Source organism: Paenibacillus sp. FSL H7-0357, assembly GCF_000758525.1.
GTDB lineage: Bacteria > Bacillota > Bacilli > Paenibacillales > Paenibacillaceae > Paenibacillus_AQ.
Map to the genome: position 1 here is coordinate 864,756 of NZ_CP009241.1, position 57,671 is coordinate 922,426.

Here is a 57,671-nt window from a genome sequence, read left to right on the forward strand (position 1 = left end):
CTTACCTACATCGAACATGTCCCCAAGCTCTACAAGATGTCTTTTGAAATCCGCTGTGGGCACTCCGTAGATCTCTTTGAAAATGTGCATCGTATCATACACGGTGTTATTCCACTGCATTTGGCTGCGATTGCCCATGAGCATGCTGATCTTCTTGAGATATTGGGGTTTGCGCTGCCAGGGGGTAAATCCTGCCGCCGTTGCACTGCCCGAAGTCGGGTAGAGCAGCCCGGAGAGCATTTTGAGTGTCGTGGTCTTGCCTGCGCCATTCGGCCCGATGAACCCAACCATTTCACCGCGTTCTATGGCAAAGCTCACCTCGTCTACAGCCTTAACTTCATTAAACTGCGGACGGAACAAGCTGCCGAACGCCGAACGAAGGCCGGCTTCCCTGACTGGAATACGATATGTTTTTGATAATCCATTTGCTTCGATATGATACGCCATAGATTCATCCTCCTTTGATGACAGGAGTTTATCATGCCGGGGGAGGGGTGGTGCAAAACTGGAAGGTTCTATTTGATAGCTGTTGTTTTCTGTGGTATAACAGATGTATCTTTTTTCCAGAGGGGGTTGTTGCATGCCGGAACAGTGGGGACACTTCGATATTATCCTTGGGTCAGTCATGAGCAGGAAAGGCATTGACAGCGGGAAGCTGGCTCAGCTTGCGCACGTTCAGCGAAGTCAGCTGAATCTGTATATAACCAATGAAATCAAGCGTCCCGATCTTGGCGTTCTGGCCCGGATTTGCACAGCGCTTGCTTGTGACATTGGAGAGATTATGAAGTTTATCCCCGGTGAATCAGCCGCGAAGCCCAAGCCGATCCTTAGTACATCCGGTGAAGCATTTTATAGGACAGGACAAGTCGCTCAGGAGCTGGGCGTACATCCCAATACGATAAGGTTTTATGAAAAAATAGGGCTGATCTCACCGGTAGAACGTACGGAAAACCGCTATCGGCAGTTTACATACAGACATCTTACACAGCTTCGGGTTTGCCGATTGATCTTCGGTACCCCCTATACCAACCGCACTCTAAGAAACACCGCCTTTTCGGTTGCAGCTGCCCTTAAATCATGGGATGTGGAGCTGGCGTTAACCAATGCTGAAGCCTATCAGCATCTATTGGAGAAGGAATATGCCTCTGCACTGGAAACAGCGTCGCTGCTTAAGAATTGGACCGAGAAAGGCCAGCTGCCCGGCACAGGGAATGTGTATAGCCATAAGGAAGCCGCCTCTTTGTTAGGAGTCACACCGGAAGTGCTGCGCAATTGGGAGCGCAACGGGCTGATCTGTGTTCCGCGGCAGCCTGATCAATCCCGCGTCTATGGAGATGAAGAAATTGCAAGGCTACGCATCATCTATATGCTCAGGCAAAATCATTACAGCATATCCGCCATCCAGCGCAGTATGCTCATTTTCGACAGTGGCAACAGCGCCGGAGCCGTTCTTGCGCTTAACCAGCCTGCGGCGGATTTGGAAATTGAATTTGTCAGCGCAGGCGATCATTGGCTGGACACCCTTGCCAGCCTGACTATAAGTGCAACTGCAATCAAACAAATTGTAGTGGAGATTAGATAGGAAGGCTCCAATTGTTCACCACCCGATAGCCATCTCAAGATAGCAACCTTCACTTGCTGCTAATGCGCAATATATTGCCGTCCCCTTCAGGCAGACAGCGTTCTATAGGATCTCTTCTATTGGAGCTTAAAGCTCTTCCTCTTCGGTCATTTTATAAATGACGTTCCCCGGTTTAAAGGTATTTTCTGCGTAATCCAAGGTAATCACATGAAACTGTGTATTCTCCACACAACAGAGGATAAGGTTGCAGATGAAGAGGCGATCCGCGCCAGCTATGAGCCGATCAAGGAGAATACCGGCCTTTTCTCACATTCAGGGGGTCTTCTGCAATCAGGGTTTCCGCCCTGTTCTCCCTTTCTGCCGACAGCGAACAATTCAAGCCTTGCATTATACTGCTCCTTCATTATTTAACGACCCCACACATTATGATATACATTGACTAAATGACATAAATGATATAACATAATTAATAATTGAAGAAGGTTAGGTGAGCAATTTTATGTATAACGAAAGGCAGCCGCTGTATGTACAAATCCAGGAGTATTTTAAAAGTCTTATTTTGAATAGTGAATTGAAAGAGAATGATAAAATTCCTTCGGAAAAAGAAGTGATGGAACAGTTTTCCGTCAGTAGGATAACGGTTGCTAATGCTCTTATGCAACTGGCGAAGGAAGGCTGGATTTATCGTGTTCCCGGAAAAGGCAGCTTTGTTAGCGAGGAGATTCACGAAATTGTATCTCATCACAAGAACATGCTTGAATCCGAATTCCGGTTGCAGGGTTTGCCATTAGATAAATCCTATACATCATTGGGACCGACAGTCGTATCTGCCAACAAGACAGCAAATACTGTCATTTCAGTTGCAGGTGGAGGAAGAAAAATAATTGGATTAGTAATGCCTGTTCTGGTCGATTATTTCTCCATCCGGTTGATCCAGGGGATTAATAATATATTGGAGGAGAGCCAGTATAGCCTACACATTGTTCAAACCTTCAACTCTATCGAACGGGAAGAAGAAGCAATCCTCGACCTAATTAAAAATGGTGCAGCAGGCTTGATTATATTTCCTTGCGATACAGAAACCTATAATGAGGAAATTCTGTCTCTTAAGCAGAACAAGTTTCCTTTTGTCCTGATTGACCGCTATTTTCCGGGAGTGGAAACCAATATTGTTCGCAGCGATGGCATGATCGGCGGAAAGCTTGCTGTAGATTATCTGTGGGACCTCGGTCACCGCGATATTGCCATTTGTTCAGACTCCCCGCTTCCAACGATCACTGTGGAGGATCGGATTAACGGCTACATGGATGGTTTGAAGAAGAAAGAGGCACTGATTAATCCGGCGCTTATTCTGACAGACTTTCACGTGGATTATAAGGGGATGGATACGGAGCATCCGCTCTATCGATTTATCAAAAACCGGATGGCCACCGCCTTTATTACTCTCAACGGCAGATTAGGGCTACATATCCTGTCCATCTGCAAAGAAATTGGACTTAAGGTACCGCAGGATATCTCTATTCTCACCTTCGATGATCCCTCCCCTGGTATGGACGAGCCGGGAGCATTAACGTATATATCTCAATCAGAGGGGATTATGGGCGAAGAGGCGGCCAAGATATTGTTGAGTATGCTGGAGGAGGCCCCGAACCCTGACCACAAGTATCACAAGGTGATTTTAAAGCCGGAGCTAAAGGAAGGCGACTCGACTGCAGAATGCCTAGTTTAATAAGAAGTATGTTTCAAGGAAAAGTACTTACATGAAGAAATTCAGTGAGTGCTTTTTTTATTGGAGATAAATGATATAGCAAATATCTTGACATAATTGATATGTTATTATATATTTGTTTTGCAAATACATAGATGAGGAAGGTTGTGGTTAAGGGCAGGGGAAAATGAGGTTTTAACTATAGCAATGGGGGTACTGCATATGGATAAAACGGCCCAGATCCGCGGGCAATCTTCTTTCAAACGGATGATGAGAAGGCATAGAGACGCTGTCATCGCTGCGGTCATCCTTACACCGATGTTGTTGTTTTGGTTGGTTCTTTCAGGGGCTCCAACGATTTTTGGTTTTTTTCTCGGTTTTTTTAATTGGGTGGGGTTAAATGATACACCGGACTTTATTTGGTTTGATAATTTTATTAGTTTCTTCAAGGACCCGGTATATACCGGAGCACTATGGAGATCCATTTGGTTAGGCGGTTTAGTGACAGCGGTTACGTTAACGGCCGGCTTCGGAGCAGCTATTCTGATGAATATGCCCTTAATGGGCAAGGGCATTTATCGGTCGCTGTGGTATATTCCGGCAGTTACTTCGACTGTGGCAACCACTCAGGTATTTAATATTTTGCTCGATACCAATAATGGGGTCATTAATAATTTTTTGAAGTCCATCGGCAAAGAACCGATTATTTGGCAGTATTCTGCCGGGTGGGGTATTTTCTGGATCGTAATCTACTCGGCCTGGAAGGGGGTCGGGGCCGCAGCGCTTATCTGGCTGGCAGGATTGCAATCGGTAGATCAGACTTTATATGAAGCTGCGGACATCGATGGTGCGGGCCGGTGGGCTAAATTGAAGTTTGTCACACTGCCTGGGCTGAAGCCAATTGCAACCTACATTGTTATTACGAGCTTGATTGGGGCGATTCAGATCTACGAGCAGGTATTGTTTATTACCAATGGCGGACCTTATGGACAGACAGAGGTGCTCGTATTCCGGATTTATCGTGACGGCTTCTGGGATTTCAACCTAGGCATGGCTGGAGCGTCGTCGCTGATCATGGCAGCAATCGTCATCGTGGCTACAGTATTTTACTATAACTGGTCTACGGCATCGGACAAACGAATGACTATTCCCAATAAACCAATCAAAAGGGGGCAATAAGTCATGTCCGAACAGTTGCGCATAAAAATTAAAAGCCAGTTCAGTCCGGTTCATCTATTCAGTCACATCGTCCTCCTTGGTGTTGGATTGGTGCTGCTCTATCCTCTCATCTTCATGGTAATGGCAGGTTTTTTTAATAAAACTGAATTTAGCGGAACGGTACTAGGGGTATTTCCGATTCCCAAATCGCCAACGCTGGCCAACTATAAAGCATTGATTATGGGGTCGATGGATGCGGCGGTGACGGTTTACTTCCGGAACTCCATCATTCGCACCGTTTACAATACGTTCTGGGCGCTGACTACTTCTTTTTTGGCCGGATACGTATTTGCCCGCTTAAAATTTAAAGGGAAAGAAACTTTATTCTTAATCATGCTCGCTACTCAAATGATTCCGACGACATTGGCCATTATCCCGACCTACCTGGAATTTGCCAGATTTCCCTTCTCGGGAGGCAATGATGTGTTTACCGGTGGAACAGGGATTTTAAACACATGGTGGATTTATTTAATCGGGGGGCCGTCCATTAATATCATGGGAACTTTTCTGGTCAAGCAATCGCTTGAGAAAGTTCCGATCGAGCTGGATGAGGCCGCGAGGATGGATGGGGCTGGAACCATCCGATTAATATTTCAAATCCTATTCCCCTTGCAGCTCCCTATTATGGCTTTTATAGCCATAACAACAGCCTTGGGTACTTGGAATGACTTTATTACACCTTTCTTTTATACCTCAAGCGATAGTTTGCAAACGCTTCCGGCTGCAATAACAAAGCTGTCCTCTGTTGGGGCCAGTCCCGGTGCTGTAATTAACTATCCTTTGATTATCACCTTAAGTCTAGGCGTCACCCTGCCTGCCCTGTTGATCTTTTTCTTTTTTCAAAAGTATATCGTTCAAGGGTTAGCCAGTACGGGCATTAAAGGATGAATATATATGACATATTTAATATAAATAAATATGTTAGATGTATTAATTGGTTGTGATATTGTCTATCTGCAAATCATTATTCATATTGGAGGGGTTAAAGGATGCAAGCGAGAAAAATAACGAACGCTGCTCTAGTCATTATGATGTCAATAGGATTGGCTGCCTGCTCTTCAGGAAATAACGGGGCTGCTGACACAAGTAATGAAACAGCGAAGGCAACTGAGAAGGCAGCGGCAACAGATGCTGCCAATACGGGGAATGTTACGATTACGGTTTTAAATGAAGGAGCTGTCGGCGTGGGTGCCGGCATCGTGTCCGATTTGCTCGGAGTAAAGAAGAAAGCATTGATTGCAGACGAAACTCTAAGTCCTCGTCCTGTAGAAGCTGACTTTACGTATACTCCAGGCGGTAAAGTGAATACGAACGTATTTGGCTACTTCTACCAGACCATCATCAACGATAAGTTGAAGAGCAAGAATATTACATTGCAAACGGAAGACTGGGGCTGGGGTGACCCGCTGATTCAGAAGCAGACAGCAGGCTTCCTTGCGAAAAACATACCCGATATTATCGTTGGAGAAACCCAGATGCCTGGTTTCGCCCAGCAAGGACTGCTGGAGCCTTTCCCGGCGGATATGGATCAATATATCCGCGAGAATATTGCACCGGCAGCCTGGAAGCCGATGGAGTATGACGGGAAAATTTACGGTTTCGCCTCCCAACCGGGTGTAAACAGCTTGTTCTGGAACAAGAAGCTGGTGAAGGAAGCAGGCCTTGATCCCAATAAGGCTCCTGCCACGTGGGATGAGCTGGCTGCGAACCTGAAAAAGGTAACTGAAGCTGGTAAGGGTAAATTCTACGGGGGAGGCGTGTACGGTGGACCTAACGCCGGCGGATATTTACGGTATGGCACATTGCTGGTCATCAATGGCGGCGGCTTCGCAGATGCTCAAGGTAAACCAGCCTTCAACAGTGAAGCCAACCTGGAGACAATTGCCTTCATGAAAGAACTGAACAGCTATCATCCTGCTGGATTAATGATGAATACGAATGAAGGTACTTACTTCGATGCCTTTAAGAAAGGGCAAATTGCTTATCTGATCGACGGTCCATGGCGTGCAGTCGAGAGTTCAACGCTTGGCATCGAATATGGAATGGCGCCAATTCCACTGTCTTCCGATGGCAAAGCGGGCAATATTACAATAGGTGCGGCTTTCCACTCCGTGCCTAAGGAAGCCAAGAACAAAGAAGCGGCTTTTGAATATATTCGGGCTATGTACAGTGAGGAAGTGCAGACTCTTATCGCGGATACCGGTGTGAGATCTCCGGTTCTAAAAACGATTGCAGAGTCGGATGATTACAAAGCCAACCATCCGGAGATGTATCTGCATTACTTGGCAATGGCAGGAAACGTGCAAGGTTTGCCAACATTCACAAAAGAGAATTCCAAGGTTTGGCAACTATTCGGTGATGCTGTAACGAAATCGGTTATGACCAATGGGGATATTAAATCCATCATGGGCGATGCTCAGAAAAAGGCAGAAGCTATAACGAACTAAAACGATTCTATGAGGTGGATGAGGAGGACTGCCTTTCGTCAGTCCTCTTTACTTCATTATTAAACGCACGGTCAAAAGGAGAGATAGAGAATGCCGTATGAAACCAATTCTATTTTTTTGAAAAAGGCGAAGGCTGCCATGTCGCAGTTGGAGCAATCTATTTATGAGCCAATATCCTTATTAGCTGTAACGGCTTGGGTAACCCCCGAACCCGTCGTATATGCGGAGAGAACATCCGGACAACAAATCCATTTAGAGCCGGGGGATAAGTGGGGAGACTTGTGGGATTGTGCATGGTTTCACTTTGGAGGAATGGTGCCGGACTCACAGGCTGGCAGCAAAATTGTGCTATTGATCGACGTCAATGGAGAGCTCTGCCTGGTGGATCATGAAGGTACACCTTGCCAGGGACTAACCAACATCAACTCGCAATTCGATTACAGCCTGGGACTTCCCGGAAAAAGAGTAGTGGACTTCAGTCCGGCTGCCAAAGGCGGGGAAGTTATTAACCTATGGGCGGATGGCGGCTGCAATGATCTGTTCGGTAATTATCGAAGCGGCAGGTTAAAGGAAGCTGTTATTGCCGTTTGTCATGAAGAAACCCGGAGGCTGTACTACGACTTTGAAGTGTTGATCGATTTGGCTGAGCAATTGCCGGAGACCAGTATCAGAAAAACCCGTATCTATCAATGCTTATATGATGCAGCGAATCAATTGTCCGAGATTAATACTGATAACGTGCGCCGGGCAAGCGAACGGATTGCCGGGGAATTGAACAAACGCGGGGGAGATCCTTCCTTGACGGTAAGTGCAATCGGGCATGCTCATATGGATCTTGCTTGGTTGTGGCCGATTCGGGAAACGGTTCGCAAGGGTGCGCGTACATTCTCGACGGCGCTGTACAATATGGAAAAGTATCCGGATTACATGTTTGGCGCCAGTCAACCACAGCTTTATCAATGGATGAAGGAGTACTATCCGAAGCTGTACGACAAGGTAAAGGAGCGCATACAGGAAGGCCGTTGGGAGCCGCAGGGTGCAATGTGGGTTGAACCGGATACGAATATCTCTGGCGGCGAAGCGCTAGTGCGGCAAATTTTATATGGTAAACGCTTCTTTAAGCAAGAATTTGGTCAGGAAATGAAGGTGCTATGGCTGCCGGATGTTTTTGGATACACAGGAAGTCTTCCCCAGTTACTGAAAAAGTCGGGGGTTGATTATATGATGACCCAAAAGTTGTCATGGAGTGTATATAATACGCACCCGCATCACAGTTTTATCTGGGAGGGAATTGACGGAACTCAGGTTTTGACACATCTTCCACCGGAGGATACCTACAACAGTCCTGCTGCGCCAAGGTCACTCGTCAAGATCGAGAACAGCTATTTAGACCGGAATGTGTCTGAGAATGCACTCATGCTGTTTGGCATTGGCGATGGGGGAGGCGGACCAGGAGAAGAGCATCTGGAGCGACTGGCCCGGGAGAAGAATCTGTTGGGTGTCCCACCGGTTATTCAAGAGCCGTCAATCAACTTTTTCCAACGGCTGGACAAGGAGGCCTCCCGCTTCCAAACGTTCAAAGGGGAGCTATACCTGGAGAAGCATCAGGGGACGTTAACCACGCAGGGACGCAATAAACGGTATAACCGCAAGATGGAGAAAGCCTTGCGGGAGCTGGAGTTTGCAGCATCGCTGTTATGGGCCGCCCATGGTGAAGCCTATCCGGCAGCAAGGCTAGAAGAGATCTGGAAGGAAGTCTTGCTGTACCAGTTCCATGATATTCTGCCCGGTTCCTCGATTGCGAGAGTCTATGATGAATCGCTTGAGCGTTATGCCCTACTGCTCGATGAGGTCCATACGATGACGAAAGATACTTATGAACGAATTGCCAGCATGGCCGGATGGTCCAACCAGCCCGTCTTGTTCAACTCGTTGCCATGGGATCGGCAGGAGTGGGTGGAATGGAACGGTAATTGGCATTTGCTCAGCGTACCTGCAATGGGATACAGAACCCTTGAGAAGGCTGAACATGAGGTGTCCGTTGTTGAAGGGTTGATGGCGGGCAGCCGCGAGCTTGAGAACGAAAAGCTTAAGGTCATGTTCGATGAGGATGGCAGTATCGTTTCTGTGTACGATAAGCTTTGCGGACGGGAGGCACTTCACTCTGGGACGAAAGCAAATGTCTTTATGATTTACCATGATGACGGGGATGCCTGGGACTTTCCGCATGATTACCGCGAGACGGTTGCCGGAGCCATGACGCTGGTAAGAAGTACAGCCCATATAGAGGGGCCGCAAGCGGTTGTCCGGCAAGAATATCGCTATGGTGAATCAATACTCTTACAGAAGATTATATTGACCATGGGCGGTTCGATGGTGGAGTTTGAAACCGAGGTGGACTGGCGCGAATCGGGCAAGATGCTGCGAGTGTCCTTCCCGACCAGTGTGTCCAGCGATCAAGTCAATTGTGAGATCCAATTTGGCTATTTAAAGCGGCCGACGACCCGCAATACCCTGATCGAATTTGCCAAGGATGAAATTTGCGCTCATCAGTACATCGACCTTTCTCAACCGGATTATGGCGTGGCGCTGCTGAATGACTGCAAATATGGATTTAGCGCTCTGCACAATGTTCTCGATTTGAATTTGCTCAGAAGTCCTGCTTATCCAGACCCAACTGCGGACCGGGCAGAGCACAAATTTACTTATGCTTTGTATCCGCATGTAGGAGATTTCATTCAAGCAAGTGTTTATCGAAAAGGTTATGAACTGAACACCCCTATGGTGGTGGTGGAGGCGATTCAGGCAGATACAGCACAGCATGCTCCTATTCAGTTGATCCAAGTCGACAATCCTTATGTAATGGTTGAAGCCGTGAAAAAGGCTGAAGACAGCGATCATCTGATTGTTCGTTTGTACGAAACGGCGGGGACTGAGGCGCAAGGGATGATTTCCATCGGACTGGATTGCCTTTCAATTGAAGAGGCAGATTTGATGGAAAACCCGATCCAAGTTCTGCAAAATAACGATTCACGGGCAGAGCTGCATTTTGCACCCTTTGAAATTAAGACCATTCGTGTTCAGCTTGCATAATCAGAGCACAAGGGAGATGAAGTAATGAAGGAGAGAGGCCGCGAGGAAGAGCGTACCGGTTTTCAGGAGGGGGGTGCCTACGGAGAAGCTTACGATCTGCAGACGGATTTTGTGATGGTTTACGGAATTAATCCCTCAATGCCGTTACGGATTCAGCAATGGAAGGCGCAGGGATATCAGGTGCATTTGATGACAGGTGTATCCTGGGGAGGCTATCAGGATTACCTGAACGGTAATTTTGATGGTCGCACTCACTGGGACGAAGCGCAAAAATATAAGGATGGAGAGCGTATTATCCATGGAACATCGGTCGATATACCGTATATGGTACCGACAGTCGCTTACTCCGATTATCTGATTCAACAGATTCGTCCTGCTGTGGATGCGGGAGTTGATGCTATCCATCTGGAGGAGCCGGAATTCTGGGTGGAGGGCGGGTACTCTGAGGCATTTAAACGGGAATGGCGAAATTATTATAACGAGCCATGGATTCCACCTCATGAATCAGAGAATGCACAATATCACGCCTCCAAGCTGAAAGCCTATTTGTACACAAGGTGTTTGGATCGGCTTTGTTCAGCTCTCAAGGAATATTCGCTGGTTCGCTATGACCGGCCGCTGCGGTTTTTCGTACCGACACACAGTCTGATTAATTATACGCAGTGGCGGATTGTCAGTCCGGAATCAAGACTGCTTGATCTGCCCTCCATCAATGGGTATATCGCCCAAGTATGGACAGGAACCTCACGCACAGCCAATGTTTACGAAGGCAACCGCGCGGAGAGAACATTTGAAACAGCGTTTCTGGAATATGGAATTATGCAGGAGTTGGTACGCGGAACGGATCGCCGCGTGTGGTTCCTGCACGACCCCATAGAAGATGATCCCAAACGTACATGGGAGGACTACAGGATAAATTATTTCAAGACGCTGACGGCATCCCTGCTGCATCCCGGGGTGTCCCATTATGAGGTTGCCCCATGGCCCAAGCGGATCTTCGAGGGGCAGTATCCCAGCGCGGACGGAACAGGCAAGGAAGGAATTCCTGCGGATTATGGGACCGTTTTGCTCACACTTATGCATGCCCTCGGCAACATGGATCAACCGGATATTCGGGTCTTTGGAAACGATGTCAAGGTGGGGGTTTTGTTGGCTGATTCAGCCATGTACCAACGCATGCGCCCGGGTGTTGAAACTGCTGGCTTTATGATGAAGTATGACGGGACGAACGAAGTTGAACTGACGGACGAATATGCGCTCGAATTGCTGAACTTCTCTTCTTTTTACGGATTAACGCTTCCGCTTGTCAAGCATGGCCTGCCTGTAAGACCGGTTCAGCTCGATAATGCAAGACGATTTCCGGGTTATTTGGATGATTACCGGGTGTTGATCCTGAGCTATGAATTCATGAAGCCCGAGTACCCCGATCTTCACAGCACGTTGGCGCAATGGGTGAGAGACGGCGGAGCCTTGATCTATATCGGCGATGACAGTGATCCATATCATCAGGTTAAGGAATGGTGGAACCAAGGCAAACGTCACTACCATTCCCCGCGCGAGCATCTTTTTGAAGGTCTGGGACTATCTCTTGATTCTTCAGAGAGAATGACGTCGATTGGCAAGGGGGTGCTGGTGTACTTGCCTGTTCGCCCCGAAAGCTTTGCAGAGAGTACGGCTGCGGGAAACAGGCTCCGTGATGCGGTTCGGGAAGCGATGGCAGGCTTGAATGATCCTCAAATATGCTGGGAACCTGCAAATCACTTCATGCTTCAACGGGGCCCTTATGTTGTTGCCTCAGTGATGAGTGAGTCCGTCCATGAGCATCCGCTTGAATTAGCGGGCTGTTATGTGGATCTGTTTGATCCAGGGTTGCCTATTGTTAGACATGTTAAGGTAGAGCCGGGCCAACAGGCTCTCTTGTATGACCTCGAATATGACCATGCTGGCAACAGCGGGGTTATCGCAGCCTCTTCGAGAACGGAGTACTTCACGGAGGATTCGAGTTCAATCGTTTTTTACGTCAAAGGGCCAAAAGCTGTACACGCAGCAGCGAGAATTCATTGTTCAGCTAAACCGGTGAGTGCAACGATCCATATCAACGAACAGGAAGCAGTGCTTCCTTTTGTGTGGGATGAGGAGACCCGAACGCTGCTCATTCGTTACGAGCATGATGCAGGGAGTGTTCGTATTCAGATTAATAAACAATGATTGGAGATTGATTAGGATGAAGACAAACATTCGCCCTCCAGCAATACCTTTGGTGACGGTTGATCCGTACTTTAGTGTATGGTCTATGGCTGACCGTTTGAGCGACGACTTTACAAGACATTGGACCGGCAAAAGAAATGCAATGACGGGATTAATTATTATTGACGGTACTCCATATCGATTTGCTGGCCGGGTCGAGCCGAATGCGGAAAACTATTATGCCGAACCGAAGGCGATGAAGCAACAGGAAGTTCAGCTAACACCTCTCTCCAGCACCTATTGTTATGAAGAATCGGGAGTCCGCTTACAGATGCGCTTTACCACACCGCTATTGATGGATAACCTGGAGCTCCTGTCACGACCGGCCTCTTATGTGCAGCTTTCCGTCTGCTCGGTGGATGATAAGCCCCATAACGTGCGCATCTACTTCGATGTCACTGCAGAATGGTGTGTCGACTCCAGTGATCAGCTGGTAGTATGGCAGCAGCATGAGGAGGGCCAACTGGTTGTTCTTGAGATGAGTCATGAGGAACAAGCTTACTTAAACCGTTCCGGTGATGATTTGAGAATTGACTGGGGCCAGTTCTATTTGGCAGTTGAAAAATCCCCTGAAATGCGGACCTATCTGGCTTCAGCTGAAATCAGAAAGCAATTTGTGCGCAAAGATGAGATTGTCCCAGGACTTAAGGGGGATATGCCGCAAGCTGTTCGTGATCACCAGCCTGTTATGGCCTGCACTTGGGATTGCGGGGAAGTAGGTGCTGCTGAAGTTTCAAATCTGTTCGTGCTGGCCTATGATGATGTTTATGCCATTGAATATTTCGGAGATAAGCTTCAGGCCTACTGGAAAAAGAGCGGAACAACGGCCCTTGGAATGATTGGGGATGCGTTCGCAGAGTATCCTGATCTCATCAAGAAGTGTACGGCATTCGACCAAAAGTTATGGGCGGACGGAGTACGTTCAGGAGGAGAGAAATACGCAGAGCTTCTGGTGCTGGCTTACCGGCAGGCGATCGCTGCGCACAAGCTGGTGACTGATTCTGATGGAAAGCTCTTATTTATGTCCAAGGAATGCTACAGCAATGGCTGTATTGCTACAGTGGATGTAAGTTACCCCTCCATTCCGTTGTTCTTGCTTTATAATCCGGAACTCGTTAAAGCGATGATGAGGCCGATTTTTAAATATGCAGCCAGCGATGCCTGGCCGTTCGAATTTGCTCCACATGACGTCGGACAATATCCAATTGCCAACGGGCAGGTTTATTCGGAGAATGCCTTAGAAGGTCAAATGCCGGTTGAGGAATGCGGCAATATGCTGATTATGGCAGCCGCAGTTTGTCTGACGGATGGACACGCCGATTTCGCAACTGAGCAGGGGGAGCTTTTGTCCATTTGGGCCGATTATTTGCTTGAGTACGGGCTCGATCCTGAGAATCAGTTATGCACGGATGACTTTGCCGGCCATCTGGCACGAAACGCCAATTTATCGGTTAAGGCCATTATGGGCGTAGCGAGTTATTCCCTTCTTAAAGGTATGATGGGACATTCTGCTGAAGCTGAACGCTATAAGAAAGCGGCTGAAGAGATGGCGATTAAATGGGAGGAGCTGGCTAGAGATCAGGATCATTATAAGCTTGCTTTCGGCCAGGATGGAACGTGGAGCCTAAAGTATAACCTGATCTGGGATATCCTCTTTGATACGCATATTTTTGATGAAGCCATTATTCAAAAAGAAGTCTCCTGGTACTTAAAGAAGCAGGATAAATACGGGATTCCGATGGATAGCAGAGCAGCCTATACCAAAGCTGATTGGCTTGTTTGGGCGGCCTCCCTGGCTTCCGGGCGGGAGGATTTTGTCAGCTTGATTGAACCCCTATGGGACGCTTTAAATGAAACGCCAGATCGCGTTCCCTTTTCTGATTGGTATGACACGAATACCGCTAGGCAGATGAATTTTCAGCACCGAAGCGTTGTAGGCGGAATCTATATCAAGCTCCTGAAGGATACGTGGGCGCTAGTTGGCAAAAAGGCTCTTTGAGCGGAAGGAAAACCGTTGACAAGAGAATGATAAATTAATTCAACGGGTTTCTGATCAAACCATGGAGGTACGAAATGATAGATACACAGGAGCTGGGAAATCTATTTCAAAATCCGGGCATAACTTACAGACCGCAACCGTTCTGGTTTCTAAACCATGACTACAACCCGGAAATGCTGCGCTGGCAATTACAGGAAATGCATGAGAAAGGCATTGGCGGTGTTGTACTTCACTCGAGGCACGGCAAGACCGAAGAGTATTTCTCCGAGGCTTACTTTGATATGCTCGAAACTTGCATCGAGGAATGCAGCAGACTCGGTATGCAAACCTGGTTATATGATGAGGACAATTGGCCTAGCGGAACTTTCGGAGGCAAGTTGACCCAGCAATTCCCCGAGTACAGGATGCGTTATTTGCGGGTGGAAGAGAAGAGATATTCTCCAACGGATGGGCAGAGGGAATGCTTGATAGATTTTGCCTTAGAAGATCATCATTCATTGATTTCTATTCTGGCCTACCGCATAAAACAGAATGATGGGGAAAAGGTTGTTTTGCAGGATAAACCGTATGATTTGACCCATTTATACGGTCGATCCTGGCAACCGGAGGAAGACGGGGATTATGTAATCCTCGCGTTTTGGGAATGCGAGGTCGCTGAGAAGGTAACCTTTGCGCGAGGCTATTACTTGGATACGATGAATCCGGAAGCTGTGAATAAATTTATCGAACTGGGCTATGCACCATTCGATCGGTTGTCTGCACATTTTGGGACGAACATACAAGGAGTATTTACCGACGAGCCGGGGCTCATGATTCACGACGGATTTTCTGGAGTAGAAGCGATGAAAACAAGCGTGGATCATTTGGAGGAAAGCTTGCCGGGGGTGATTTTGGCATGGACGCGAAACCTTCCGGAGCGTTTCGAGCAGCACTGCGGATACTCGCTTCTCTCCCATCTCGGCTCCCTGCTTTTTCAGGTGGAAGATACAAGCCACAAAGTACGTGAAGATTATTATGCGGCTCTTACGCACTGGTATATCGATGCGTATCACCGTGGATTAAGCTCATGGTGCGAAGCTCGCGGGCTGGCCTATATCGGTCATACGCTGGAAGAACCGATCTGGGGTCAGGCACGTTCGCAGGGGAATCAGACGCAGGTGCTGCGGGAATTTGATTATCCCGGTGTCGATTATTTGCAAGCAGGTATCGGCACCAAAGAGAATCCCTATCGTATTCTGTCCGTCAAGTGCGCGTCGTCGGTGGCCCATATTGAAGGCAAAAATCGCGTCATTTGCGAGGCGTTTGGAGCCAGTGATCACGGGTATTCCATGCGTCAACGGAGACTTGATGCCAATTTTATGGCGTTTCTGGGCGTTAACTTGTTTATTCCCCATGCATTTTATTATTCATTCGAAGGGTACCGCAAGACGGATTTTCCGCAGACGGAATTTTATCATGCGCCCCACTGGGACCATTATAAAGCTTTTGCCGATTATATCGCCAGACTCAGCTTCATGGGGAGCATAGGTCATCATAATGCCCGTATTTTGCTGCTTAGCCCCGTGCATACGGTCTATCAGGAAATGTTCGACAATGGAAGGGCAGAGCTTAAGCCCGCTTCGGATGTGCTGCATGCTCTACTGTCCGATCGATTAATTCGCAACCAGCTCGACTACGATTACGCCGACGACAGCCAAATCCAGAGTAGTTTTGCAGAACAGGGTCATTTAACGTTTACGAAGTCGCAGGAGAAGTATCGGGCTGTTATTTTGCCTCGTATGAAGGTTATGTCTGTCGCGTCGGCGGCCAAGCTGAACAAGTTCGTGGACCAAGGGGGGCTGCTGATCGCGATCGGAGAAGTGCCATCGGATAGCTTTAACCAGACAGATGACCCGGAGCTGAATAAGTATTTGAACCCTCTTTTCCCGCAATCAGGGGAAGAAGAATGGCATGTGTATGGACAAGGGAAAACGCTGCTGCTGTCCGAACCGAAGGTGACTGCCGATGATGCGCGATATTTGTGTGAACAGCTGCGGCAGTTTCCAGGAGTCGATCAAGTAACCGGACGCTGGTTCATACCGGAAACGGAGAAAGAACGGGTCATCGTGACTTGCCGGTGGGTAGAGGGCGAACAATACTTCTGGATGATGAATTGGTCGGAGGAAACGGCGGAGATCCAATGCTTGACCCAACCAATGGAAAGGGTAGAGGAGTGGAAGCTGGAAAACGGCGAGCGAATTCTTCTTACACAAAGGGAGTCGAATGAATTCCGTCTAGTGCCTGGCGAACTGCGGATCGTTCGTATCGTCAATTCCGCTCCTGGGAAAATGCTGGAAGGGTTGTATTCCTTAGAGAAGAATATCCTGCTGCCCTCATCTTGGGATTTTAAGCTGGAAGATCCCAACGTGAAGGTTCTGGATCGTTGGGAAGTGACATTTAATGACCGCGAATCACGGATGAATGCGGTGATGCCCGGCCAAACCAACACCTATCGAACCCGGCTCATGATTGATGCTTCGGCAATCGGCAAGGAGATACGACTGGTCACCGATGATATTGATCAGTATGTGCCTTCACATATCGGTTTTTTATCCAGGCGCCGCAGTGTGGAGATTTATATCAACGGGCATAGACTGCCGGCGCTTGAGACTGCGGGCTGGCAGGATCCTTTTTTTAAAAGTGTGAATTTGACACCTTATGTGCATGCGGGTGAAAATTTGATCGAACTGCTAACCATCTCACTCCTGGAGCCTATGATTCGGGTAGCCTCCCCTTTATTTCTGATAGGAGATTTCGCACTAAATGAAGAAGGCGTATTAATTGCCAGTCCTCAGCCTATAACCGGATACTGGAGTGAACAGGGATATCCTCATTTATCGGGCAAGGCCGTTTATATGCAAAACTTTATGATGAGTGACATCAGGGTTGACGAAGCGCAGCAGCAAATCGAACTGGAGCTTGAGGACGTAAGGGAATCGGCATCCGTGCTAATCAATGGACAATTCGTAGGAACATGTCTATGGCCGCCATATCGCTGGGACATCACAAAGGCCATGCGTCCGGGATTAAATGAAATCCGCATACAAGTTGCGAACACGCTTGCGAATTTATATGGGAAAGAAGTATTGCCGTCAGGATTATCAGGAGGAGGCTGGATAAACATTAAGACGTTGACTAATGGAGATTCCCGTGAGGAATAAAATCCATTGGGAATACCGTTTTCCTCATTCAGCAGCTTCTCGTAGAAACCCAATCCAACCGGGAACAATAAACAAGCAGGAGCCCCAGGCCTCCTGCTTGTTTTTATCTAAAGATAAGAATTTATATGTTTCACGCTATAAATTATCCTTCTATTTCTCGCTGAAACGGATACCGTCCTTTTGAGGACGGCGAAGCCGTTTCCACTTGACACTATTTATTGGGTATTAATCACAAATTCCACGCCTTCTTTGCGATTTTTTGCATATTCAGCGGTTGCTGTGAATAGTAAGTCGGAAGATGAGTTAAGCGCAGTCTCGAAAGAGTCCTGCAGAACACCGATAATGAAACCTACACCAACGACTTGAATTGCAATATCATTCGGAATGCCGAAGACGCTGCATGCTAGAGGAATCAGTAAGAGCGATCCTCCGGCAACACCTGAGGCACCTGCAGCAAATATTCCAGCGGGTAGAGATCCTCTCTCGAAGTGATTAATGCTTTGAATGAGGCAATGGAGAATCCCGCAGCCTGATTCACAAGCTTAAGAATAACAAAGGTATCTTTATACATTACCCGGGTTCCCCGCCGCACTGTATTTCTTCCACTTTCTGATTTTGGCGCGGAAGTTGGTGAACGGGGCGGCTGAATTGATGTGAATCCAGCGGGCCATCGGCCAGTTGTCCTTGCTGCCAGTCCATTTGCGGGTGCCTTGGGTGAACAGCTCTTCTTCGGTTAAAGTACCGATCCATTCCAGCCACTCCTGCTCCCTCTGACGGAATAGGTCTCGCAGCTCGGCGAGGGATAATGCGGCATATTGCTCGTAGAAGGACTGGTAAAGTCCGCCAAGCTGGTTCCATTTATAGCCGGGTGACGGCATGTGGACCTCACGGCCTTCCCGTTCATCCTTGTCCCAGCCCATGATGAGAGGAAGCCAGCCAAGCTGGTAGGCGATAATTTCGGCGGGTGTTTTATCCACCTCAGGTATTCTTGCATCCCTCCGGCTGTTGTCGATCCCGTCAAATTCTGCATCCAGCAGCACATACTTGGAGTGAATGGTCTCGATTAATTCTTCTTTGGACGAATATTCATAGCTTGCCACAGCAGCGCACCTCGTTTTTATTCTAGTTATACCATAGAGCAGTGACGGCAGTGTGTCATATTTAACCAAAACAGGATCATAGCAAAAATCTATAATCGTATATAATGATATTCATATGGAAGGAAGTGACACCATGATTATTGTCCTGGTTATAGCTATTATTTTGTTAATGGCCCAAACTATTTACCTGCTGTATTATAAAAGCCAGATTAGGGATATCGGGAATCAGCTGTCTTTTATTATGGAACATAATTCTTTTAAGTTTATAGGAACACAATTAAAGCCTAAGGAAATCGATAGCTTAATCCACCGCTGCAATGCTTTGTTAAGCCGTCAAAGAGCCCTGGATCAGCAATTCAGCCGGAAAAATGAAGAGATGAATTCTACGATCATCAGCCTGTCGCATGATATCAGAACCCCGCTTACTTCATTAGATGGTTATCTCCAATTAGCTCTGCGCTCAGAACAACTTCAAGACAAGACACAATATGTAACACTAGCCCAATCCAGAATTCAGCAGATCATCAAGTTGGTTGACGAGTTGTTTTTATACACCAAGCTGCAGAATCCGGAATATAGCTTTGAACTTGAATCCGTTGACGTTATGGATGTGCTGAAGCGGAACTTATTTCATTTCATTGATGATTTTTCCCGGGCCGGTGATGAACCCATGCTTAATCTTCCGGAGTTGCCCGTTTCTATCGTGGGGAATGTGAATGCCGTGGAGCGGGTATTTGCGAATATCGTCGGCAACTATTTTATACATGGGGAAGGTTCGTTATCTATTGGTTATGAGGATAAGCAGGATACCGTGTGTATCCATTTCACCAATCTGCTGAAGGCAGGGACCCAGGTCAATATGGAGCGGATTTTCACCCGTTTCTATAAAGAAGATCCTTCACGTACCGTTCATTCCTCCGGTTTGGGTCTATCAATTGTGAAATCACTTATGGAAAAGATGAACGGAGATACGGAGGCCGAATGTATCGGCGATACCTTTTGCCTAAAAACAGAATTTATGAAAACAGCGAAGGAGAATGCAGATGTGCGGGAACGGGAACAATCAGCGGGTCCTGATTATTGAGGATGATGAACATATTAACGGAATTATTTATGACGGTCTTACAGCAGACAAGTTTCTTTGCACACAAGCATATTCCGGCAGTGAAGGGAAGATGAATCTGGCTCACCGCGAGTACCAACTCATTGTGCTGGATCTGATGCTGCCCGGTTTATCGGGGGAAGAATTCATGCATTATTTACGGAAGGATTTAAAGTCTGGGGTCCCGGTGATCATCCTGTCGGCTAAAGACCAGTTGGATCATAAGTTGAACCTGTTCGCTTTGGGAGCAGACGATTATGTCACCAAGCCTTTTGAAATAGAAGAGCTGATTGCCCGCATCCATGTCCATATCAAAAGAAACGCGGCAGATGAATCCTCCAAGGAGTACAAGCATAAAAACCTGCTGCTGGACAGCACGGCATACAGTGTCAAAGTAAAGGATAAGACACTTAGTCTGACGAGACAGGAGTATAAAATTGTTGAACTGCTGGTGAGGAACCCAACGCGGGTATTCACGAAGCAGGATTTGTACGAGCTGGCATGGGATGAAATCTATATGGGAGAAGACAAAACGATAACGGTGCATATCAGCAATATCCGCAATAAAATTAAGCGCTATGATAGTGAACCTTATATTGATACGATCTGGGGAATCGGCTTCAGGCTGAGTAAGTGAAACGCTTTGACATTTCTTAACCTTTTATTGGCGATGTCTTAGCCTTCATCCTGTTAACTTATGGTGAAGGAGGGTGCTACCATGTCAGATTGTATTATTGAAATGAGTGGACTTACGAAAAGGTACAAATCAAAAACCGCTGTGCTGAATGCCGATCTCAAAATATTCAAAGGTGAGATTGTAGGATTAATCGGGAAAAACGGGGCGGGGAAATCGACGCTGCTGAAAATGATCGGCGGATTAATTTATCCGACGTCGGGAGAACTTCATTTTTTTAACCGGTCTTCGGGTGAGAATCAGTCTTTCTTCGAGCGGATGGGCGTGCTGATTGAAAATGCCGGACTCTATCCCCATTATTCGGCCTATGAGAACTTGAATCTATTGGCCATGGCTTATGGCCTCAAGGATAGGAACAAGCAGATAGAGAAATTGCTGCAGCTGGTTGGACTAGATCATAAGAATACAGCTAAAGTCAAAAGCTATTCCATGGGGATGAAACAACGGCTCGGCATAGCGATTGCTTTACTCGGAAGTCCGGATGTCCTGATACTCGATGAGCCGATCAACGGGCTTGACCCGGAAGGTATTGTTGAGATTAGACAGTTGATCCTGGAGCTGAACAAAGACGGCTTAACCATTATCATTTCGAGTCATTTTCTTGAGGAGTTATCCAAAATCGCGACTAAGTATGCAATTATTCATCAGGGTGAGATTGTTGAGGTGATCTCCAGAGAAGAACTGCTGCAGAAATGTGAGGAACGGATTGAGATCGGGGTGGATGAAGCCAAAACGGCCATTCCGGTTTTGGAGCGGGAACTGCAAATCTCAAAGTACAAGGTTGCCTACGGTCAAACGCTGTATGTCTATGACCGGAACATTGAAATCCGGCAAATTACGAAGGTGCTGGTGGATCATGGGGTATCGGTAGATTCAATTTATAAGCATAAGCAGAGCCTGGAGCAATACTTCCTGGAACGGACGGAAAGTGCGGGTGATCACTATGATTAATATCCTTAAGATGGATTTTCACCGCTTCAGAAATAATAAAATCATGTATTTGCTGCTGCTGCTGTTCTGTGCTTTTCAAATCTTCGGCATCTTTATGATGCAGCAATACTCACAGTCGATTGAAGAGGGAGGCGTTGTGGTCAGCAGCATGAATGAGAGCGAGTTTATCCAATATAATATTTCACAGCCCTCCTCCTGGATGCTGATTTACATTGCGGTCTTCAGTATTTATTTCTATATGAGTGAATATAACTCCGGATTCCACAAAAATTATATCTCGATGAGAAAAGCAAGAATCTATTCCGTCTTGTCGAAAATGTTGATCCTGGCCGTGTTTATAATCCTTCTGTTCATCACACTGCTGATGTCTGACTGGATTGGAAGAAGCCTATTCTTTGGTAATGCCAGCCTTGGTGATCTTGGTTTTTTCGTTAAACTGCTGGTCGGCCAGTTTTTGCTGCATTGGGCATTTTCGATCCTGATTCTCTGTATTGCAATGATCGCCAAAAACCTGCTGGTAAGTTTGACCGCTGGATTTATCCTGGCCCTAAATGTTGTGGGAATGTCGCTGGCTGCTCTGGAATCGCTTGTTGAGGGAATTCACCTGTCGAAATACCTGCTCATCAATACGCTGGTCCGCATAAAGGACTTCAATAATACCGGCGAAGTTATGCATACGACTTTTGTTGCGGTTGCAGCTATTGCAGTATTCACGTTCATTGCAGTCCGTTATAAAATTAAGGAAGACCTGAATGTATGAGCAGGCTGAATCGAGTCCATTTAAATGCTGAAAGATCCCGATCCGCTCAAAGCGCAGAGAGTTACAGAGGCGACACTTCCAGACTAAATAAGGTAAAATAAAACTGGGTGCAAGCGCGTTTGCGTCTTCAACATAAATAGAGTGCAGCCCGTTTGGGGATTGCACGACACAAAGGTGAAGAGTAACGATGACTGAAAGAATCCCGGAAATTGAATTGAACGATGGACTAAAGGTGCCTGCGATTGGATTTGGGACTTACCGCTTGAAGGGTGAGGCTGGTGTAAAAAGTCTTACAACAGCGATTGATGCCGGCTATCGCTTGCTGGATAGCGCCTTTAATTATGAGAATGAAGGAACGATTGGCGAAGCGGTTCGCCAAAGCTCTGTGCCGAGGGATCAGCTGTTCATTACGTCCAAGCTGCCGGGGCGCCATCACGCTTATGACAAAGCGGTGGAAACGATCCAGGAATCCTTATATCGGGCCGGATTGGACTATTATGATTTCTATCTCATCCATTGGCCGAACCCCAATGTGAATTTATACGTTGAGGCCTGGCAGGCGATGATCGAGGCCAAGAAGCAAGGGCTGATCCGCTCCATAGGGGTCTGCAACTTTTTGCCCGAGCATATAGAGCGTTTGATCAAGGAAACCGGAGTAGCGCCAAGCATGAACCAAATCGAGCTGCATCCCCTGTTTAACCAGGAAGAGCAGCGCCGATGGCATAAAGAGCACGGAATCGTGACCGAATCCTGGAGTCCGCTCGGACGCGGCAGCAGTATTCTGGAGAATGACAAGCTTGCTGAAATTGCCGGAAGATATAACAAGTCAATCTCCCAGGTCATCCTGCGCTGGCATGTCCAGCTTGGAGCGGTTCCGATTCCCAAAGCAGGATCTGTAGAGCATCAGCGGGATAACCTGAACGTGTTTGATTTCGCTCTGACTGAAGCGGAAATGGAGATAATTTCGGGACTAACCTCAGCATCCGGGCGTATCGCGGATCAAGATCCGGCGACCTATGAGGAATTCTAAACGTACTTAACGCATGTGCATTCACAAATGCTATAGATCGGACAAACCTATCCGCGGTAATGGATAGGTTTTTTTATGTGCAGGCGGGTAAAAAGGTGCGATTCATAATTAAGCGGGCGCGGGCATGTAACCGATAAATAAGTATAGTTGAATGGACACGGAGGATTTATTGAACGTTGAAAAATATACTCAAAGTCGCATCCACGATCATACTGCCGTTTGCTCTGCTTGTGCTGGCGTACTTCTTTGCCAATAACACACATACCTTTTCCCAGCCGCAGCTGGAGCTTGTGAGGCTTGCCCCCTACCCCATCTTTCTGATCGGAGGCGTCCTCTCCTGGAAATTCAACCGCAGCCGGGAGTTTTTTCTGCTCCTTATTTTTACGCTCAGTCTGGCCTCACTGCAATATTTGCGGGAGCTGCCCGGCGCGGGTGGCGAGGTGCCGGTGTCCGATCTTCACTCCATTCTTTGCCTGGTGATTCCGGTTAATGTCCTGATCTTCTCTTTCTTTAAGGAGCGCGGGATATTCAGTCTATGGGGACTTCTCCGCATTGCATTTATATTGGCTCAGGCAGCAGCAGCCGTATGGTTGTTGAACCCGGACCAAAGCGCCATTCTGCACCGGATCGGCAAGGATCTGCTGCCTGTAACGCTGCGTGATCTCACCCCATTGTCGCAAGCCTCGCTGATTGCTTTTGTGCTGGCGGGGATAAGACTTATTATCAGGCAAGTTTCCCAGAAGTCATCGCAGGATATTTCTTTCATTGCGGTGCTGGCGGGAATGTTATATGTGCTGCATAGCGAGTATGATCCTATCCGGTATGCCATATTATGGGCCGTGTCGGGGATCATTCTGATTACCTCGATCATTCAGGATTCGTATTCGATGGCGTTCTCCGATGAGCTGACCGGACTTCCTTCCAGGCGGGCCTTGAAGCAGGATATGATGAAGCTGGGGATGAATTATGCGATTGCCATGCTGGACATCGATCACTTTAAGAAATTCAATGATACTTATGGCCATGATACGGGGGATGAAGTGCTAAGGCTGGTGGCTTCTACTTTAAGAGAGGTTGCCGGAGGCGGAAGGCCCTTCCGTTATGGCGGTGAGGAATTTACGATCCTGTTCCCGGGTAAAAGCATTCAGGATGCTTTGCCGCATCTGGAAGAGCTGCGCGAGAAAGTGGCTAAGCGTGCTTTTACACTGCGGGGGAAGAGCAGAGGAAAAGGCAAAGCAAAGCGCAAATCGAAATCTGCAAGCACGAGATCAGCCAGGCCCATATACATAACGATAAGCATCGGCGTTGCCCAAAAAAATGAAAAAAACAAAACGCCGGATACGGTCATGAAGTCTGCGGACACCGCCTTATACCGGGCCAAGAAAAAAGGGAGAAACTGCGTAAGTAAGTAAATATTCTATTTCATAAGGCACCAAAGCAACAAAAACATACATAGTATAGCGGTTCTTAGACCAAGCGGAAACGGGGGCATTCGGTAAGGTTCAATGTTGGAGCAGGCAGGAGTATTCTTAGCAAAATTATAGTCGATGGAGGAAACAACGAATGAAAAAGCTATTTAGTCTGCTGCTTATATTGTTAATGGTTACACCAGCCTTTGGCAGCACAACCTTTGCGGACAATGCGGTGAAGGCTAAGGTGGCAGAGAGCAGCACATTTTTTAATGGAGAAGAGAAGCAGTCTAACGGATTCGCAATACTCGGCAATAATTATTACAGCTTGCGTGATATCGCCGAACATTTCTCGGGAACCTCCAGCCAGTTCGATATTACCTGGAATAAGAAAAACAATGCGATTGAGATCATAACCGGACAAGCTTATACGCCTGAGGAGAGCGGAGGCAGCAAATATTACAGCCAGAGCAGCAGCTATAGCGCTACACTGTCTAATTCCAAGGTGGTGCTTGACGGGCAGTTGCAGTCTATTAAGGCCTACACGATTGACGGCAGAAATTATTTTCAGTTGAGAGATTTGGCCGCCAAGATCCCCTTTGAGCTCGAATACGACAATAAGCTGAACCAGCTGGCGATGTTCTCTAAGGTTCCGGACCATGCGTACCGCGTGAAGGCGGGGGCTCCGGTGGAGAGCAATGCCGAATCGTCTAATTTCCCCAGATGGAAAAGTACAGTAGAGTCCTACCTTGTCAACAATAGCGACGGGACTGTAAGCGTCATTGAGGCGGGCAAGGAGGTTGCGATTGAAACGTACAATGCCAAATATGAATTGACAGCAACTCAAAAAGTAGCATATGAGCTTCCGCTGTTCGGCGGCTTCTACAGTGGTGTGAAGTACAACTATATTGCGTTTGGACAAGAGAACCGTGAAGAGGATAACAGCAAAGAGGTCATTCGCATCGTCCGTTATGATAAAAGCTTCAACCGTATCGACAGTGTGTCCGTTAAAGGCGGGGAGAGCTACACGGTAGTACCTTTTGATGCAGCCTCCGGAAGGATGGCCGAGCAGGGAGATACGCTTGTCTTCCACACCAGCCGTGAAAGATACACGACAGAAGACGGATTAAACCATCAGTCGCAGCTCACAATTATCGTGAACACCGGCACTATGACCGTGACCAATGATATGGGAAGATTTCAGAAAAATCATGTCAGCCACTCCTTCGATCAATATGTGCTGTTCGATGGAAGCAGCCATGTGCTTGTGGATCATGGTGATGCCTATCCCCGTTCAATTGTCCTGAATAAAGGGGACGGCAAGAGTTACAGCGAGGTGGACCTGTTCCAGATTCCGGGGAGAACCGGGGCGAATGCCACCGGGGTTTCGGTTGGCGGATTCGAAATGTCCGCAGGCAATTATATTGTTGCTATGAACAGCATCGACCATTCCTTGGTTAAAGACTACACCTCTTATGAGATGGTTGGGCTGGAGAAGGATCAGCGGGATGTTATGCTGAATGTATTGCCCAAGAACAGCCTTGCCAGCGCTTCCGTTAACCATATCACCCTGGCTAAGTATGTAGGCACCGATCGTATTGCCTCCATACCGAAACTGGTGAAGATAACGGATGACAAATTTATGGTGCTGTGGCAGGAATTTGATAAGGACAATCATCCGGGTGATTTGAAATATGTATTCATCGATGGTTCGGGGCAAGCTGCAGGTGCGATCCAGACGATTAAGCATTTTGTATTATCCGAATGCAATCCGGTCGTCAGCGGGGGCAACATTGTCTGGTACACCAATAGCAATGGTTCGCGGCTGTTCTATACGATTCCGGTGAACTAGGCAGCAAATTATAGCGGCACTCTCTCCCGACCCTAACAGCATCAGGCCGCATCCTTATTCGTAAGGGCGGCCTTTTTGCTGTGCCTTTTGCATTGGAAAGGAAATAATCTTCCGTTTAGAGAGCCCAGTTCTGGTTACATAAAGAGATAAGAGTTGAATCATTTTGGACTGAGGAGGATTTACGATGAGTGATCAATATACGATTCAGGACCCTGTGAAACAATATCAGAAAGCCACGGCGGAGTTCCAGCAGCAGCAGCCCGCTCCGGGACTGGAGAAGGCGATGCATCCGAAGCCGGATGACGGTGCGGAAACCTACCGCGGCAGCGGACGGCTTACCGGACGCAAAGCGATTGTTACCGGAGCAGACAGCGGGATTGGCCGCGCGGTGGCGATTGCTTTTGCCCGCGAAGGTGCTGATATAGTCCTGTCCTACATGCCGGAGGAAGAGGCTGACGCGAAGGAAGTGGTCAAGCTTGTAGAGGAAGCGGGCCGCAAGGCCGTCGCCCTGCCGGGCGATCTCAAGGATGAGGGCTACTGCGAGCAGGTAATTGCCGCAGCGGTCGAACAACTGGGCGGAGTCGATATCCTGGCCAATATTGCGGGCAAGCAGCAATTCGTCCCGGATATCGCCGATCTCACCACGGAGCAGTTCGACGCCACCTTCAAGACGAATGTGTACTCGCTGTTCTGGCTCTGCAAGGCGGCGATCAAGCACATGAAGCCGGGCAGCACGATCATCAATACTTCTTCGATTCAGGCGTATCAGCCTGCACCGATTTTGCTGGACTACGCAACCACCAAGGCTGCGATTAATACGTTCAGCAAATCACTTGCCCAGCAGGTGGCGGGCAAGGGAATCCGGGTGAACGTTGTGGCTCCCGGCCCGGTGTGGACCCCGCTTCAGGTCAGCGGCGGCCAGCCGGAAGAGGTGCTGAAGGACTTCGGGGCGAAGACGCCGCTGAACCGTCCGGGCCAGCCCGCCGAGATGGCTCCGGCCTATGTATTCCTGGCCAGCCAGGAATCCAGCTACATCAGTGGTGAAACGCTGAATGCCAATGGCGGGATGCCGACGCCGTAATCAGGATAGTCCAAAAAGCAGACGCCGTTATGCAAACGGCGTCTGCTTTTTTCGTTATTATAGCTAGGAACAATGGGGGGATTCACTCCCGTCCGTACTCTACACCCCGAACCTTGGCAAATATCATAGTATGTCTTAAAGTACCCGTTACATCACATTTGTCGTTGCGCAGCGTCCCTTCCAAGGTAAAGCCTGAACGCTCAGCAATTCTTGCACTCTGCACATTGCGGGAATCACAGCGGATTTCAATCCGGTTCGCCTGCAGCTCCTGAATAGCGTATTTCGTAATGGCATCTACGGCTTCTGTGATGTACCCCTGCCTGGCGAAAGAGGAATGAACCCAATATCCGATCTCGAACTTGCGTGATTGCCAATCGATCCGGTGCAGGCCGCTGCTGCCGATCAATTCCCCCGTTTCCTTCCGGAATAAGAGCAGCCTCAGATCTGTACGCTCCAGGAATTCCAGCCGCGAGCGGCGGATGCTTGCTTCGGATTCCTCAACCGTAGGCACTTTGTTTGCCCAAGGCATCCACGGACGCAATTCCTCAATGCTTTCTTTGACGGCCTCGTTTACAGCAAGACCATCTCCCCAATGTGGGGCGCGGATCAGCAGCCGTTCACTTTCAAAGCTTTCAGGTATGGATAACATAATAAGGCTGCTATCTGCGGTGCCCATAGGTCCAACTCCTTGATTAGATTTCACTAGACTATATTCTATCGTAATTGTTCTATACTATGAATTAATGCACTCAGAAAACAAATAGTAACGATAAAATAACTATATAGATTGAACTTAAGGTTTTAGAGTACAGGATCAGTCGCAACTACGGAGAATATTTGGACTTCCGGCCGCTGTTGTCGTAAGAATTTCTTGATTTTAACCGCTCTTAGCGGTAGAAATCCGAAGACAAAGGCGGACACTACCGCTCCTCCAGTTCCAAAATCCCCCTCCGTTGCTCCTTTTCCTTATCTCAAGTTTTTAAGTTCATTCTATATAAAATTTTAGATTAGGAGGTATAAACCATGAAGTTATCCAGAGGTATCCCCGATCATCACGGGATATCTTCCAGAGACCTCTTAGATTTCTTCACTGCGATCGAACAACGGAAGCTTGAGGTGAACCAGTTTATGCTGCTGCAGAACGGTGTGGTAACGGCTGAGTTCTCGCGGACACCATATCGTCCGGATTGCCCGCAATTGCTGTATTCGCTGAGCAAAAGCGTCACCTCCATAGCTGTAGGCATCGCCTGTGACGAGGGACTCATGGAACTGGAGGACCCGGTGATCTCCTTCTTTCCGGACAAGCTGCCACAGCGGATCTCTGCCAACTTGGTGAAAATGACGGTGCACCATCTTTTATCCATGAACGCAGGCCACCATGATAATATCTATGCTGCTGTGGCTAGAGAGCAGGACTTTGTGCGGGCATTTCTGGCACAGGACGTTCCGCATGAGCCGGGAAGTTATTATGTGTACAGCACGCATTCTACCTATATGCTGTCTGCCATTATGGAGCAGGTTGCGGGACAGGGTCTGGTCGATTATTTGATGCCAAGATTGTTTGAGCCTTTGGGCATACCCCGCCCATCATGGGAAACTTGTCCGCTGGGCACTACAGCAGGCGGGATGGGATTAAGCTTATCGATTGAAAGTATCGCGAAATTTGGCCAGTTGCTGCTGAATAAAGGACTTTATGCGGGAAAAAGAATTGTGTCTGAGCAGTATATCGAATTAGCTACTACGGAACAAAGTGACAACCGCCGCCTCCCCAGAGCAGACCGGGTCGACTCGGCACAAGGCTACGGGTACCAATTTCATCTGTGCCGGCGTGGGGCGTATCGGGGGGACGGCTCGTTTGGCCAGCTCTGTTTTGTGGCTCCTGAACAGCAAATAGTCATTGCCGCCACCTCGGCCTTTGAGAATATGACGAAGCTGCAGCATCTTTTAGACTTGATTTATAAGTTCATTATCGATCGATTAGACCAAGGTGGGGTCAAACGGATTTCCAGTCACTCTGAGGATATGCTCAAGCTCCAGCACCGGTTGGGGGCTATGGCTTATCCTGTTCCTGCCTTCAAGCCTATACCGGAAAATATACCGAATCTGGTCAACAGAGGTTATTTAATCAATGAAAATCCCCACGGTCTCCAAAAAATCATTTTCGAGTGGAAAGACGAACAACTTGAGCTTCATATGTTCTATGGGGATGAGCGGGATAACGTCATTCTGTTTCATTTTTCCAAGCCGCTTCATGGGGTAGATGTATTCCCTAAAGACTTATCCCAAGAGCAGCAGGAGGTGGTCACGTATGCGCTCTGGGAAAATGCCAGCAAGCTTCAACTCATCCTGTTCTACATCGAAACGCCATATGTGGTCACCTATACAATAGCCTTCCATGACAACAAAATCGACTTTGCGTTCAACATTAATGTATCGCTTGATATACCGAACTATAGGGTTACGGGACGATTCCAGCAATAATACAGCGGATTTATAGCTTAATGTGCTTGTGAAGCTTGCTGTTGTCCCGTAACACAAGCAGTTTATCCTGATACGGCTTCAAGGTTGTAAAAATTTCAGGCCGCTCTTTCCGTTGATGTCCGTAATTCCATATGTACATTTTTTTCAGCATTTCGAAGGATTGCATTACCCATTTATGATGCACGCCTTCAATGATCCACTTGTCAGAGGCAAGGATATTATTCAGTATCTGGTCTCTGTCTTCCACGCTGTTCCTGACATCACCGCCTTCTGTCCGCCTCCATACGATGTTGTCGAGCTCGTAATAAGGGATATCTAATGAGGAGGACAGATTTCTTGCTAAGGTGGATTTGCCGCTGCCGACGGGACCAATGATATGAATCCTGTGTGGTTTTACTCGGTCCATTGTCTGGGTCCGATAACATGGAAAAGTTGCTGGCTGGCGGGATTCAGCGCGTGCAGGATTCTTTGCACTGTGAAATCGCTAATGGGCCGGGGCAGATCGTCTACAGCACAATATTTGCACTCCACAATCTCCGGCGAGCAGGGCTTAGGTGCTTGATATGAGTCTTCTTTACAAGTGAAAACAAAATGGTGCATGTCATTACCCGGGTCATAGTAGACCCCGGTTAAAGACTCTGGAGTGACCTTAAGACCTGTTTCCTCCAGCACTTCGCGCCGCGCGCTTTCCTCTGCCGACTCTTGTGCCTCGGATAACCCTCCGGGCAGTTCCCAATTGTATTTCCCGTAGCTGTGTTTAACCAGAAGGACATGCCCTTCCAGATTCAGGATGACTGCTGCCGCGCCGATCAGTTTATTTGACACAATAGACACTCCTTAATCGTTATATTTAGGATGATTGCTTGTCTGTGGCTGACTGATCAGGTTGCCGATACTATTAATTATAGTAAGCAATGGCCGAACAACAATCAACCGACGGCACTAACTATTCCCGGAAGCAGTAATATCGAACTGACTACCGATAGAGACATTTACTCTCACCGTCCCTGGCTCTCTCCTTGACGGTTTTTTTCTGTGTGAAAATAATATCCTGTCTTCCCTCTGACAAGCAATCGAGAACCCGTTACGGTCAAAAGTGTTATTTTGTCCTACCACAAAAGTCTACTGAGGTCAATACGCTAAAGGATACCTAAAAGTAGTCTTAGGTGCTATTCACAATGAATGGCAATACCGTTATCTTATATATTAAGAAGTGTTCTTTATTAAGAACTATTAAAATATAAACGCTGGAAAACTCCTGCCGGGTTTTAAGAGCCGAGTGGAGATTTTTTATACAGGTGGAGGCCACAAAATGAGCGCAATCGCCGGTATCTGCCAATTGCAGCACCATAATCTGAATCCTGATCAGGGACCGAGTCTTATGCAGCAGCTGAGCCGTTATCCTGCGGATGATGCCAGGGGCTGGCAGGGTCAGGGGATTTTCCTTGGTTGCCGTGCGCAGTGGATTACTCCACAATCCTTGAACGAAAAGCTGCCGTTTTATGATCCCGAGCGGAGGCTGGCAATTACAGCGGATGCCATTATCGACAACCGCAGCGAGCTGTTTGGGCAGCTTCAGGTGCCCTATGAAGACCGGGACACCATACCCGACAGCTTGCTCATCCTGCTCGCCTACGAGAAGTGGGGAGATCAGACACCCGTTCATCTGGTAGGAGACTTTGCCTTCATGATCTGGGACGAGCGCAAGCGATCTCTTTTCGGAGCCAGAGACTTCTCCGGCAACCGGACGCTCTATTTTCATAGATCCACTGAAAGTTTCGCTTTTTGCACAGTTATTCATCCGCTGCTTTCTATGCCGGGTGTAAGCCATAAGCTGAATGAAGAATGGGTCTCAGAGTTTCTGGCTATTCAGAATAGAGTCGATGCCACGGACTGCTTTTCAACGGTTTATCAAGCTATTGAACAGCTGCCTCCTTCACATTCCATGACCATCACCGGGGAGAAAATTACATTCTCCCGTTACTTTATATTGCAGGCACCGCCTAAACTGCGTCTTGGCTCCAACGGGGAATACGAGGAAGCCTTCCGCGAAGTATTCGGACAGGCGGTCAAAGACAGGCTTCGGACCCATCTTGCCGCCGGTGCCAACCTGAGCGGGGGACTTGACTCCGGCTCGGTAGTCAGCTTCGCTGCTGAAGAACTCCGTCGCCGCGGGAAACCATTGCATACCTTCAGTTATTATCCTGTAGACAGCTTTACCGGTTTTAATCTGGGCAAAAGGGTAGCAGATGAGCGTCCCTTTATTCAGGAGACGATTGATCATGTAGGGAATATTGAGCCGAGCTTTCTGAACTTTCCCGAGCAGAGTCCTTATACCGAGATTGACGAATGGCTGGATATTCTGGAGATGCCCTACAAGTTCATTGAAAATTCTTACTGGCTTAAAGGCATATTTGAACAGGCACAACAGCAGGGACTTGGTGTTCTGCTGAGTGGACAAAGAGGCAATTGGAGTGTTTCCTGGGGACCTGCGCTGGATTATCAGGCCAAGCTGATTCGTGAATTCCGGTGGCTCTCTTTCTACCGTGAGAATAAGCAATACAATCAGTCGATGGCAGCGAACCGCAGAAAGGTGCTGCAGATCGTCAGCAAAAAGGCCTTTCCGTCGCTTGAACGGCTGCTGCCCCGCAAACGGGAGATGCAGCTTGAGCTGATCCATCCCGATTTTGCCAAACGAACGGAGGTCCATGAACGTCTTCGGGAATTCAATATGGACCGTAGGCCCTCCTCGCAGACGGTTTATGATATCCGCCAGAAGCATTTTGAGCAGCCGCATATCTGGAATGTCAACGGAACAGTGGCTACCAAGATGTCGCTGAAGTACCGGGTATGGGACCGCGATCCCACGAATGATCTGCGCGTGATCCGCTTCTGCCTGTCCGTGCCGGAGGGACAGTTTGTCCAGAATGGTGTGGACCGTTCCCTGATTCGCAGAGCCATGGAGGGACGTCTGCCGGATGAGGTCAGAATGAACCGGAAGCAGCGCGGGGTGCAGGGAGCAGACGGGATTCTCCGGATGCTGCCGCAGTGGGACAGCTTCCTCGGAGAGCTTCGGGAAATGATTAAGGACCCCCGGACTTCAGCCTACTTGAACAACAATGTGCTTGCGGGATGTTTGGACCGGATTAGTGAGCCTAAACCGGAGATGATTTACAATTCGGAGTTCCGCCTCCTTACACGGGGACTTGTATTTTACCGCTTTCTGAAATCATTATCCTGATAGCAAGACGCCTGAAAGGGGGTGAAAGAATATGAAAAAGGAATACAGCAAGCCTGCTTTGGAAGTGCTCGACGTTAAAATGACTATGGCTGGACCAGGATTTAAACTCGCCGACTCCTTCCAAGATGATCCGGATGAGATCGTGCACTACTCCTAAGACTGCTTTTAGTCGTGCGGCCCTCATCCCCCTATGCTTGCTGAAGGGGGGGAAGGGCTATCTTTTCATCATCACCTTTTAGAACATGTGAATTTACAGGATGGAGTGAATCGTATGGCGAGTATCGTTCAAGGCTTGGCTTATAAAGCATTTGGTCTGCAAATTCATAGTGAATTTCCCTTGCCGGAGCTTCCTCTTACTGACCAGCCGGGGTTGATCGGCAGTGTGTCGGTCATTCAAGAAGACTTGTCGGAGCGTTGGCAGGCCATTCCGAAGATCACACCCAGCCTGGGTGTATCAGGGAACGAAGTTATGTTTGAAGCCAAGGACACCGCTATTTTCTCCATTCGGGACGGCAGTACGATTACAGTGTCACCTGCACCAGGTGCGGACGGCGACTGTGTACGGCTCTTTATTCTGGGAAGCTGCATGGGCGTTCTGCTGATGCAAAAAAAAATTCTCCCTCTTCACGGCAGTGCGCTTGTACTGGACAACAAGGCTTACGCGCTGGTTGGGCGTTCAGGGGCAGGTAAATCGACACTCGCCTCCTATTTGATGGATCAGGGCCACCTGCTGATCAGCGACGACGTTATTCCCGTTATGGTGCAAAATGGACATCCATTAGCAGTTCCAGGCTATCCGCAGCAAAAGTTGTGGCAGCAGAGCTTGGACTATTTGGGAATGAATTCGTCCTCTTACCGCCCGTTATTCGAACGTGAAACTAAATTTGCCGTTCCCGTGCATGACCGCTTCCAGGCTGAACCGCTGCCGCTCGCAGGTGTGTTTGAACTGTCGGCGGCCGGAGAAAGCCCGGTAACCCTGCACGCCATCAGCGGCCTGGAACGGTTCCATACTTTATTTAATCACACTTATCAAAAGGCAATGATTGACCGGATTGGGATCCGAGAATGGCATTTTGGCATGTTGGCCTCTTTCGTTAACCGGCTGCCGATGTACCGGCTTACCCGTCCTGAAGCAGGCTTCAGTGCCCCGGCACAAGCTTCGCTTATATATGAAACGATCCAACGTCAAGTGGAGGAGAGATGAACCTATGAATACTACAAATATTTTGTCCCTCGAAACGGTCCTTGTGCAGCGTGAGGGCAATATCGCCAGCGACATGGACGGCGAGAAAGTCATGCTGAATGTGAAGAATGGAAAGTACTACAATCTGGGTGAGGTTGGCGGAGAGATTTGGTCGGCGCTGGCATCACCGGTTACCGTAAGACGGATTGTGGAGACCATCCAGGAGATTTTTGAAGTTTCGGCGGAGCTTGCCGAGCAGGATGTGGTTGCTTTTGTGCAAAGTCTGCTGGATGAGGATCTCGTCGTAAATGTTAGCGGATCATGACAACCCTCCGTCGCATCCGCCTGTTGCTGACCGTTGACAAGGCTGCTGTGGCGCTGATTCCAGAGGCATTATGGAGGCTTTTTCTGGTGCGAATCCAGCTGCTTTTTCCGTTTGCAAGAACGGCTCCACGGCTGGGGATACAGTCTCAGGAGACTTCCGAGGTGTCCAATGCGGCCGATATTCCCCGGATTAAGCATATTACGAAAGCGATTCGTGTCATCAGCCGTTATACACCCTGGAAAAGCACCTGTATGGTCCGTGCAGTGGCTGGACTACAGATGTTAGAGAGACGCGGGATTGAAAGCACACTCTATATGGGGGTTGCCAGAGATAAGCAAGGTCAAATGATCGCCCATGCCTGGCTGCGCAGCGGAGCTTATTATGTATCCGGCGATGATGCCATGCAGGGTTTTGTAGTTGTGGAGAAGTTTGCCAAAGTGTTACAAGCCGAGTAATCGAGGTGGGACCATGCAAGCCATAATCTATTACATCCGGCAGCTTCAGCGCTTGTCCGGAGTCAAACTGTACCTTAACCTCCTTGGCATGGTCATCAGCGGACTGCTGGAGAGCTCAGCCATTCTGCTGCTTGTACCGATGCTGGGAATGGCCGGGATTCAGCTAGGCGGAACAGGAGCGGGGTACAGTATACCTATGCTCGGTTTCCTGTCAGAGCTGCCGCAGACGACGGCGCTTGGGATTGTGCTCGGCGGGTATGTCTTTATCGTACTCTGTCAAAATTTGATTTCGCGTTTCGTCGCGGTCCGTAATGTGGAGATTCAGCAGAGCTACAGCCGGCAGCTGCGGTATGATGTTTACAGCGCACTTTTGCGGTCAGAGTGGGCCTTTTTCCTCAAAAAGCGCACCTCGGACCTTATCAACGTAATGACCACGGAAATGGCGAGGGTGCTCGCTGGAATCAGCTGTTTTCTGCAGTTTCTCACTTCGCTCCTGTTCACACTGGTGCAGATCGGCTTCGCCTTCTGGCTGTCCCCTAAGATGACTCTCTCTGTACTGGTATGTGCGGTCCTGCTGTCCTTGTTCTCCCGCAGATTCATCCGCAAAGCCAAGAGGCTGGGCAGTCGCAGCTCCCAGCTCGGCCAGATGTATCTAGCCGGAATCACGGACCAACTGAACGGAATCAAGGATATCAAAAGCAATAATCTGGAGCATTCCCGGTTGGACTGGCTTCATGGGTTTACCGCTGAGGTCAAAAAAGAGCAGCTGGACTATACAAGACTGCGCTCGAATTCCCAGCTGCTGTACAAAATGTCGTCGACGCTCCTGATCGCTGCGTTTATCTTCGTGTCTTTCCGGTTTCTGCACGCGGAGGGCCCATCTTTCCTGCTGGTTATCCTCGTGTTTGCCCGGCTGTGGCCGACTTTTGCTGCCCTTCAGTCGCTGATGGAGCAGCTCGCCTCTGTCCTGCCTTCCTTCAAGCAGCTTCAGGCGCTGCAGGAAGAATGCCGGCAGGCTGCTGAACACGGTGCGGAAGGGGAAATTGCGAAGCAAGTTACACCTATGGCTTTGAAGCAAAGCCTGGAAGCCCGGAACGTGAACTTCCGTTATGATCAGCAGGAGCCGCAATATTCGCTCCAGGGGGTAAATGTGGTGATTCCGGCTAATAAGATGACGGCGATTGTCGGACGTTCGGGCGCAGGAAAAAGCACGCTAGTCGATCTGCTCATGGGCCTGATGCAGCCGGAATCGGGCGAGATCTGGGCCGACGGTCAGTCCATTTCAGGAGACAACCTCCTGTCTTACCGGCGCTCCATCGGTTATGTAGCGCAGGATCCTTTTCTGTACAACGCGACGATCCGCGATAATCTGACGATGATCAAACCGGATGCCAGCGAGGAAGAACTGTGGGAAGCGCTGGAGTTTGCTTCTTCGGCCGATTTTGTCCGCAAGCTGCCGGAAGGACTGGATACGCTGATCGGTGACCGGGGCATCCGCCTGTCCGGCGGCGAACGGCAGCGTCTGGTGCTGGCACGCGCGATTATCCGCAAGCCTTCCATCCTGGTCCTGGATGAGGCAACAAGCGCGCTCGATACCGAAAACGAGAAGCGGATTCAGGAAGCGCTCGAGCGGCTAAAGCATTCCGTGACGGTAATCGTGATCGCCCACCGGTTGTCCACCATCCGGGGAGCCGATCAGATTCTGGTCATCGACCAGGGGCGGGTCATCCAGCAGGGCGTGTTCGGCGGGCTGGCCTCAGAAAAAGGGGGCATGTTCAGCCGGTTGCTCAGCAGTCAGGAAGAGGCGATGTAGGCGACGCACAGTTTCGGGTTGAAGCTGGCGAGGCCTGTTGACGACTGGGATATCTTAGAGGGATAAATAGATGACAGGGCGAATGGACGAATAGATGAGTAGACGAATGGACGAATGAACGAATGGATGAAAGAACGAATTGGACGAATGAACGAATGAACGAATAGACAAATAGACAAATAGCATGGCCCCTCTCTACCGAAATCGGCAGGGAGGGGCTTTTGGTGTCACATTTATCAGCCAATTTGGCATGAAGCTTGAAAATGATTGCACTTTGTGCAGCAGAATTCCACCGAAAGCAGGTATATTTCGGTTCTACTGCACTTTGTGCAGTCAAATTTCGAAGAACCGCCGATATGCAGCTATATTTGAGAAATCTAGTGTACGAAATACAACAGAATGCTAGTTGAGCTCCAAAAGAAAGGAATCTAGTTGAACGCCATCATCTTCCCAAAAACATATTTCGCAAATATCATAAGTTCCTGGTGGTTTAAGTTCTAAAGTTTTATATCCACAGCATGGACAAGCTCCTTGAATTACGATCATGTTTTCTTTAACTTGCACTTCTATTTATTATCCCGTCACTTCGAAATGTTCTTCATGTAGTTGTAATATTTCTATATCCTTAAATTTCTCTTGAAGTTTTTGAGCAAAAGACTTTACTCCGAATATCTCAGTAAAGGTATGGCTTCCAACAATAATATTCATATCTATGAACTTAGCATATTGAATTGTGTAGAGTGTCTTTTCACCAGTTATGTAAACATCACAATTACTATTCATAGCATCTCTCAACTGATTTGTTCCATTACCTGCACCTGTGACCATACCTATTCTCTTAATTTCTTTGTTATTATTCTTTTGAAAATATATTTTTTCACCCAATAAACAAGTCATTTTTTCTACCAATTTCTCTAATGGTATTGGAGAGTCAAACTCCCCAATACCTATTGCACTATGACCTTCGAAATGACGAGATTGTTGGACGACTTTACTGACTCCTAGCAGTTTAAGTAATGAATTGCATGTTCCAAAATCAATATAATCCAATGGCAAATGAATATAGAAGTGTGCAATATTATGTTCTTTTAATAACTCTATGCACTGCTCCTTCATCCCATAAACAAAATCCCATGCATCATGATGGGTAACTATTAAATGGACATTCTTCTCAGCAGCCTGCAAGACTATCTCAGGAGTAATATTTGTTGCATAACCAATTCTTTCATAATTATTCAATGAAAAATTACAAAAACCATACTCTTCATCTTCTTTAAAGTCTATAAGCAATTGACCAAATAATTCATATATATGTGATCTGAATTGTTGAACAATCATCAGTGTGTCCCTCCATGATTATTTATTATTTCAAGCGGTTTCGCCTAACTCCTAATCCACGCACTCGCATATCCCTCTCATAAAGCTTGATAAGCGAGTTTGCTTAATACCCCTCCGTAGAGTGATAGACGAAGCTATTCATCATCTTCGACTTCCGTTGTCATCAGATCTGTGGACTTTAGATGCAAAGGATATTTTCGATGCTGCCAAGAGGGATGTATCTGAAATACTTATCATTGTGTTCGCCTCTTGTTACTTCAAACTGCCGGTTAGCTTAATGAAGCATCGTCAGTCCAATACTTTATTTTTCAGTCTATATAGATTGAACTTGAGAATATACATTTAGGGAAAAGCGGCGGAGGGGAAGTATGGAATTGGAGGAGTGACAGCGGCCGGAAGTCCAAACATTCTCTATAGTCACGGCCAATCCCAAAATAGAAGAATTATAAGTTCAATCTATATAGAACTTTATTTTCTCCTGACATCTAGTGTATGAAGTACACCAGATTCCTTGATAGTTCTTACTATAAATAGTGAAAATGCTCTCTAAGCCCATCGACGCTATAACAGAGCTCAGCTTCCGCATATGGGCACTGGGTGTTCGACACACACAATTTGGGGCACGCGCAATGCTTACTCACCCAATGCTCGGCACTTATGTATCGGTTTACCCAACGCCCCGCACACGCGGTACTCCGCTCACTCAAAACTCAGTTCACCCAACGCCTCACACACGCGATACCCTGCTCACCCATCGCCACACACATACTTCTCTTGTGCCGTCCTCCGATTAAGCACGCGAAATCATCACTCCGCCGCAATCCCAAGGTTAGCTTATATAGATGAAGGTTTGATTTGGACAGCAGCCGAGTTAGATGTAGTTACTGCAGCTATTTGGTGCCGCGGCGGCCGTTTTTAGGAGTTAGATGTAGTCTGTGCAACTAAAAACAGGAATTTGCTCACTTTTAGCTGAATTCCTCAAAATAGATGTAAGGAGTGCAATTATATCCATATCGAACACGAAAAGCTGTATTATAACTGCACGAAATACAACTAACCAAACAAAGGGTGGAACCCGAACTCCCACCTGTACTCGCACTCGAACCGCACTATGAACTCGAACCGCACTATGAACCCAAAGCCAAACCCAAGCCACAGGCGTGTATCTCCGTCCACGTTGTACAATTGTATTTGGCCCGCCCTGTAGCAGCTGCCTTATCACACTTATGTAAATATGTTAATTCTCTTTGCCGGTTAGTTTCCGCCAAGTCCATAAGAAGGGGCGTAGGGGGAAATAAAGAAAATGCAGTGGCTTCGGCAGGGGCAGCGTTTTCTCATCCACCGCGTAAGGATAAAGGAAGCCCGCTGCATACAGGAACTGATGCCACGGCGTAAGAATCGCCGGCTGATAGTATTTGTAATGCCGCTCCACCTCGGGCTCCAGGGGCGGATTGTGCAGATTAACCATACGTGCCACATAAAAGAGTGCAAGCTGTGCCAACCGGTGAGCCTTCGGCTTGTCCGTCAACCCGGACAGACCGGGAGCAATCGGCGCCTCCAGCAAATCCGCCGCGAGGATCAAGGCTTGCCCACCAACGCTGTCGTAATTATAACGCCGGAGCAGCCCGGTCAACACGCCGGCGTCGGGCTCTTGCAGAAGCAGCTGTTTGATATCCAACAGCCATCTCAGCCTCGACCAGCCATGCCTTGCCCCATGCGCAGCCAGAAACAGGAACAAATCCTCCCTGCCCAAGTAATGGACGTTTTGTCCGAGCTGGCTGCTTGTCCGTGCATGTTTCCAAAGCTCATCAAAATCCGGCTCCTTAGAAGGCCCGGGACTTAATCGCCAATGAACCTCAACCTTGATGTTTTTGGCGGGGTGATTGAAGGTGTTGTGATGTTCGCGCCACTTCCAGTCTCCCAATATGCTCTCGAATTCCTCTTCTTTCACGTAACCGAGAGAGACCAGCAATGCTTCCGTCTCGGTCAGCTGTTCCATCGGCACAATAAAATCGAGGTCACGCGAGGTGCGCAGCGAGATATCACCGTATAAATCCTGTGCAAGCACCGGACCCTTCAGAAACAGAGAACGGATATTCAGCCGGGCAAGCGATTCGCCGATATTCCCCATTTCACCGCTGAGCTGAAGCATTTGGACGGTATTTCTGCGGTACTCCCATTTCAAACGCTGGGTAACCAACGACGGTACAGATTCACCTTGCATGCGGCTAAGCTTGGGATATAAAAAAGGATAAACGCGGTGATGCAGCGATAGCCGGATCATCAGCTCCCAGTCGATATCCGCGAACCGCTCCGGATTCCGCTCCGCCATATCATCGATGCTGTCAGCTTTAAGAAGTGCAAGAAGAAGTAATACTTCCTTAGATAAGCTCCTTTTATCAAGGGTATACCGGTCAGTCATAGAGACTCTCCTTAGTGGAATGTGAACAGATCCGTTGGCGGATTTGTTCTATTTAAAGAACGCATTGTGAGCGTAACACCGTCATCCGAAATTTGTCAATTTTTAAGTTGGAGATGCGCATTGCACTTACATTGGGCATGTCTTTAATTAAACATACAATGTGCAATAGAAGCATATAAGAAACTCTATGATTGCCCAAATCCACAATGAAAATTCAAACCCTGGAAGCAGTCTGTCGGACGTGTTTACCATTCTCCATCTCGTTGTAGAGCACCCGGATGCCTCTTTATGGATGCCGATTTCCTTCCCGGGAAAAGAGGCCTGTTCTACCGTTTGCCCTAATCCCTTCGATCCATTGTGCGGTATGGTCCACGTTCCAGGCGGCAGCTTCTTCGTGCTCTCCAGAGAGATAGCTGATACGGAGCAGGGAGGAACCCGCTTTTCCGGTTTTGCCCAGATGGGTACGTACGGCCTCCACCCTGTTTATCGTTTCGAGAGGAATGGTTAAGCTTTTGACTGGAAAATACATCTTGAACATCAGGGAATCTTTGGTCAAGGCCAGCCAGCCGTTTCCGCGGAATTGACCTGGGCCTAGGGAAGAAAGACCATAGAAGTTAGCCAAACGCTCAGAAAATATGATCTCACAGGCGCTCATCTGCTTCCGTACCTGTAGGAATCTCAAGACTAGTCCAACCAATGCAAGGACCGCAATGCAGCCTGCTGCAATAACTGCCGGAATGATTACCACCCTCCTTCTCCTGTTTCTTATTTCGAAAAGATTAGGACTGCAGTGAATCCGTCTGCGCAAATATTTTACCACTTTCATCCATTACAGGGAAATGAGATCCCCCACTTTTCGAGTAGATAATTCTGATTTTGGCCAGTTAATACTGCATTTCCAGTAGCGTCCATTTATGTTAAGATATTTATCCGATGCCACAAGAAGAGGAGAGCGACACTGATGTTGCCTGAACTGGCGAAAAAAATAGTTATAAGTAGAAGCTTGTTTGGGGAATCTCTGTCTTCTAGATTTATCTTATTATCTTAGCGGTTAAAAAAGGTTGAGCCGGATTAGGCTGCTTATGTGTAAACTGGGTTCTTGGAGAGGAACATTAATGCTTAAGGGGGAGAGGGAATTGCATGAGGAACTAAGCGGAATTCACGGGGCGGAATCGTGGACAATCGTTGAACCAGTACTTAAGGGCTGGTCGAAGGATAAAAAGTATTATGTCGAGGATGAGGCCGGGCGCAAGCTGCTGCTGAGGATCTCAGACATTGAAGCCTTCCAGCGGAAGCAGGCAGAGCATCAGCTTGTGAAGCTGTTTAATGAGCTTGATTTTCCGATGTCGCGGGTGATTGATTTCGGAACATGCGGCCAAGGCAGGTATACCTATATGCTGCTGACGTGGGTAGAGGGTCGTCCGCTGGAGGACTGTCTGCTTACGCTAACGGCTAAGGAACAGTATGAGCTTGGCGTGGAGGCGGGAAAGATATTGAAGCTGATGCACTCCATCCCGAATAGCAATGACCTTCCTCAATGGGAAGTACAGATGCAGGCGAAGATTCTGGCCCGGATCAAAGAATACGAAGACTGCCCGTATCATTTGGAGGGCGATGAGCAAGCTATTGCTTATGTAAAAGAAAATATCGGGCTTATCCATAATGTGAAAAAGGTCTACCAGCACGGGGACTTTCACATGGGCAATCTCATCTACACTCCTGAAGGCGGGATTGGAGTAATTGACTTTAACCGCTGGGATAACGGAGATTATGTTGAAGAGTTCTATAAGCTGCAGTTTTTTGACAGAGACCGGAGCGTTCCGTTTGCCGTAGGCAAGCTTGAAGGATATTTCGAAGGGACGCCTCCAGAGGAATTTTGGAACAGGCAGGCGCTGTACGTGGCCTACAGCTCGCTTTTTTCGATTAAGTGGTCGATCCCCTTTGGGGCAGCCGACATTGAATGCATGATGACCCGCGGCAGGATGGCGCTGGAGGATTATGATTATTTCAGTAGAGTCATTCCGCGCTGGTATCAGGCGTAAGGCACATCGAAGATGTCTGCAATCTATAGAAGACGAAGGCGATTCTGCAGGATTTTTTTTACGGCGTATTAATGTTTGGCCAAAAGATTGAAATCAAGGAGTGCAGTACGGTAGAATTGCACTATCAGCAGATTTAACCAAGAAGGGGATTGTATCGTTTGAATAATGAAGAAGTGAACCAAGAGCTGCCCGAGAATTACGAGGAGCTGAAGAAAGCCGCCGGCCGTTCGGCGGATTGGAGAGCGCGTCTTGCTGCAGTGGAAGAGCTGGGACAGACGAAGCACAAACAAATTATCGATATTCTGAATCGCCTGATGATTAGCGATCCTGTATATACCGTTCAAGAAGCTGCGTATGAGAAGCTGAAAGCCTTCGGCGAAGATGTGAAGGTGCCGTCGAAGAATAAGGCAGAGCTGTTCAGAGGCGTATCCAAGATTGCGCTGCGCATCAAGAAGAGTCTCCCTAAAGACCATTCGTATGAAGAGTTCAAGGAAAAGCTGAAGAAGATGAGAATCGACGTCTACGATGCTTACGAAGGTGAGAAGGGCGAGGATTTCGATCAATGGCTGGAGAAGTTGTGGATTTCAGCGACGAAATAGTTAGCAGTAATATAGCGGGGAGCCAAGGACTGGACAAGTCCTTGGCTCTTTCGTTTTTAGTTCCAGCCGCCACTCCATTGCTAAGCCCGGCGGATATATAGTAAGGTGGCAAGAGGAAGAGAACGGAACATTGCAGCAGCAATCTTTTCCTATATCAATTACACAAAGGATGACAACATGAACACTAACCCATCAACCGAACCGCTCTTTGAGCAATTTCAGGAATTTCTTAAGCTCTCCGGGGAATTGCGCCCCAATTATATTGCCAGCCTGGGAAGCCGTCCGGAAGACGGTAACTCTTCAATCAGCAGTATCGTACCCGAAGTGCCGGAGCTTCTAGAAGTAATCTACAGCGCGGTTTCCGGTACCGGCAGCGATGAGGAAGAACCGAGCCTGGTTGAGTTCATACCGGGATACAGGCTGATTCATATCAAGGAATATAAGCAGGAAATGCAGGTGCTGGCAGGCATTCTGGAGGAGAAGGGCCACCGGACAGACGGAGTGATTCTTCCGATCTTGACCAATTACGGCAGCGACTTTATTTGCTACTACCGGTCCACTGACGGAACGGAGCGGATTTGCGACCTGCTGCATGACTACGGCGACCTGGTTGTGATGTATGATTCACCGCAGAAATTTCTGGAGACGTTATGCGAATTCTATAAGCAGGAAGTTTATTTTTTAGATGAGGAAGGTTATCTCGACTGCGATTTGGTTAAAGAAGGCGAGGTAGGTGCAGTCCTCAATCCGGCTGCGGAATATTGGGCGGAATAATCCAAATCTGTTGCAGGTTTTCTTCCTTTTTTACCGTCTAATGGACAGACTGGTAAAGGGAAGGTGCAGGTTAAATGCATAATCTATTTAGAAATAAAAACCGCCAAATCAGAGCAGGATGGGAGATACTGCTGCTGACAGCGGCAATATTTGCTATTACAATGATTGTCTCATTTGGGGTCTCGCTGCGGGTGGATTCCCGGCAATGGTTCGACCAGGACGGCTGGGTGCGGATATTCAAATCAAATGGTCTTTATATGTTGATCACCGTATGGTTTACGGTACGTGTCCTGCATAAACTTCCCTTAATCTCTATTGGACTCCCGCGGCCTGACGGAGCCAGATTCATTCAAGGATTCATTAGCGGAATGCTACTCTTGACATGTATTTCTCTGCTGCTGTGGGGGTTCGGCTCAGCAACCTTTCAGGGGGAGTGGGCCAACCCTCAATTTATGCGGCTAGATATGGTTGATCTGGTCATCACCGCAGTCATAGCTGGAATCTGCGAAGAAATTCTGTTCAGAGGATTTATTCAGCATCTGCTGGCTAGTCGCGTGGGCCTTTATTGGGCCGTAGCCATCACCTCAGTACTGTTCTCACTGGCGCATATGGCCAATCCGGGCTACAACGGGATATGCTTTCTTAATATTGTGTTGATAGCCCTTATCTTCTCAACGATGGTCATCCGGACAGGAAACTTATATTTTGCGATAGCCCTGCACATCTCGTGGAATCTGTTTCAAGGGTATGTACTGGGCATCGCAGTCAGCGGAAATACACCACATGGGTTGTATTCGCTGAAATTAACGGGTGCCGATTGGATGACTGGAGGAGATTTTGGAGTAGAGGGAAGTCTTGTAACAACGCTTGTGCTTGGGTTGGTTTTTGTTTTTATGCTATTGGCTGTCAAACGCGGAGCGGGGATGAGGAATACGATGGGCAAGGGCTTCGGTTCAGTTAATCGTTGATGTCGCTGCTGCGTTAAGCAGTCCGAATGATAAAATAGATACTATACCTGCAACAAAGAGCAGCCCGGTTCCGGGCTGCTCTTTGTTAGGTTTACACACTGATACGATACTTAAATCCATTACCCCTGCACAGACCGCTTCTCCTGCTCCCGCAGCTCAATTCTCCGTATTTTGCCGGAAGTAGTCTTCGGAAGATCTGTGATGAACTCAATTTTGCGCGGATATTTATAAGGGGCTGTCATTTCCTTGACATGACTCTGCAATTCCTTAATCAGCTCCGGTGTGCCTGCGCTATTGTCCTTCAGTACGACAAAGGCTTTTACGATCGAGCCGCGGATCTCATCAGGGCTGGCCACAACTGCGCATTCTTTAACCATGGCATGCTTCATCAGGGCCTCTTCCACTTCAAAAGGACCGATGGTGTAGCCTGAGCTGATGATGATATCGTCTCCCCGGCCTTCAAACCAGAAATAGCCATCCTCATCTTTGCGTGCCCGGTCTCCGGTGACAAAATACTCCCCGTGGGAGCAATTCGCCTTGCGTTCAGGGTCTTTGTAATAGTTCTGGAACAGGGCAGGCATGCTCAAATGCACGGCGATATCGCCGACAACACCCGCAGGAACCGGCTGCCCTTCCTCGTTAATCACCTCGACAATGCCCGGCGCGATGGATTGGCCCATGGACCCTACACGGATAGGCTGATCCTTCAACGCAGCGATGATCAGCGTGCTTTCCGTCTGGCCATAGCCGTCGCGGATGGTAATGTCGAAATGCTGTTGGAAGGTGCGGATGACCTCCTCGTTCAGAGGTTCGCCGGCGGATACGGCACAGCGCAGTTTGGACAGGTCATATTGCGGCAGCCCTTCCGTTTTGGCCATTAAACGGTATTCCGTCGGAGTGCAGCATAATACCTGAATGGCTTGATCCTGAAGCAGCTGCAGATACCGGTCCGGATGGAATGGACCATTGTAGACAAAACCGGTGGCTCCATTGCCAAGTACACTTAAAAACGGACTCCAGATCCATTTTTGCCAGCCCGGTGCTGCAGTTGCCCAGACGGTATCTGATTCGCGGATGTCCAGCCATAGGGACGAGGTGATCCGCAGATGTGCATATCCCCAGCCATGTGTATGAACTACGGCTTTAGGGTTGCCGGTAGTGCCGGAGGTATAAGCAAGGATGGCAATATCGTCGCGGCGGCTGGCTACGGCCGGGAAAGTATCCGGCTTGTCCGCCATAAGGCTCTCCAAACTGATCCAGCCTTCAGCAAGGTCATCTTCATTTCCGGATACGGAGAGACGGTAATCCAAGGCCGGCAGATCTTCGGCGATTTTGTTAACTTCTGCGGTAACTTCAGACCAGACGATTACAGCTCTCGCTTCCGAATGGCGCAGGCGGTAGGATAAATCCTTCGCCCGGAGCATCTCGGAGGAAGGGATAACGGCGAGCCCGAGCTTCAGGCAGGCGAGATAGATTGCGTAGGCAATAATGCGGCGCGGAACCATGACCAGCACGCGGTCACCTTGTTGAAGTCCGAGTTCTTTAAGGCCGCCGGCAAGCCGGTTAGCTTGTCCTAGCAGCTCCCCGTAGGTAATTTCCTCGTACCCGCCATCCTCATGCAACCATTTAAGCGCAATCTTATCGGAAGGATGCTGTTCCATTTCCGAAGTCAGATTGTAGAATTCCGGTGCGATCCAATGCTGATTGTCCAAATGAACCTCTCCTATATAAACGTAATGGTATATCCATACTCTATAGTATAGCACTTTACTTAGTACCAGATGCTAATTAGAGGTAATGAGAAGGTGGGTAAGAGAAGGTTCTGTGACTATTTTGTTATAATGCCTATAAAAAGGATGACGGCCTGAGAGAAACGATCATAGAATTAATGTTTGTGTATAGTACCTTGGCGCAGGGTGAGCAGGATTATGATTCGCTTGGGGCCAGCAGAATATGCTCGGCATTTGCGCAGGCTTGAGAGTTTTTCGCAGATCCGTGCTTTGGTTATCCCCTCCTGAGCGAAGCGGAAGCCTGGATTTAGGTGTATCGCCATCTGCAGTTGCATTACAAAGATATCTGAGAGGAGAAAAATGTAATTTATAGTCATAATTTGAGGAAAATTATCAAAATTGAGACTATTCAAGCTTTGTAAGACTTATAATATATAGATTAAAGAACTTCACGAAAGATAAGGAGACTCCAGCATGCTTTTTAAACCGATCCCTCTTATAACGGGATTCTTAACAATGTCCTGCTTATTGTCAGCCTGCAGTAGCCAGCCAGCGGCTGCCGGTAATCTTTCAGCTGATTCTTCGTCCATTTCGTCACCTTTCGTTTCACGGTGGCCCAAGCTAATCCTGGCGCTTCCGTCATACCGGCTGTTCCCGGACCGTCTAACTCAGCGGCGGAATCAAATGCACTTTCTATTCAATTAAAAGGAACGACTTATTTCTTCCCAGGCCACAATGTTGCGACGAAGCGTTGTAATTTTGCGGCGGCAACCTCAACCGGGATCGTCTGGTCACCTGCTCCCCCAATGGAGGGGGAAGGTACTGATCCGGCTGGTATTCCGCTGGAGCCTTTCACCATTTATCTTAGCGATCCGGCGGATAATATTGAGATTCTCTCCTTTCGTGCCGCAGGCGGTTACTTCTATAGTTGGGGAATCGAGGAACAGGACAAGCTATATGTATCGGTGAGCCAGCGTCCTGACGGCGATGGCAGCTATGAATATGAGGTATATGTATATTCCTTTAAACAGGAACAGAAGACGCAAATGAAACAGTTTATGTTAGATAACGGTATGATTAAGTTTCAATATAATGGCAGGTCATATTCCGTCAAGCTGCAGCAGGGCTAGACCTTTTGAACAGCAGTCCAAACGATACACACTTTATTAGAAAGCAGGCAGTTGATTATGGGCCCTACAACCTTTGATGAGATATTTGGTATTATGAAATCTTCTTTTCCAGTGAATGAAATCAGAACCTACAGCGGGCAGCGATCTTTGCTGCATAACCCTAACTACCGCCTGTTCACTGAGCAGGATGCCAAGGGGAGGACGCTCGCCTTTTTGGCGGCGTGGGAGTTTCCGGCTCTGCGTTTTGTCGAGCATATAGCAGTAGATCCCGGCATCAGGGGAGGAGGACTCGGCAAAAAGCTGATGCTCAATTATATCGGCCGTTCGGACATTCCTATTCTGCTGGAGGTAGAGCCGCCAAGCGGGGAACTGGAGCAGCGGAGAATCGGGTTTTATGAGCGGCTTGGCTTTCACCTCAATGCCTATGAGTATAACCAGCCGCCGCTCCGTACAGGACAGGCTGATCTGCCGCTGCGCATTATGACGTATCCCCGCCCGATAAACCGGGAGGAATTCCATCAGTACAGGGAAATCCTGTACACAGAGGTGTATAAAGTTACAACACCAGACAGCCGTCCATACTGATTCTACCCATAAACAGCCCGCGCTATCGCTAAGATAGGCGGGCTGTTCTGCTTGGAAATCCTTCTTTACAATCCGGATACAAGTTAGAAACAAGTTCATGATTAAATTGAACTATAGCAAAGGACATAACAAACCAACTCGCAAGGGAGACGATATTCAATGAAAAGCAAAAAAATGATCATAGCAACGATGGTATTCGGTATGGCGGTTACGGGCTCGGCAGGTGTGTACGCAGGAACAAATCTGCAAAAGATTAGTGCCTATCTGAACCACAGCATTGGCTTCCAGGTAAACGGAGCGGCTTATACGCCGGTAGACGGCAATGGCAAAACACTGGCTCCTATTACTTATAATAATACGACTTACTTGCCTGTACGTGCGATGGCGGATGTGCTGAAGGTGCCGGTGGCCTTCGACGCCTCATCCAACCAGGTGATCCTGGGTACCAATAACAGCTCAGCTGTTACGTTGGCCGCCGTTCCATACAGTGCTGCGCAAAAACAGGAGATCACCAAGGCATTCGCAAACTTTCAGGGTTTTGAGACTGCTTATGCTCCACTCAAAATGACCAGCGGAGATACTTTCCAGAAAGTTGACGGCAGCGGGGATGGGGTAAGCTTCCTGTTCAAACATATGAGAGTGGTTATTTCTCCCCGCGATTACTCTGATTCGTATGATGGAACTACAGTGAAGCTGTCGAACGGAGCGGAAGGCAAATGGTACACACCTAGTGATCTTGCGATGATGACCTTCAAAGTAGCTGACCGCTATGTCACCATCAGCTCCCCGGATAAATCGTTGAGTAAAGCACAGTTGGAGAATGTAGCCGTAAGCGTGGCGAAACTGAGCAAGTAAACACCAGTCCTTCGGATCTAAGGTCAATAAAGGTCTTCGGCAAAAAAAGAGGATGTCTGTCAAAGCCACTCGCTTTGCAGACATCCTCTTGTCTATTTATTCGTACTATGTTGTATATTGGGCAGCTTCGATTCGGGTGACCCTTTCCCCCGGCGTTTGTTCTTCTCCGCCTTCCGCTGATTCTCCTGAAACTTCTCCACAAATTCGTGAGTATTCATGCTGAACCTCCTAAAAGTATTGTGAGCATCCGCTTCTCGGGTCCACTTCGTACATAACTTGCTTCGGAAGCATAGGCCTTAACCAACCTGCTGTTTGTTACTGTAACCATATAGGCGTCAAATCATTCACGTTGAGCGATAAGTGACTGTTCAACATGCAGTTGGTCTTTTCTGTAGCAATCCAATGGTTGACAAAACATTTAAAAGGGAGCAAAGTAAACTAATAGTTTACTTAACAACACTGCAGTGTAATATGGGGGCGGAAAAACCATTGGGAATCGATCAACGCAGGGAGAAGGAAAAACAGATCCGCCGAAATGACATCCTGGAAGCGGCGGAGCATGTCTTTTTTGCCAAAGGATACAATCAGGCGACCATGGACGATGTGGCTAAAGCGGCTGAGTTCAGCAAAAGAACCGTATACGTGTATTTCAACAGCAAGGAGCAAATCTATTTTGAAATTATGATTCGGGGCTATAGGCTGATGATCGGTTTGCTGAAGCAGAAGATCCAGAATGCAGGCGCAGTTACAGTTACAGCTATAGAGAGTCTGAGGCAAATGGGAGATGTTTTTTACAGCTTCAGCAGGCAGCATCCGGAATACTTCAAGGCCATTATTGAATATGAGACCGCAGAGATCGATTTTGAGAGTGGGGTGACGGACGAGGCGAGGAATGAATGTTATGCTCTGGGTGAAGAAATGACGGAATATTTGGTTGGACTTTTGCGTCAGGGAATGGATGAGGGGGAGATCCGCAAGGACCTGGATGTGGTAAAAACAGCGCTCGTACTTTGGTCTTGTGTAATTGGTGTGCTGAATACTGCACATAAGAAGGAAAAATACATCCGCCACATGCATTCTACAACACCGGATGAGCTGGTTTCGGCAGCATTTGCTCTCATGCTTGAGTCTATCCGTAACTAAAGGGGGAGAGAACGTGAAAGGGATAAGGTGGAGAAGAGGGGTGATTCTCATTCTTTCAGCGATTGGCGTTTTGCTTGTCATAACTTTTGCTTCATTAATGTTCATTAGCGGATTCTTCCGGGAGCAGAAGTATCTGCAGCCTTGGAAGCCAAGCTACTCTGCTGCAATCACGGACCCGAGGGTGCAATTGGCGGCGCATGGGCTTTTGGCTGCCAGCAGCCACAACATGCAGCCTTGGAAGATCAAATTGGACAGCAGCAATCCGCTGAAGTTTGCTCTGTATGCGGATAGTGAACGTTTATCGCCTGCAGTTGATCCATATGCGCGGCAGTTCATGGTTTCGCAGGGGACTTTTTTAGAATATGTCAGGGTTGCTGGAGAAGAACTGGGTTATAAGACAGCGATTGAGCTGTTTCCGGAAGGTGACTATGATGAGAAGAGACTTGTGCAGAGTATGCGTACCAAACCTGTAGCGGTCATCACTCTCACCAGAATGAACTCCGTGAGCCATCCGCTCTACCCGTATTTATTCCTTTCGGACACTAACAGAGGGGCTTGCCGATCGGATGCACTGCGTGCTGAGCAGGTGGATGAGCTGCAGGGTCTTCAAGAGAATAAGGATATTTCCATAAAAATTGTTCAAGATCCGGATAATAAGAAGCGGCTCGCAAAATACATAACAGAAGCATCTATTGTTGAGGCGGGCGTCGAGCCTGTCATGGAAGAGTCTGCAAGGATATTCAGATCTAATGAAAAAGAGAAGAATAAATATCGTTATGGCTTCTCCGTAGAGGGGCAGGGAACGGATGGAATTATGCGTCATATGCTGCAAGGTTTGGTTACACTGTTTCCTTCGCTGAACAAGGGAGAGGCTGCTTCCAAGCAATTCATCACATCGACTGAAACTTCCGTAAACAATACGCCTGCCTTTGCCATGATTCGTTCTGCCGACAACAGCCGTTTGAGCCAGGTCCGCAGCGGAATGTTATACAGCAGGCTGGTTCTGTCCGCTCACCGTTTGGGCCTTGCCATACAGCCCTTAAGCCAGGCGTTGGAGGAATATCCCGAAATGAGCCGGCTATACAGCGATATTCACCGCAGTTATGCAGCGGATGGAGAGACCATTCAAATGCTCGTACGTATCGGTATTCCAGTAAAGGGAGCGCCTTTAAGCTTGAGAAGAGATGTGCACGAACTGCTAATCAGCGAATCTTCAGAATAATAAAGCTGAAAAGGGGGAATATAAATAAAGTGTTGCATTGTTCTGAAATACATGATATATTCTATTTCTGGCCGCGAAACATCAACGCCGGGCTCGAAAAAGAAGTTGAAAAAAAGAGCTTGCATTGATCGGCTGGATGTGATATATTATAAGAGTTGCTGGTGACGAGATAAACGACACTGACAACGAGCTTGATCTTTGAAAACTGAACAACGAGTGAGTATGGAAATCACGCAAGTGAGATCCAAAATTAGAGAATGTAAATTCTCGTCAGATGTTTCAAATTGAGCAATCGCTCTTTCTAAATACCAATTTGGAGAGTTTGATCCTGGCTCAGGACGAACGCTGGCGGCGTGCCTAATACATGCAAGTCGAGCGGAGTTATGATGGAGCTTGCTCCGGATTAACTTAGCGGCGGACGGGTGAGTAACACGTAGGCAACCTACCTCTTTGACTGGGATAACTACCGGAAACGGTAGCTAATACCGGATAATTCCTTTGTTCACATGGACGGAGGATGAAAGGCGGAGCAATCTGCTACAAGGAGATGGGCCTGCGGCGCATTAGCTAGTTGGTGGGGTAACGGCTCACCAAGGCGACGATGCGTAGCCGACCTGAGAGGGTGAACGGCCACACTGGGACTGAGACACGGCCCAGACTCCTACGGGAGGCAGCAGTAGGGAATCTTCCGCAATGGGCGAAAGCCTGACGGAGCAACGCCGCGTGAGTGATGAAGGTTTTCGGATCGTAAAGCTCTGTTGCCAGGGAAGAACGTCCGGTAGAGTAACTGCTACCGGAGTGACGGTACCTGAGAAGAAAGCCCCGGCTAACTACGTGCCAGCAGCCGCGGTAATACGTAGGGGGCAAGCGTTGTCCGGAATTATTGGGCGTAAAGCGCGCGCAGGCGGCTATTTAAGTCTGGTGTTTAAACCTTGGGCTCAACCTGAGGTCGCACTGGAAACTGGGTGGCTTGAGTACAGAAGAGGAAAGTGGAATTCCACGTGTAGCGGTGAAATGCGTAGATATGTGGAGGAACACCAGTGGCGAAGGCGACTTTCTGGGCTGTAACTGACGCTGAGGCGCGAAAGCGTGGGGAGCAAACAGGATTAGATACCCTGGTAGTCCACGCCGTAAACGATGAGTGCTAGGTGTTAGGGGTTTCGATACCCTTGGTGCCGAAGTTAACACAGTAAGCACTCCGCCTGGGGAGTACGGTCGCAAGACTGAAACTCAAAGGAATTGACGGGGACCCGCACAAGCAGTGGAGTATGTGGTTTAATTCGAAGCAACGCGAAGAACCTTACCAGGTCTTGACATCCCTCTGAATCCATTAGAGATAGTGGCGGCCTTCGGGACAGAGGAGACAGGTGGTGCATGGTTGTCGTCAGCTCGTGTCGTGAGATGTTGGGTTAAGTCCCGCAACGAGCGCAACCCTTGACTTTAGTTGCCAGCAGGTTAAGCTGGGCACTCTAGAGTGACTGCCGGTGACAAACCGGAGGAAGGTGGGGATGACGTCAAATCATCATGCCCCTTATGACCTGGGCTACACACGTACTACAATGGCCGGTACAACGGGAAGCGAAGCCGCGAGGTGGAGCCAATCCCAGCAAAGCCGGTCTCAGTTCGGATTGCAGGCTGCAACTCGCCTGCATGAAGTCGGAATTGCTAGTAATCGCGGATCAGCATGCCGCGGTGAATACGTTCCCGGGTCTTGTACACACCGCCCGTCACACCACGAGAGTTTACAACACCCGAAGTCGGTGGGGTAACCCGCAAGGGAGCCAGCCGCCGAAGGTGGGGTAGATGATTGGGGTGAAGTCGTAACAAGGTAGCCGTATCGGAAGGTGCGGCTGGATCACCTCCTTTCTATGGAGAATCGTTTCCTGCAACGGAAACATTCAAATCGGAAGTATTACTTCCAAAACTCAGGTTTAGGCCTGTTACTCACTCGTTGGTCAGTTTTGAGAGTTTAAGCTCTCAAGTAACACCTTGATCCTTGAAAACTGGATACCGAAACGAATTTGCGTTTTAGAACATTCCTTTAAGCTGAACTTGTGTAAACAAGTTTGTATTATAGCGATGCTAGCGATTTCCCTAACGGAAAACGCATTGGTTAAGCTAATAAGAGCACACGGAGGATGCCTAGGCGCCAGGAGCCGACGAAGGACGTGGCGAACAACGAAACTGCCTCGGGGAGCTGTAAGCAAGCTTTGATCCGGGGGTGTCCGAATGGGGAAACCCAGCTGTGGTAATTCGCAGTTACTTCTCCCTGAATACATAGGGGAGATAGAGGCAGACCAGGGGAACTGAAACATCTAAGTACCCTGAGGAAGAGAAAACAATAGTGATTCCGTCAGTAGCGGCGAGCGAACGCGGAACAGCCTAAACCAAGGGGCTTGCCTCTTGGGGTTGTGGGACGTCTCACATGGAGTTACAAAGGAATATGGTAGGTGAAGAGGTCTGGAAAGGCCCGCGATAGAGGTAAAAGCCCTGTAGCCTAAACTGTGTTCTCTCCGAGACGGATCCCGAGTAGTGCGGGGCACGTGAAACCCCGTATGAATCCAGCAGGACCATCTGCTAAGGCTAAATACTACCTGGCGACCGATAGTGAAACAGTACCGTGAGGGAAAGGTGAAAAGCACCCCGGAAGGGGAGTGAAATAGAACCTGAAACCGTGTGCTTACAAAAAGTCAGAGCCCTATTAATGGGTGATGGCGTGCCTTTTGTAGAATGAACCGGCGAGTTACGTTTAACATGCAAGGTTAAGGTGAGAAGCCGGAGCCGCAGCGAAAGCGAGTCTGAATAGGGCGATTTAGTATGTGGACGTAGACCCGAAACCGTGTGATCTACCCCTGTCCAGGGTGAAGGTGCGGTAACACGCACTGGAGGCCCGAACCCACGTATGTTGAAAAATGCGGGGATGAGGTGGGGGTAGCGGAGAAATTCCAATCGAACTCGGAGATAGCTGGTTCTCCCCGAAATAGCTTTAGGGCTAGCCTCGGTGAATGGAGTGGTGGAGGTAGAGCACTGATTGGGTGCGGGGCCCGCAAGGGTTACCAAGCTCAGTCAAACTCCGAATGCCATTAACTTCTTGCCGGGAGTCAGACAGTGAGTGCTAAGATCCATTGTCAAAAGGGAAACAGCCCAGACCATCAGCTAAGGTCCCCAAGTGTGTGTTAAGTGGGAAAGGATGTGGAGTTGCACAGACAACCAGGATGTTGGCTTAGAAGCAGCCACCATTGAAAGAGTGCGTAATAGCTCACTGGTCGAGTGACTCTGCGCCGAAAATGTAACGGGGCTAAACACACCACCGAAGCTATGGCTAGATGCTTTGCATCTGGGGTAGGGGAGCGTTGTATGCAGGTTGAAGGTGTACCGTAAGGAGCGCTGGACAGCATACAAGTGAGAATGCCGGTATGAGTAACGAAAAGATCAGTGAGAATCTGATCCGCCGAAAGCCCAAGGTTTCCTGAGGAAGGCTCGTCCGCTCAGGGTAAGTCGGGACCTAAGGCGAGGCCGAAAGGCGTAGTCGAAGGACAACAGTTTGAAATTACTGTACCACCGTAATCCGCTATGAGCGATGGGGTGACGCAGGAGGGTAGTGACGCGGACTGATGGATGTCCGTCTAAGCAGTGAGGCTGGTGTGTAGGCAAATCCGCACACCGTAAGGCTGGGCTGTGATGGGGAGCGAAAATTATAGTAGCGAAGGTCATGATCTCACACTGCCAAGAAAAGCCTCTAGCCAGGAGAAGGTGCCCGTACCGCAAACCGACACAGGTAGGCGAGAAGAGAATTCTAAGGCGCGCGGAAGAACTCTCGTTAAGGAACTCGGCAAAATGACCCCGTAACTTCGGGAGAAGGGGTGCCTCGGTAGGGTGAATAGCCCGAGGGGGCCGCAGTGAAAAGGCCCAAGCGACTGTTTAGCAAAAACACAGGTCTGTGCGAAGCCGCAAGGCGAAGTATACGGGCTGACGCCTGCCCGGTGCTGGAAGGTTAAGGGGAGCGGTTAGGAGTAATCCGAAGCTGTGAACCGAAGCCCCAGTAAACGGCGGCCGTAACTATAACGGTCCTAAGGTAGCGAAATTCCTTGTCAGGTAAATTCTGACCCGCACGAATGGCGTAACGACTTGGGCGCTGTCTCAACGAGAGATCCGGTGAAATTTTAATACCTGTGAAGATGCAGGTTACCCGCGACAAGACGGAAAGACCCCATGGAGCTTTACTGCAGCTTGATATTGAATTTGGGTACGATCTGTACAGGATAGGTGGGAGCCGTAGAGGCAGGAGCGCAAGCTTCTGCGGAGGCGCCGTTGGGATACCACCCTGATCGTATCTAGGTTCTAACCTAGTGCCCTAATCGGGTACGGGGACCGTGTCAGGCGGGCAGTTTGACTGGGGCGGTCGCCTCCTAAAGAGTAACGGAGGCGTTCAAAGGTTCCCTCAGAATGGTTGGAAATCATTCGAAGAGTGCAAAGGCATAAGGGAGCTTGACTGCGAGACCAACAAGTCGAGCAGGGACGAAAGTCGGACTTAGTGATCCGGTGGTACCGCATGGAAGGGCCATCGCTCAACGGATAAAAGCTACCCTGGGGATAACAGGCTTATCTCCCCCAAGAGTCCACATCGACGGGGAGGTTTGGCACCTCGATGTCGGCTCATCGCATCCTGGGGCTGAAGTAGGTCCCAAGGGTTGGGCTGTTCGCCCATTAAAGCGGTACGCGAGCTGGGTTCAGAACGTCGTGAGACAGTTCGGTCCCTATCTGTCGTGGGCGCAGGAAATTTGAGAGGAGCTGTCCTTAGTACGAGAGGACCGGGATGGACGTACCGCTGGTGCATCAGTTGTTCCGCCAGGAGCATGGCTGAGTAGCTACGTACGGACGGGATAAGCGCTGAAAGCATCTAAGCGTGAAGCCCCCCTCAAGATGAGATTTCCCAATTAGTAAGACCCCTTGAAGACGACGAGGTAGATAGGTTGGAGGTGGAAGTGCAGCAATGCATGGAGCTGACCAATACTAATCGGTCGAGGGCTTATCCAACTAGTAAAGACGCAGATTCGTTTCGGATTCAGTTTTCAGGAATTAAGGTTCCTGAAGCATTTACGCTGTAAATGCCCGTTTGGTGGCGATAGCGGAGGGGTTCCACGCGTACCCATCCCGAACACGACCGTTAAGCCCTCCAGCGCCGATGGTACTTGGACCGAAGGGTCCTGGGAGAGTAGGACGCCGCCAAGCGGACAACCACACACACTGTGGTATTTTTTTTGCCCTTAATATTTGTATACGGTAGAAGGGCCTTTAGCTCAGCTGGTTAGAGCGCACCCCTGATAAGGGTGAGGTCGGTGGTTCGAGTCCACTAAGGCCCACCATTTTCCCTGATAGCTCAGTTGGTAGAGCACTCGACTGTTAATCGAGTTGTCACAGGTTCGAGTCCTGTTCGGGGAGCCATTATGGAGAGGTGTCCGAGTTTGGCCGAAGGAGCACGATTGGAAATCGTGTAGGCGCCACAAGCGTCTCGAGGGTTCGAATCCCTCTCTCTCCGCCACAAATTTTCAACAAGCATGGCCCGTTGGTCAAGGGGTTAAGACACCTCCCTTTCACGGAGGTAACATGGGTTCGAATCCCATACGGGTCATATCATGGAGGCTTAGCTCAGCTGGGAGAGCATCTGCCTTACAAGCAGAGGGTCGGGGGTTCGATCCCCTCAGCCTCCACCATAACATTTCCCTAAGAAGCTGAAGCTTCGCAATGGATTCCAGGTGTTTTTCTGGGACCGAAAGGGAACAATAACTTTTACTGACGCGGGGTGGAGCAGCCCGGTAGCTCGTCGGGCTCATAACCCGAAGGCCGCAGGTTCAAATCCTGCCCCCGCAACCAATTTGGAACCGTGGTGTA

At 48.6% G+C, this 57,671-nt stretch carries 44 protein-coding genes, 7 tRNA genes, 3 rRNA genes and 2 pseudogenes (2 of these 56 cut by a window edge); 43 read left to right on the plus strand and 13 right to left on the minus strand.

Annotated features, from left to right (window positions below; genetic code table 11):
* Positions 1-447 carry the start of an ABC transporter ATP-binding protein gene (locus tag H70357_RS03845; RefSeq protein ID WP_038585972.1) on the minus strand. The gene continues 558 nt to the left of window position 1, outside the view, so the window shows 447 of its 1,005 coding nt (coding positions 1-447); its start codon is at positions 445-447; the stop codon falls past the left edge of the window.
* Positions 448-580: 133 nt separating this feature from the next.
* Here H70357_RS03845 and H70357_RS34150 point away from each other — a divergent pair, with 133 nt between their 5' ends.
* The 9 genes from H70357_RS34150 (at position 581) to H70357_RS03895 (ending at position 17,494) form a co-directional block, all read left to right on the plus strand.
* A complete protein-coding gene (locus H70357_RS34150; RefSeq protein ID WP_052091806.1) occupies positions 581-1,582 on the plus strand; it encodes a MerR family transcriptional regulator in 1,002 nt (333 codons plus the stop codon).
* Between the two features lie 499 nt (positions 1,583-2,081).
* Positions 2,082-3,311: a GntR family transcriptional regulator gene (locus tag H70357_RS03860; protein ID WP_038585979.1), complete on the plus strand. Its 1,230-nt coding sequence runs from the start codon at positions 2,082-2,084 to the stop codon at positions 3,309-3,311.
* A gap of 201 nt (positions 3,312-3,512) precedes the next feature.
* Entirely contained in the window at positions 3,513-4,469 is a 957-nt protein-coding gene (locus H70357_RS03865; RefSeq protein WP_052091807.1) for a carbohydrate ABC transporter permease, read from the plus strand.
* Between the two features lie 3 nt (positions 4,470-4,472).
* A complete protein-coding gene (locus tag H70357_RS03870) occupies positions 4,473-5,396 on the plus strand; it encodes a carbohydrate ABC transporter permease (protein WP_038585981.1) in 924 nt (307 codons plus the stop codon).
* Positions 5,397-5,497: 101 nt separating this feature from the next.
* Positions 5,498-6,955: an extracellular solute-binding protein gene (locus tag H70357_RS03875; RefSeq protein ID WP_038585983.1), complete on the plus strand. Its 1,458-nt coding sequence runs from the start codon at positions 5,498-5,500 to the stop codon at positions 6,953-6,955.
* Between the two features lie 90 nt (positions 6,956-7,045).
* A complete protein-coding gene (locus H70357_RS03880; RefSeq protein ID WP_038585985.1) occupies positions 7,046-10,048 on the plus strand; it encodes an alpha-mannosidase in 3,003 nt (1,000 codons plus the stop codon).
* A 24-nt stretch (positions 10,049-10,072) separates the two neighbouring features.
* Positions 10,073-12,256: a hypothetical protein gene (locus H70357_RS03885; protein WP_038585987.1), complete on the plus strand. Its 2,184-nt coding sequence runs from the start codon at positions 10,073-10,075 to the stop codon at positions 12,254-12,256.
* A gap of 16 nt (positions 12,257-12,272) precedes the next feature.
* Positions 12,273-14,294, plus strand: coding sequence for a glutaminase family protein (locus H70357_RS03890; protein WP_038585989.1), 2,022 nt, complete (start codon positions 12,273-12,275; stop codon positions 14,292-14,294).
* 74 nt (positions 14,295-14,368) lie between these two features.
* The gene (locus H70357_RS03895) at positions 14,369-17,494 is read left to right on the plus strand and encodes a glycosyl hydrolase (RefSeq protein ID WP_038585990.1); all 3,126 of its coding nucleotides are present in this window, start codon (positions 14,369-14,371) and stop codon (positions 17,492-17,494) included.
* Positions 17,495-17,709: 215 nt separating this feature from the next.
* On the opposite strand, the pseudogene H70357_RS34960 reads toward H70357_RS03895, so the two are convergent.
* From H70357_RS34960 to H70357_RS03900, 3 genes and pseudogenes are all read right to left on the minus strand, one after another.
* Positions 17,710-17,955, minus strand: a pseudogene (locus H70357_RS34960) (cation:dicarboxylate symporter family transporter); the annotation flags it as partial.
* Complete coding sequence (locus tag H70357_RS35645; RefSeq protein ID WP_156130810.1) at positions 17,907-18,065, minus strand: hypothetical protein; 159 nt, start codon at positions 18,063-18,065, stop codon at positions 17,907-17,909. The pseudogene H70357_RS34960 and the gene H70357_RS35645, both read right to left, overlap by 49 nt.
* A complete protein-coding gene (locus tag H70357_RS03900; RefSeq protein WP_038585992.1) occupies positions 18,058-18,594 on the minus strand; it encodes a ClbS/DfsB family four-helix bundle protein in 537 nt (178 codons plus the stop codon). The genes H70357_RS35645 and H70357_RS03900 overlap by 8 nt, the downstream gene beginning before the upstream one ends.
* Before the next feature lie 133 nt (positions 18,595-18,727).
* Here H70357_RS03900 and H70357_RS34965 point away from each other — a divergent pair, with 133 nt between their 5' ends.
* The 8 genes from H70357_RS34965 to H70357_RS03935 all read left to right on the plus strand — a co-directional run bounded on the left by H70357_RS34965 (position 18,728) and on the right by H70357_RS03935 (position 27,473).
* Positions 18,728-19,678 carry a sensor histidine kinase gene (locus H70357_RS34965; protein ID WP_076110289.1) on the plus strand — a complete coding sequence of 317 codons (951 nt, stop codon included), beginning with the start codon at positions 18,728-18,730 and terminating at the stop codon, positions 19,676-19,678.
* On the plus strand, positions 19,638-20,333 hold the full coding sequence (locus H70357_RS03905; RefSeq protein WP_052091808.1) for a response regulator transcription factor: 696 nt from the start codon (positions 19,638-19,640) through the stop codon (positions 20,331-20,333). Before H70357_RS34965 ends, H70357_RS03905 begins: the two co-directional genes overlap by 41 nt.
* Before the next feature lie 81 nt (positions 20,334-20,414).
* Positions 20,415-21,341, plus strand: a complete 927-nt coding sequence (locus H70357_RS03910; protein ID WP_038585997.1) for an ABC transporter ATP-binding protein — start codon at positions 20,415-20,417, stop codon at positions 21,339-21,341.
* A complete protein-coding gene (locus H70357_RS03915; RefSeq protein ID WP_038585999.1) occupies positions 21,334-22,101 on the plus strand; it encodes an ABC transporter permease in 768 nt (255 codons plus the stop codon). The genes H70357_RS03910 and H70357_RS03915 overlap by 8 nt, the downstream gene beginning before the upstream one ends.
* Before the next feature lie 187 nt (positions 22,102-22,288).
* Positions 22,289-23,131 (plus strand): aldo/keto reductase, encoded by an 843-nt coding sequence (locus H70357_RS03920; protein ID WP_038586002.1) that lies wholly within the window; start codon positions 22,289-22,291, stop codon positions 23,129-23,131.
* Between the two features lie 176 nt (positions 23,132-23,307).
* The gene (locus H70357_RS03925; RefSeq protein ID WP_038586005.1) at positions 23,308-24,543 is read left to right on the plus strand and encodes a GGDEF domain-containing protein; all 1,236 of its coding nucleotides are present in this window, start codon (positions 23,308-23,310) and stop codon (positions 24,541-24,543) included.
* 151 nt (positions 24,544-24,694) lie between these two features.
* A complete protein-coding gene (locus tag H70357_RS34155) occupies positions 24,695-26,392 on the plus strand; it encodes a hypothetical protein (protein WP_052091809.1) in 1,698 nt (565 codons plus the stop codon).
* A 184-nt stretch (positions 26,393-26,576) separates the two neighbouring features.
* Positions 26,577-27,473 (plus strand): SDR family oxidoreductase, encoded by an 897-nt coding sequence (locus tag H70357_RS03935; RefSeq protein ID WP_038586007.1) that lies wholly within the window; start codon positions 26,577-26,579, stop codon positions 27,471-27,473.
* 82 nt (positions 27,474-27,555) lie between these two features.
* Here the strand turns inward: H70357_RS03935 and H70357_RS03940 are convergent, their stop codons facing one another.
* Positions 27,556-28,149, minus strand: coding sequence for a GNAT family N-acetyltransferase (locus tag H70357_RS03940; RefSeq protein WP_038586010.1), 594 nt, complete (start codon positions 28,147-28,149; stop codon positions 27,556-27,558).
* Positions 28,150-28,496: 347 nt separating this feature from the next.
* Here H70357_RS03940 and H70357_RS03945 point away from each other — a divergent pair, with 347 nt between their 5' ends.
* Positions 28,497-29,954, plus strand: coding sequence for a serine hydrolase domain-containing protein (locus H70357_RS03945; protein WP_038586013.1), 1,458 nt, complete (start codon positions 28,497-28,499; stop codon positions 29,952-29,954).
* A 10-nt stretch (positions 29,955-29,964) separates the two neighbouring features.
* Here the strand turns inward: H70357_RS03945 and H70357_RS03950 are convergent, their stop codons facing one another.
* Positions 29,965-30,360 carry a P-loop NTPase family protein gene (locus H70357_RS03950; protein ID WP_038586015.1) on the minus strand — a complete coding sequence of 132 codons (396 nt, stop codon included), beginning with the start codon at positions 30,358-30,360 and terminating at the stop codon, positions 29,965-29,967.
* Entirely contained in the window at positions 30,348-30,779 is a 432-nt protein-coding gene (locus H70357_RS34160) for an NUDIX domain-containing protein (protein ID WP_052091810.1), read from the minus strand. The genes H70357_RS03950 and H70357_RS34160 overlap by 13 nt, the downstream gene beginning before the upstream one ends.
* 487 nt (positions 30,780-31,266) lie before the next feature.
* Here H70357_RS34160 and H70357_RS03960 point away from each other — a divergent pair, with 487 nt between their 5' ends.
* From H70357_RS03960 to H70357_RS03985, 6 genes are all read left to right on the plus strand, one after another.
* A complete protein-coding gene (locus H70357_RS03960) occupies positions 31,267-33,195 on the plus strand; it encodes an asparagine synthase-related protein (protein WP_038586018.1) in 1,929 nt (642 codons plus the stop codon).
* A gap of 31 nt (positions 33,196-33,226) precedes the next feature.
* Positions 33,227-33,352 carry a paeninodin family lasso peptide gene (locus H70357_RS35650; protein ID WP_038586022.1) on the plus strand — a complete coding sequence of 42 codons (126 nt, stop codon included), beginning with the start codon at positions 33,227-33,229 and terminating at the stop codon, positions 33,350-33,352.
* 114 nt (positions 33,353-33,466) lie between these two features.
* The gene (locus tag H70357_RS03970; protein ID WP_038586025.1) at positions 33,467-34,399 is read left to right on the plus strand and encodes a hypothetical protein; all 933 of its coding nucleotides are present in this window, start codon (positions 33,467-33,469) and stop codon (positions 34,397-34,399) included.
* Between the two features lie 4 nt (positions 34,400-34,403).
* Complete coding sequence (locus H70357_RS03975; RefSeq protein WP_038586027.1) at positions 34,404-34,703, plus strand: lasso peptide biosynthesis PqqD family chaperone; 300 nt, start codon at positions 34,404-34,406, stop codon at positions 34,701-34,703.
* On the plus strand, positions 34,700-35,158 hold the full coding sequence (locus tag H70357_RS03980) for a lasso peptide biosynthesis B2 protein (protein ID WP_038586029.1): 459 nt from the start codon (positions 34,700-34,702) through the stop codon (positions 35,156-35,158). Before H70357_RS03975 ends, H70357_RS03980 begins: the two co-directional genes overlap by 4 nt.
* A 13-nt stretch (positions 35,159-35,171) precedes the next feature.
* Positions 35,172-36,971, plus strand: coding sequence for an ABC transporter ATP-binding protein (locus tag H70357_RS03985; protein ID WP_038586031.1), 1,800 nt, complete (start codon positions 35,172-35,174; stop codon positions 36,969-36,971).
* A gap of 426 nt (positions 36,972-37,397) precedes the next feature.
* Here H70357_RS03985 and H70357_RS34970 read toward each other — a convergent pair.
* From H70357_RS34970 to H70357_RS04000, 4 genes and pseudogenes are all read right to left on the minus strand, one after another.
* Positions 37,398-37,517, minus strand: a pseudogene (locus H70357_RS34970) (CPCC family cysteine-rich protein); the annotation flags it as partial.
* 27 nt (positions 37,518-37,544) lie between these two features.
* A complete protein-coding gene (locus H70357_RS03990; RefSeq protein ID WP_038586032.1) occupies positions 37,545-38,309 on the minus strand; it encodes a Nif3-like dinuclear metal center hexameric protein in 765 nt (254 codons plus the stop codon).
* A 1,237-nt stretch (positions 38,310-39,546) separates the two neighbouring features.
* Positions 39,547-40,731 carry a nucleotidyltransferase domain-containing protein gene (locus tag H70357_RS03995; protein ID WP_038586034.1) on the minus strand — a complete coding sequence of 395 codons (1,185 nt, stop codon included), beginning with the start codon at positions 40,729-40,731 and terminating at the stop codon, positions 39,547-39,549.
* A gap of 286 nt (positions 40,732-41,017) precedes the next feature.
* Entirely contained in the window at positions 41,018-41,479 is a 462-nt protein-coding gene (locus H70357_RS04000) for a hypothetical protein (RefSeq protein ID WP_038586037.1), read from the minus strand.
* 388 nt (positions 41,480-41,867) lie between these two features.
* Between H70357_RS04000 and H70357_RS04005 the strand changes: the two genes are divergently transcribed.
* The 4 genes from H70357_RS04005 to H70357_RS04020 all read left to right on the plus strand — a co-directional run bounded on the left by H70357_RS04005 (position 41,868) and on the right by H70357_RS04020 (position 45,114).
* Positions 41,868-42,773, plus strand: a complete 906-nt coding sequence (locus H70357_RS04005; RefSeq protein WP_038598574.1) for an aminoglycoside phosphotransferase family protein — start codon at positions 41,868-41,870, stop codon at positions 42,771-42,773.
* A gap of 158 nt (positions 42,774-42,931) precedes the next feature.
* Positions 42,932-43,372 (plus strand): HEAT repeat domain-containing protein, encoded by a 441-nt coding sequence (locus H70357_RS04010; RefSeq protein WP_038586039.1) that lies wholly within the window; start codon positions 42,932-42,934, stop codon positions 43,370-43,372.
* Between the two features lie 177 nt (positions 43,373-43,549).
* The gene (locus tag H70357_RS04015) at positions 43,550-44,146 is read left to right on the plus strand and encodes a hypothetical protein (RefSeq protein WP_038598577.1); all 597 of its coding nucleotides are present in this window, start codon (positions 43,550-43,552) and stop codon (positions 44,144-44,146) included.
* A 74-nt stretch (positions 44,147-44,220) separates the two neighbouring features.
* Positions 44,221-45,114 carry a CPBP family intramembrane glutamic endopeptidase gene (locus tag H70357_RS04020; RefSeq protein WP_038586042.1) on the plus strand — a complete coding sequence of 298 codons (894 nt, stop codon included), beginning with the start codon at positions 44,221-44,223 and terminating at the stop codon, positions 45,112-45,114.
* Positions 45,115-45,233: 119 nt separating this feature from the next.
* Here the strand turns inward: H70357_RS04020 and H70357_RS04025 are convergent, their stop codons facing one another.
* Entirely contained in the window at positions 45,234-46,775 is a 1,542-nt protein-coding gene (locus H70357_RS04025; RefSeq protein ID WP_052092437.1) for an acetate--CoA ligase, read from the minus strand.
* A 680-nt stretch (positions 46,776-47,455) separates the two neighbouring features.
* On the opposite strand from H70357_RS04025, the gene H70357_RS35655 reads away from it, so the two are divergent.
* From H70357_RS35655 to H70357_RS04040, 3 genes are all read left to right on the plus strand, one after another.
* On the plus strand, positions 47,456-47,974 hold the full coding sequence (locus tag H70357_RS35655) for a hypothetical protein (protein WP_156130811.1): 519 nt from the start codon (positions 47,456-47,458) through the stop codon (positions 47,972-47,974).
* A gap of 57 nt (positions 47,975-48,031) precedes the next feature.
* Complete coding sequence (locus H70357_RS04035) at positions 48,032-48,559, plus strand: GNAT family N-acetyltransferase (RefSeq protein WP_038586051.1); 528 nt, start codon at positions 48,032-48,034, stop codon at positions 48,557-48,559.
* A gap of 159 nt (positions 48,560-48,718) precedes the next feature.
* Complete coding sequence (locus H70357_RS04040) at positions 48,719-49,414, plus strand: stalk domain-containing protein (protein ID WP_038586054.1); 696 nt, start codon at positions 48,719-48,721, stop codon at positions 49,412-49,414.
* A gap of 92 nt (positions 49,415-49,506) precedes the next feature.
* Here the strand turns inward: H70357_RS04040 and H70357_RS34975 are convergent, their stop codons facing one another.
* Complete coding sequence (locus H70357_RS34975; protein WP_076114486.1) at positions 49,507-49,632, minus strand: DUF4023 family protein; 126 nt, start codon at positions 49,630-49,632, stop codon at positions 49,507-49,509.
* Between the two features lie 271 nt (positions 49,633-49,903).
* Here H70357_RS34975 and H70357_RS04045 point away from each other — a divergent pair, with 271 nt between their 5' ends.
* From H70357_RS04045 to H70357_RS04100, 12 genes are all read left to right on the plus strand, one after another.
* Entirely contained in the window at positions 49,904-50,557 is a 654-nt protein-coding gene (locus H70357_RS04045; RefSeq protein WP_038586057.1) for a TetR/AcrR family transcriptional regulator, read from the plus strand.
* 13 nt (positions 50,558-50,570) lie between these two features.
* The gene (locus H70357_RS04050) at positions 50,571-51,779 is read left to right on the plus strand and encodes an Acg family FMN-binding oxidoreductase (protein ID WP_038586060.1); all 1,209 of its coding nucleotides are present in this window, start codon (positions 50,571-50,573) and stop codon (positions 51,777-51,779) included.
* A 310-nt stretch (positions 51,780-52,089) separates the two neighbouring features.
* Positions 52,090-53,645, plus strand: a 16S ribosomal RNA gene (locus tag H70357_RS04055).
* A gap of 245 nt (positions 53,646-53,890) precedes the next feature.
* Positions 53,891-56,816, plus strand: a 23S ribosomal RNA gene (locus tag H70357_RS04060).
* A gap of 78 nt (positions 56,817-56,894) precedes the next feature.
* Positions 56,895-57,011: ribosomal RNA gene (gene rrf / locus H70357_RS04065) — 5S ribosomal RNA — on the plus strand.
* The 16S, 23S and 5S rRNA genes sit together here with 7 tRNA genes alongside, the layout of an rRNA operon.
* 57 nt (positions 57,012-57,068) lie before the next feature.
* Positions 57,069-57,145, plus strand: a tRNA-Ile gene (locus tag H70357_RS04070).
* A 3-nt stretch (positions 57,146-57,148) separates the two neighbouring features.
* Positions 57,149-57,224, plus strand: a tRNA-Asn gene (locus tag H70357_RS04075).
* 4 nt (positions 57,225-57,228) lie between these two features.
* Positions 57,229-57,321 (plus strand) — tRNA-Ser (locus H70357_RS04080).
* A gap of 18 nt (positions 57,322-57,339) precedes the next feature.
* Positions 57,340-57,411 (plus strand) — tRNA-Glu (locus tag H70357_RS04085).
* A gap of 6 nt (positions 57,412-57,417) precedes the next feature.
* Positions 57,418-57,493, plus strand: a tRNA-Val gene (locus H70357_RS04090).
* 83 nt (positions 57,494-57,576) lie between these two features.
* Positions 57,577-57,653, plus strand: a tRNA-Met gene (locus tag H70357_RS04095).
* A 4-nt stretch (positions 57,654-57,657) separates the two neighbouring features.
* A tRNA-Asp gene (locus H70357_RS04100) sits at positions 57,658-57,671 on the plus strand; it runs 64 nt beyond the window's last position.

What these genes read in the sequence shown, in the direction of transcription:
- H70357_RS03970 (WP_038586025.1), top strand. Translation starts at nt 33,467, where the DNA reads ATGGCGAGTATCGTTCAAGGCTTGGCTTATAAAGCATTTGGTCTGCAA.
- H70357_RS03950 (WP_038586015.1), bottom strand. Translation starts at nt 30,360, where the DNA reads ATGGACCGAGTAAAACCACACAGGATTCATATCATTGGTCCCGTCGGC.
- H70357_RS03865 (WP_052091807.1), top strand. Translation starts at nt 3,513, where the DNA reads ATGGATAAAACGGCCCAGATCCGCGGGCAATCTTCTTTCAAACGGATG.
- H70357_RS34965 (WP_076110289.1), top strand. Translation starts at nt 18,728, where the DNA reads ATGATTATTGTCCTGGTTATAGCTATTATTTTGTTAATGGCCCAAACT.
- H70357_RS03895 (WP_038585990.1), top strand. Translation starts at nt 14,369, where the DNA reads ATGATAGATACACAGGAGCTGGGAAATCTATTTCAAAATCCGGGCATA.
- H70357_RS04025 (WP_052092437.1), bottom strand. Translation starts at nt 46,775, where the DNA reads ATGGAACAGCATCCTTCCGATAAGATTGCGCTTAAATGGTTGCATGAG.
- H70357_RS04040 (WP_038586054.1), top strand. Translation starts at nt 48,719, where the DNA reads ATGAAAAGCAAAAAAATGATCATAGCAACGATGGTATTCGGTATGGCG.
- H70357_RS03980 (WP_038586029.1), top strand. Translation starts at nt 34,700, where the DNA reads ATGACAACCCTCCGTCGCATCCGCCTGTTGCTGACCGTTGACAAGGCT.
- H70357_RS35645 (WP_156130810.1), bottom strand. Translation starts at nt 18,065, where the DNA reads ATGTATAAAGATACCTTTGTTATTCTTAAGCTTGTGAATCAGGCTGCG.
- H70357_RS03910 (WP_038585997.1), top strand. Translation starts at nt 20,415, where the DNA reads ATGTCAGATTGTATTATTGAAATGAGTGGACTTACGAAAAGGTACAAA.
- H70357_RS03905 (WP_052091808.1), top strand. Translation starts at nt 19,638, where the DNA reads ATGTGCGGGAACGGGAACAATCAGCGGGTCCTGATTATTGAGGATGAT.
- H70357_RS03995 (WP_038586034.1), bottom strand. Translation starts at nt 40,731, where the DNA reads ATGACTGACCGGTATACCCTTGATAAAAGGAGCTTATCTAAGGAAGTA.
- H70357_RS03890 (WP_038585989.1), top strand. Translation starts at nt 12,273, where the DNA reads ATGAAGACAAACATTCGCCCTCCAGCAATACCTTTGGTGACGGTTGAT.
- H70357_RS03990 (WP_038586032.1), bottom strand. Translation starts at nt 38,309, where the DNA reads ATGATTGTTCAACAATTCAGATCACATATATATGAATTATTTGGTCAA.
- H70357_RS03920 (WP_038586002.1), top strand. Translation starts at nt 22,289, where the DNA reads ATGACTGAAAGAATCCCGGAAATTGAATTGAACGATGGACTAAAGGTG.
- H70357_RS04015 (WP_038598577.1), top strand. Translation starts at nt 43,550, where the DNA reads ATGAACACTAACCCATCAACCGAACCGCTCTTTGAGCAATTTCAGGAA.
- H70357_RS34975 (WP_076114486.1), bottom strand. Translation starts at nt 49,632, where the DNA reads ATGAATACTCACGAATTTGTGGAGAAGTTTCAGGAGAATCAGCGGAAG.
- H70357_RS03885 (WP_038585987.1), top strand. Translation starts at nt 10,073, where the DNA reads ATGAAGGAGAGAGGCCGCGAGGAAGAGCGTACCGGTTTTCAGGAGGGG.
- H70357_RS04035 (WP_038586051.1), top strand. Translation starts at nt 48,032, where the DNA reads ATGGGCCCTACAACCTTTGATGAGATATTTGGTATTATGAAATCTTCT.
- H70357_RS03945 (WP_038586013.1), top strand. Translation starts at nt 28,497, where the DNA reads ATGAAGTTATCCAGAGGTATCCCCGATCATCACGGGATATCTTCCAGA.
- H70357_RS03870 (WP_038585981.1), top strand. Translation starts at nt 4,473, where the DNA reads ATGTCCGAACAGTTGCGCATAAAAATTAAAAGCCAGTTCAGTCCGGTT.
- H70357_RS03975 (WP_038586027.1), top strand. Translation starts at nt 34,404, where the DNA reads ATGAATACTACAAATATTTTGTCCCTCGAAACGGTCCTTGTGCAGCGT.
- H70357_RS03915 (WP_038585999.1), top strand. Translation starts at nt 21,334, where the DNA reads ATGATTAATATCCTTAAGATGGATTTTCACCGCTTCAGAAATAATAAA.
- H70357_RS03860 (WP_038585979.1), top strand. Translation starts at nt 2,082, where the DNA reads ATGTATAACGAAAGGCAGCCGCTGTATGTACAAATCCAGGAGTATTTT.
- H70357_RS03880 (WP_038585985.1), top strand. Translation starts at nt 7,046, where the DNA reads ATGCCGTATGAAACCAATTCTATTTTTTTGAAAAAGGCGAAGGCTGCC.
- H70357_RS04020 (WP_038586042.1), top strand. Translation starts at nt 44,221, where the DNA reads ATGCATAATCTATTTAGAAATAAAAACCGCCAAATCAGAGCAGGATGG.
- H70357_RS34155 (WP_052091809.1), top strand. Translation starts at nt 24,695, where the DNA reads ATGAAAAAGCTATTTAGTCTGCTGCTTATATTGTTAATGGTTACACCA.
- H70357_RS03985 (WP_038586031.1), top strand. Translation starts at nt 35,172, where the DNA reads ATGCAAGCCATAATCTATTACATCCGGCAGCTTCAGCGCTTGTCCGGA.
- H70357_RS03960 (WP_038586018.1), top strand. Translation starts at nt 31,267, where the DNA reads ATGAGCGCAATCGCCGGTATCTGCCAATTGCAGCACCATAATCTGAAT.
- H70357_RS35650 (WP_038586022.1), top strand. Translation starts at nt 33,227, where the DNA reads ATGAAAAAGGAATACAGCAAGCCTGCTTTGGAAGTGCTCGACGTTAAA.
- H70357_RS03875 (WP_038585983.1), top strand. Translation starts at nt 5,498, where the DNA reads ATGCAAGCGAGAAAAATAACGAACGCTGCTCTAGTCATTATGATGTCA.
- H70357_RS34150 (WP_052091806.1), top strand. Translation starts at nt 581, where the DNA reads ATGCCGGAACAGTGGGGACACTTCGATATTATCCTTGGGTCAGTCATG.
- H70357_RS03940 (WP_038586010.1), bottom strand. Translation starts at nt 28,149, where the DNA reads ATGGGCACCGCAGATAGCAGCCTTATTATGTTATCCATACCTGAAAGC.
- H70357_RS03935 (WP_038586007.1), top strand. Translation starts at nt 26,577, where the DNA reads ATGAGTGATCAATATACGATTCAGGACCCTGTGAAACAATATCAGAAA.